We start from the raw sequence: 57,671 nt of genomic DNA, 5'->3' as shown, positions 1-57,671 counted from the left end.
TGCGGGGGCCAGATTTCGATATATCCCCCGTCCTCGTCGCTAGTACGGGAACTGAGGCCCCATTTCCATAAGATCTCCGCCGGCATGGGCAGAACCAGGAACCAGTGCTCCAGCACCGCCAGCGCGGTGAGGGTCGCCAAAAACGTGACCTCGATCGCCTCGGGCCGACTGAGGGCCGGGTCCACAATTTTTAGCGTCATCACGGTGAATACCATGGTGGAGGCGGTCACGGAAATTGGAAACAGCAGATTAATCGGGCGCTTGCGGAAGTAGGTTTTAAGGTATTCCAGGTGTTCGGGAAGAAAATCCTCGCTGAGGTTGCGCGCCCCCAAAAAGACATTAAACTTGGCCGACAACCGCATGGCCCACAAGATCACAAAGGTCCACAGCCCCACCTTGTTCGGCTTGTCCCAACTCAGGGCTGTCAAAGCAACGGCCGTGCCGAGAATGGCCAATTCATGATAGAGAATGGTCAGGGTCGCCAGCCGAAACCGCCGCCATCCCCCACATCCCTCGGGACAGGCTGTGCGCCGGGGACCGGTGATGTAGCCAAACAAAAACATCATCTCGTTCCATCCCCACGCCAGCAGGCCGCAGGTGAACGAGCTATAGGCCGCCCCAACCGACGTCACCGCCGCCGTGTGGGAAATGCCGGTCAACGCCACGATCAACACCACCGTGGTGATTCCAAAGGTCAGGGGGTATGTGCGACGCGGCAAGCCGTCGAGGTACAAAATCGCCCCGGTGCTAAACCACCAAACAAACAACACATAGGCGATGGGAGTGGCGAAATCGCTGAAGGACATGGACGGCTGCGCAMCCAAAAAAAGGGAACACCCCCCCAAATCCCCCGGGATCTGGCGGACGGAGCGAGGACCGGGGCCTAATCGTGGGCTTTCGCCGCCTCAAACAACCCATTGACAACCCCGGTACTGGTGGGGCCGAACGAGCCCACATCAATGTCCATGCCGGTCCCAGGATCGGTCAGGGCGAGGCGGCCGTTTTCATGGCGTACCAGCCGATAGGGGGCCCCCAGCGGCAAGTCACGCCGCCGGCGCTCCCGCTCCAGGCTGGTCAAAATCCCGCGCAGAAAGCCGCTCTGGTCAGGGGGCACCAAGGAAATGGGTCCGGGCCTGCTCCCCTTGAGCACGGAGATCGATCCGTCCGGCTGCACCACAAGCGCCACATCCTCCGACGCCACCACCGGAGAACGCCGTTCCGCGCCCGGATCGTAGCCGCCGTAGCGCGCCGTTGCCGCAACGGTGATGGTGATGGCAATCACAACGCCGGCGGTGATCAGGGTCCAGCGCGGAACCGGCTTGTCTTCGAAAGGATCGCCCATGGCGCTGCTCTCTCCCGTATTGCTGCGGCATCGCGGTGAGCCGGGATCCTAGAGCATCGTGGCGTTTCGGACCACCCCCAAGTGGCAGCGAGCCGAGCCAGAAAGAATGAAGGGGCTGGGGCTTAAAAAAAGGCTGGGGAGGCTTGCCTCCCCAGACCCCTCGATCCTCGATGGGGGCTCGATCAGCCCGCCGAATTCGTCTCGCTGGACGTTTGGCGCAAGGCATCGGCCAGCAGGCCGGCCACGCGCTCGGCGTCGGGAATACAGCGCAGCATCGGCTCGGAGCGCTTCACCCGCCACGGGCGGACATGCGGCCACAAATGCAAGAACGCCAACCGCACCTTCTCGGTCAGAACCACGGGGATGTCCCCGGTTCCGTTGGCATAAACCTTGAGAGAGGCCGACTGGATCACCGCAAAAGGCAAGTTCATGGTGCGCGGCAGGGCCACGCCGAAGCGTAAAGCGATGCGCCGGTTGGTGAGGGTGTAAACGGTGGAGCGGGCCAGGACCCAGGCGTAGAGGGCGATGAGTCCCAGAACCACGACCGCCGGGATCAGCAGGGACAGGGCCGAGACAAAGGCCTCCGCGAAAGGAACGCCATCGTTCACCGGCCGCGCCACGTCCCAGGCAAAGAGCCCGACAAAGTACAAGGCCACCAAACGGACATGCAAAGCCCGCTGCGCCAGACTTTTCCAGTCTGGCGCCCCCTGCCAAAGGATGGTTTCCCCCTCTGGCAGGGCCTCGGGCAGGCCAAGCACGGGTTCGGAGTCGTATTCCCCCATTACCAAGCCTTCTTGGTGTACATCAGACCGCCGGCAAAGTAGCCCATCACGCGGTCTTCTTCCCGCAGGGTGATCTGGTCGGACTTGGCAATGGTCGGCGCCGAGGTGAAGTGAGCGCTATCCGCCGCCGCCACATAGATGGTGCGGGTCGAGGCCACGATCTGACCGCGGGTGAAGGGCACCAGGACCCGCTTGCCGCTGGTCAGGGCGACTTCGTAGTAGCGCACCAAGCACTCGGACTTATCAACCCAGACGTCGGCGACCGAGCCCACGACCACGTCATCGGCGGCAATAACCTGCATGCCGCGCGGATCGGGATCGCACGAGGACAGCCAGAAATCGCTGTTCTTGGCCAGGGGGACGATGCGGAGGTTACCCTCCAAGGTCAGGTCGGGGGTAGCGGCCCGCTCGGCGAACGCGGCGGGACCCACGGCGTCAACCATCGGATCGCCGGTCGGCTCCAGCGGCGAGCCCGCCCAACGAGCGGTCGGCTTGGCCTTGATCACGCGGGTGTCACGCGCATCGTTCGGAACGGAATTGGCGCCACCGTGCAGCAGGTGGAAGGTCTTCGGCGGGCTCATGGCGTGGGGGCCCATGGCCTCCAGCTTGCCCGACAGATCGTCTTCCAGGGGGTAGCCCTCACGACGGTCTTCCATACGCAGGTAGACGATCAGCCCGAGGAAAAACGACACAAAGAAAATGGCGGTAACCAAGGTGGCAACGTCGAAGTTGCCAACGAGTTCCCCAACATACATAGCATGGCCTCCTGATGTCTGAGCCTAACCCGGAAATCCGGTCAGCCCGAAACGGTCCCTCGACCGCTTCCGCCCACCGAGCCCGTCACGGGCCAAGGGGAAGAGCACGGCCAACGTGGCTAACAGCAACAACACTTCCAGTACGTACACGACTCCGTACCCAGCATACGACGCTCCCGGGTTCGGGCCAAGCGTCCCGATCCCGGCCAGGGCGGAAACGAGATCACGGATCCCACCGCCCAGGAGCGTTCCAACGCCAACCGCCGTCGCCTGCACCGCGCCCCAGGCCCCCAGGGCCAGGCCGGCATCGCCGTCGTCGGCCAGCGCCATCGCCGCAGTGAGCATGCCCACCGCGAACAAGCCTCCCCCCAGCCCGATTAAAACAGTCCCCACCCGGAACACCCAAGGCGAAGACAAGGGAGAGGCAAACAACACAAGGACGAAAGCCGCCACGCCCACCACGACCCCCACGGTCGAGAGCCGGCAGGCTTCCAGCCCCTGATCCAACACCTTACTGGCGAGCCCGAACCCAGCCAAGGTCCCAAGCGCCAACAAAGCGGTCAACACGGTCGTGGAACTCACCGACAAATGCAAGATCTGCCCGCCGTAGGGTTCCAGCAACACATCTTGCATGGAAAAGGCCATCGTGCCCAGCCCCACCGCGATCAAAAGACGCAAGGGCTGCCCTTTTTCGTAAAAAGCGTCCCAGGTTTCGCGGAAGGTGGGCTGCGCGACCCGGGGATCGGTACGGGCGGTATCCCGCACTTCCTGCTTCCACAGGGCGATGACGTTCAAGAACATGGTGGCCAGCGCCGCGCCTTGCACCACCTGAATCAACTTTATCTGAGTAAAGTCATCCAGAAGAACGCCAAAAAGGAGCGAGCTGCCGATCATGCCGACCAGCAGCATGACATACAGCAATGCCACCACACGGGGGCGCGACGACTCGGGCGCGAGATCGGTGGCCAGGGCCAGACCCGCCGTCTGGGTGGTGTGCAGGCCAATGCCAACCAGCAAGAAGGCCAGGGCCGCCCCCAGATAGCCGGCGAACTCCGACCCGACGACGCGGCCATCACCCGACATCAAAAACAGCGCGAACGGCATCAGGGCAAAGCCGCCAAACTGGGCCAACGACCCCATCCAGATGAACGGGACTCGCCGCCATCCCAGGAAGGAGCGGTAGGTATCGGACTTGAAGCCGATCAACACGCGAAACGGCGCAAACAACACCGGCAACGACACCATCGCCGCCACCAGCCACGTCGGCATGCCCATTTCCACGACCATCACGCGGTTGAGCGTGCCGGTCAGCAGCACCATGGCCATGCCCACGGAAATCTGAAACAGTGACAGTCGCAGCAAGCGATTAAGCGGGAGATCGTCGCTCGCAGCGTCGGCAAAGGGCAGGTACTTCGGCGCCAGGGTTTGCCACTGCTGGGCCACGCTGGTGCCGGCCTTGCGCACCCCATCCACCAGGGGATCGGAAATATCGCCGCCATGGGCTGCCGGGCCTTGCACGATGGCAGCCACGTCGTTGGCCTTGTCGGCCCAGCGGGTCAAGGTGCCGTTGAGGCGATCGCCCAGAACCTTGGCGACCTCCCCCACCGAGCTAGCCCCGCCCAACGGCAAGGAAGACCCCGCCTCTTTGCCCGGGGTCTCGTCAGCCGCGGCCGACTGGCCACTTTGCAGCTTTTTGGCAAACGCATCGGCCTGGGAGGCCAAGCGGCGCACGGTGGCGTCGCCCTTGCGGCCCAGGTCGGCCAGGGTCTCGCGGTGGCGTTCGTCCAGCGTCTGCTCCAAACGCTGGCGCACGGCCTCCACGTCCACCGAGCGCGCCAACTCGCGCGCCCGGGTCAACCACAGTTCGGCAAGTTGGCGCTGGCGGCTCATCCCGGACAAACCTCCAGGCCCTGGGAAATATAAAAGCCCCGGGCAACGCGCTGGGTGCGCCCGGTTTTCCAGCCCGCCAGACCCGGCTCGGCGGCCAGGGCGGCGCGGAAGGCGGGTTCGGCCAAGGGCACGATGGCCGGCGAGCGGTCCCCGCGCGGGAAAAACTGCCCCACGGCGTGCATCACCGCCAGGAGCGGGGTGCGCGGCGCGAAGGTGAAGACGATCGAGCCATCGGTGCGCGCCGCCAGGGCCGAGAGTACCTTCACCGTGTCGGCCATTTCGTAGTGGATCAGGGAATCCATGGCCACGACGTGATCGAAGCGCCCCAAGGTGGGGTCGAACATGTCGCCCACCCGAAAGTCGAGGGTGCCGGGCCCGGCGAAGTCGGCCGTGCGGGCGCGGGCGTCCTCGATCAAGGTGGCGGCCACGTCGATCGCCACCACATGAGCGCCACGTTTGGCGGCTTCAATGGCCAACATGCCCGTGCCGCATCCGGCATCGAGCAGGCGTTTGCCGGTCAGGTCGGCGGGCAGCCACGACAGCAAGGCCGCGCGCATTTCCTCGCGCCCGGCCCGCACGGTCGCGCGCACGCGGCCCAACGGCGCATCGGAGGTGAGGCGCTTCCACGCCTCAGCCGCCGTGCGGTCAAAGTAGGTTTGGATCTGCCCGCGACGGGCATCATAGGAACCGGTGGGCATCAGTCGTACCCCAGAAGATCAAAGATATCCCTGTCCTTCAGCGCGTGGGCATCCAGCGGCTCCACCCCATCCCAGAGCGCCTGGGCGATGCGCAGGTATTCCCGCTGCACCGCTTCCACTTCCGGGGTGGGTTCCAGCTCGAACAGGGTGGCTTTCTTGAGACGGCTGCGCCGGATGACGTCGAGCGCGGGGATCCGTCCCAGGGTGCGCATCCCCGAGGCATCATTGAACTTGTCGATCTGGTCGGTCTGGTCGGAGCGGTTGCAGATCACGCCGCCGAGGCGCACCTCGTAGTTCTTCGACTTCGCCCGGATGGCCGCGATAATGCGGTTCATGGCGAAGATGGAATCGAAGTCGTTCGCCGCGACCACCAGCGCGCGTTCGGCGTGGTGCAAGGGGGTGGCAAAGCCCCCGCACACCACGTCGCCCAGCACGTCGAAGACCACGACGTCGGTGTCGTCGAGCAGATGATGTTCCTTCAGCAGCTTGACGGTCTGGCCGACCACATAGCCACCACAGCCGGTGCCGGCGGGGGGACCGCCGGCCTCGACACAGAGCACCCCGTTGTAGCCCTCGAACACGAAGTCTTCGGGCCGCAACTCTTCCGTGTGATAATTCACCGTTTCCAAGGCATCGATCACCGTGGGGATCAAGCACTTGGTCAAGGTGAAGGTGGAGTCGTGCTTGGGATCACAGCCGATCTGAATGACCCGCTTGCCCAGCTTGGAGAAGGCCACCGCCAGGTTGGACGACGTGGTGCTCTTGCCGATGCCGCCCTTGCCATACACGGCAAAGACCTTGGCGGACCCGATCGAAAGCGCCGGATCCATCTGGACCTGCACGCTGCCCTCGCCATCGGGCGGGGACTCAAAGGACTCAAGCACGCTCATGACTCCCACCGGGGTCTTGCCCTGCCCGTTCCCCCGCTCACGCGGCCCCTGTTCATGCCGCCACTCCTTCCGAAACGTTTTCCAGGTTGTCCTCCAGTTCCTCGCCGGCGCGCCGCAAGGCTTCCAGCGTGGCTTCGTCAGGTTCCCAGTACTTCCGCTCGTGAGCCTCCAGAAGGCGGTTCGCGACCCGGGCCGAGGCCGTGGGGTTGAGGGCGGCAAGACGCTTGCGCATCTCTTCATCAAGGAGGAAGGTCTGCGTCAACTGCTGATATACCCACGGCGCCACCTGTCCGGTCGTTGCCGACCACCCCATGGTGTTCGTCACGTGGGCCTCGATCTGCCGCACCCCCTCGTATCCGTGGGCGAGCATGCCCTCGTACCATTTCGGATTCAAGACCCGAGTGCGGGTCTCCAGAGCCACCTGTTCGGCCAGCGTGCGAACCTTGCCGTCGCCCTTGGTCTGGTCGCCAATGTACACGGGCACCTGCTCGCCGCCCTTGGCCCGGCCAACCGCCTTGCTGATGCCGCCCAGGGTATCGAAGTAGTGGTCGATGGTGGTCACGCCCAGTTCCATCGATTCCAGGTTCTGGTAGGCGAGGCTGACGTCGGCCAGCATGGAGTTGAACAGGTCGGCCTGGGCGGTCGGCTTGCCATTGACGCCGTAGGCAAAGCTCTTGCGCTTGGTGAAGGCCTCGGCCAACTCGCTTTCGTCCTGCCAGCGCCCGCTGTCGATGAGCTGGTTGACGTTCGAGCCGTAGGCGCCGTCGGCGTTGGAGAAGACGCGCAGCGCCGCCGTCTCCAGGTCGCAGCCATGGGTCTTCATGTAGGCCAGGGCGTGCTTGCGGACATAGTTCATGTCCTCCGGCTCCTCGGCCTTGGCCGCCATCTGCGCCGCCTCGGCGAGCAGCTTGGTTTGCAGCGGCAAAAGGTCGCGGAAGATGCCCGAGAGGGTCATGATCACGTCAACGCGCGGGCGGCCCAACTCGGCCAGCGGCACCAGCTCGGCACCACACAACCGACCGTAGCCATCAAAACGCGGCCGCGCCCCCATCAAGGCCAGGGCCTGGGCGATGGGAATGCCCTCGTTTTTCAGGTTGTCGGTACCCCACAGCACCATGGCCACCGATTCCGGCAAGGCGTTGCCGTCTTGGGTGTGGCGCGCCAGGATCATCGCGGCCAGCCGGCGGCCATCTTCCACGGCAAAGCGCGACGGCAGGCGCCAGGGGTCGAAGCCGTGCATGTTGCGCCCGGTCGGCAGCACCGCCGGGGTGCGCAGCAGGTCGCCGCCCGGGGCCGGGTGGATGTAGCGGCCATCGAGAGCGCGCAGCAACGCCGGCAGCTCGTGATCCTCGGCCAGCAGGGCATTCATGCGCGCCAGATCTTCGAAGATCTCGCGCAGCTTGGCGTCGGAGCCCACGCCCCCGGCGGCCAGGGCCTTGGCCGGAGACTGGCCATTGATGAGGGCCTCCAAGGCGGCGCGCGGCGGCTTGGTGCCGTGCGAGGCGTCGCACACCGCCATCAACAGGTCGAGACGCTCGGCGGGGCCAGGCGGGGCACCGATGACGTGCAGGCCATGGGGAATGAGAGTCTCCTCGACCTCCAACACCTGACCGACCAGCCGCTCGATGCGCGTGCGGGCGTCGTCGCCCCACAAAGGCTCGGGATCGGCCAGATTGACCTCGGCGGCCTGGGCCTGGATGAGGGCCACCATGCGGTCGCGCTCGTCGTCGGCTTCCGGCGGCAGGCCGCGGTAGCGTTCCAGCGAGGACTTGAGTTCCAGCAGGCCCTTGTGCAAACCGGCTTCGGTGACCGAGGGCGTCAGGTAGGTGACCAGGGTCGCCGCCGAGCGCCGCTTGGCCAGCGAGCCCTCGGACGGGTTGTTGGAGGCATAGAGGTAGATGTTGGGCAGATCGCCGATCAGGCGCTCGGGCCAGCACTTGCCCGACAGGCCGCTTTGCTTGCCCGGCATGAACTCCAAGGCACCGTGCATGCCGAAGTGAACCACGGCGTGGGCGGCGTAGTCGTCGCGCAGGTAGCGGTAGAAGGCCGAGAAGGCGTGGGTCGGCGAAAAGCCCTTCTCGAACAGCAAGCGCATGGGATCGCCTTCGTAGCCGAAGGTCGGCTGGATGCCGATGAAGACGTTGCCCAGCTCCACGCCCAGCACAAACAAGCTGGCGCCGTCGGTCAGGTCGCGGCCGGGCGCTGGGCCCCACTGCGCCTCAATGTCGTTCAGATGCCGTTCACGCCGCACATGGTCGTCGCTGCGGATGCGGGTATGGACATTGGCCGGCGCGCCGAACTGGGCCGCGTTACCGCCCAAAATGCGCTGACGCAGGGCGTCCTCGCTTTCCGGCACCTCGACCTGATAGCCGGCCCGCGCCATGGCCTTCAAGGTGTTGTAGAGCGAGGCGTACACCGAGAGATAGGCGGCGGTCCCGGTCGCCCCGGCGTTGGGCGGGAAGTTGAACAGGACAATCGCCACCTTGCGCTCGGCGGGTGGCGTGCGGCGCAGGGCGACCATGCGGGCCACGCGGTCGGCCAGGGTCTCGACCCGCTCGGGATGGGCCACCATCTCGCGGCCCGGCCCCTCGGTGGCCTCGCCGTCGTCGGCGCGCCCGCCGTAGAGCATGGGGTTGATGCAGCCGTCGAGTTCGGGGATCGCCACCATCATGGTCGATTCCACCGGCATCAGGCCACGCGGCGATTCTTCCCATTGCGCCAGGGTCTGGAATTCGACGGCATGCGTGGTCATGTAAGGAACGTCGAGCCGGGCCAGGATCTCTTCGGCCGAGCGGGCGTCGTTGTAGGCCGGGCCGCCGACCAGGGAGAAGCCGGTGAGCGACACCATCAGGTCAATGGTCGCCCGACCATTGCGCATGAAGTACTCTTCAACCGCCGGGCGGTTGTCGAGACCCGACGAGTAGGCGGGAATCACCCGCAGGCCCCGCGATTCCAGGGCCTTGATCACGGCATCGTAATGGGCGGTATTCCCGGCCAGCACATAGGAGCGCATCACGAGAACGCCAACCACGCCGCGCACTTCCTTGGCCGCGTCCTGGGCTTCCAGGGGCGGCAGGCGGTCCAGACGATCGGTCACCCGGCCCGGCAGGCGCGGATGGTAGAGGCCAACGTCCGGGTAGTCCACCGGCGGCTGCGCCTTGACCTTGCCCCGGTAGGCGGCATGGGGGCCGGCGGCATAGCGATCAACCAGGAAGCGGATCATATTGATGAGGTTGTCATCCGATCCGGCCAGCCAGTATTGCAAGGTCAGGAAGTACGCCCGCAGATCCTGGGCCTTGCCCGGAATCAGACGCAAAATGCGCGGCAGACGGCGCAACATGGCCATCTGCTGGGCCCCGGCCCCGGCGGTCGGCTTTTCCGCCTTGTTCTTGTCGCCCTTCAAGCGCTTAAGCAGGGACAAAATGCCCCGGTCCGAGCCCTCGAAGGTAAAGTTGCCAAGCTTGGTCAGGTTAACGATCTCGCCGGCGGCGAGGCAACCAACCAAGGCATGGCACTTGTCGCGCCGGGCCTGGAGGTCGGGCAGCACGGCCTTGATCTGGTCTTCCAGGAACAACATCGTCGCCAGGATGATGTCGGCCTGGGCGATGTCGGCTTTGGCCCGGGCCAGCGCCTCGGGATCCTCGCCCCATTCCACCGCCGCGTGCATGCGCAAGGTGAGACCCGGCACGTCCTGGCGCAACATGCGTTGCGCGCGTTGGACGGCGCCCGCGAGGTGGCCGTCCAGGGTGACGATGACCACGCGAAGGGGCGTGGCGTCAGCTTCCGAAGTGGGCTTTTGCATCATACAGCGTCTCGACGGTGATGCGCGCGAGGCCACGGTCGGCCGCGAAGCGCTCTGTGTTGCGACGGGCTTTGCCCCGAACGAAGAAGGGAATCTTCTTCAGCTCGGCTTCCGCATCCGGGTCCCACACGGGCGCCCCGGGCTCGGCCGGAGCGTCGGCGGCGGCCGGCGCGGCAGGTGGAGCCCCGACGTCGGGCTCGGAAGCAACGCGCGACGTCGCGCCCCCCAGGTGCGAGGGCGAGGCGTCGGCGTGGAATTCAAAGTCGTCCTGGAACATGTGGAGCAAGTGCTCCTCCAGGCCCATCATGAGGGGATGGACCCAGGTGTCAAACAAGACGTTAGCGCCCTCCATCCCCATCTGCGGGGCGGTGCGGGCCGGGAAGTCCTGAACGTGGACCGGAGCGCTGATCACGGCACAGGGCACGCCCAGGCGCTTGGCCACGTGGCGTTCCATCTGGGTGCCCAGCACCAAGTCGGGGCGCAGTTCGGCGATGCGGGCCTCAACCTCCAGGTAATCCTCGGTGATCAGGGCCTCGAGGCCGTACTTCTGGGCGCAGGCACGGACCTCACGGCCATACTCGCGCGAGTAGGTGCCAAGGCCGACCACGGCAAAGCCCATTTCCTCGGCGGCCACGCGAGCGCAGGCCATCACGTGGGTGGCATCACCAAACAAGAAGACCCGCTTGCCCGTGAGGTAGGTGGAGTCCACGGAGCGCGAGTACCAAGGCAGCCGCAAGGCCTGCTCATCAAGAGCCGGGACATCCTCAAGCCCGGCGACCTTGGCCACCTCGGCCACGAAGTCGCGGGTGGCGCCCACGCCGATCGGCACGGTGCGCACGGTGGGCTGGCCAAAGGTGCGCTCCAGCCAGCGCACCGCCGTGTCGGCGACCTCGGGATAGAGGCTGATGTTGAAGTCGGCCTCGCCAAGGCGGGTCAGATCGGCCGGGCTGGCCCCCAGCGGCGCCACCACATTGACCCGCACGCCCAGACCATCGAGCAAGCGGCGCACTTCCAGCACGTCGTCGCGATGGCGAAAGCCCAGGGAAATCGGGCCCAGGATATTACACGACGGCGCCTGCCCCGCCGGGCGAACCCGCTTGGTGCCGGGCGGCGGCGCCGTGGGGCCGGCCATGGCCCGCACCAGGGCATAGAAGGTTTCGGCGGCGCCCCAATTGTCCTTGCGCTGATAAGACGGCAAGGACAAGGGAATGACCGGCACCGGCACGCCCACCGCGCGGGCCAGCCCGCCCGGGTCGTCCTGAATCAGCTCGCCGGTGCAGGTCGGCGCGACCAGCAGGGCCTGGGGCTGAAAGCGATCGTAGGCGTCGGCCACCGTCTGCTTGAACAAGGTCGCGGTATCGCCGCCCATGTCGCGGGCCTGAAAACTGCTGTAGGTCACGGCCGGGCGCTTGCTCCCGCGCTCGATCATGGTGAACAGCAAGTCGGCGTAGGAATCACCGGTCGGCGCATGCAAAACGCAGTGGACGCCCTCCATGGCGGTGGCGACGCGGATGGCGCCCATATGGGGCGGTCCCTCGTAGGTCCAAACCGTCAGCAGCATCCCATCACACCTTCAAAAGAGCGCGGCGCGCGAGCGGGCGGGCAAACAGACCGGCCAGGTCCCCCGCCTGATCGTAGCCATGCACCGGAGAGAACACGAGTTCGATCGACCACTTGGTGGTCAGGCCTAAGGCCTCCAGCGGGTTGGCAAGGCCAAGGCCGCACACCGTGAGGTCAGGGCGCTTGGCGACCACGCGCTCCCACTGGCGATCCACATCCTGGCCCTCGCTGACCAGGGCAGGGTCGCCCAGCAGCTCGAGATCGGGGGTGACAAGCTGGCGGTTAAGGTAGGGCGTGCCCACCTCGACCGGCACCATGCCCAACTCGCGCTTAAGGAAGCGGGCCAGCGGAATCTCCAACTGGGAATCCGGGAAGAAAAACAGGGTCTTGCCGTCGAGGGTCTCACGCACCCGGGCCAGGGCCTGACGGGCGCGCTCGCGGCCCGGGGCCACCACGGCTTCAAAGCGGGCCGGATCCACCCCAAAGGCGTCGGCCGCCGCCTTGAGCCAGAGGGTGGTGCCCTCCTCGCCAAACGGAAACGGCGCCATCAGGCGGGTGCAGCCGCGCCGCTCCAGCAGCCGCACGGTCTCGCCGACAAAGGGCTGGGCGGCCAGCACCACGGTCTGCGGCCCGATGGCCGGCAGGGCCTGACTGTTGCGCGGCGGCAAGAAGCGCACGGGAATGCCCAGGTCCTTGAACAGCCGGGCGAACTGGTCCTCGACCACGTCGGCGAGGCAGCCAACCACCAAAAGCGACTTGCCCTCGTCGGCCGGCGCGGCGGGCAGACGGGGCAGCAAGGCGGCGAGACAGGTGTCCTCGCCCTGGGTGAAGGTGGTCTCCAGCCCCGAGCCGGTATAGGCCAGCACCCGGGTACGCGCGCCAAAGCGACCATCCAGACGCTGGGCGGCGCGGTCAAGGTCGATCTTGATCACCTCGGACGGGCAGGAGCCCACCAGGAACAGCATGCGGATATCGGGCCGACGCTCCAAGAGGCGCTCGACCACCCGGTCGAGCTCGTCTTGGTGGTCGTTCATGCCGGCGAGATCACGCTCCTCCAGCACGGCGGTGCCAAAACGCGGCTCGGCGAAAATCATCACCCCAGCCGCCGACTGCATCAGGTGGGCACAGGTGCGCGAGCCCACGATCAGGAAAAAGGCATCCTGAATCTTGCGATGCAGCCAGACCACGCCGGTCAGGCCACAAAAAACGCTCTGCTGGCCGCGCTCGCGCGTGCCCGCGTCACAGGGCGTCGCGGCCGTCATGAGGACGCTCCCTCAAGCGCTGCCTTGCGCTCGGCCTCGGCCTGCAAGCGGGCGGCGCGCAGCTTGATCAGGAACTGGCCGGCGTTGATGACGTAGGTCGCATAGGCGGCGAGCGCCAGCAGCATCTGGCCCTGGGCGTCGAGCCAGCCGAAGAACACCGCGCCCAGATAGGCGGTGTGCAGGGCCAGCACCAGCATGCTGAACACGTCTTCCCAGAAAAAGGCCTCGGCGAACAGATACTTGCCGAACACCACCTTCTCCCAGATCGAGCCGGTGATCATGATGGTGTAAAGCACCAAGGTCTTGAGCACGACCGACCCGGTCGCCCAGGCCAGCCCCTCGCCGGTCGCCAAATAGCGCAGCACCAGCCCCAGGCTCACCAGGAAGACCAGGAATTGAAGGGGGGCAAGGATGCCCTGCACCAGCGTCCAGGCCGACTGGTCGCGCCGTTCACGCTGTTCGGGGGTATAGAGGGGTTTGTGCACCGTATCTCCGCCGCTTCCTGACTGTGTCCCTTGAGCCGCCCGGGGCACCGCCGGAGCCTGTGCGTCCCGTGATCAGGACGCCTCCGTCAAGCGCAAGACCCCCAACCCTGGGTGCTGGGGGACTTCCCCCTGCTCTCCCAGGACACCGGCCCAGGGCGCGAAGTCTAGCCACCGCTGAAAGCGCGTGTCAACGTTAAGAACGGTAAATCTCTTTTATCAAGGGACTTTAGCGGCTTTCCTGGAGACCTGCTGCCCCGCCGCAAAATAGCCCGAGTCGAAACTCACACGCACGCCCCTGGTTCTAAACCGAAAGGGCTCCCAAGACGCGGAGCCCCCCAAAAAACACCCGCGCCCTGTGCTTTGCTCCCCTCAGTCGGCGGCCAGCGGCAAGACCCCCTCGGGCAGCGCCGGCGCCAGCCGCCCGCCAACGCGCACGGGCCAGCACTCACGTGCCAAGCCTGTTTGGTCATCGGTGCGCACCAACAAGCCGCAAATGGTGGCTTCGCCCTCGGCCGGCGACAGGCGCTCGGTCGGCGTCTTGCGGGTGAAGCGATGCACGGCGGGTCCGGGCACCATGCCGATCACCGAGTTGTAATCGCCACACATGCCGGCATCGGTCAAATAGCCGGTGCCCCCGGCCAAAACGCGAGCGTCAGCGGTCGGCACGTGGGAATGCCCCCCCACCACCAGGGACACCCGCCCATCGCAATGGTGGCCGAGTGCCATTTTTTCGCTGGTCGCCTCGGCGTGGATATCGACCACCACGGCCTGAACCGTCACCCCCAGCCGGTGGCGCGAGAGAATCTCGTCCACGGCGCGAAACGGGCAGTCGATGGGATCCATGAACAGCCGGCCCATGACCTGGATGACCAGAGCCTTGCGCCCGCGCCCCACCTCAACCACCACATGCCCCACCCCGGGCGTCCCCGGCGGAAAGTTGGCCGGCCGCAACAAGCGGTGCTGACGGTCGATGTAAGGCAGGATCTCGCGCTGGTCCCAGACGTGGTTGCCGGTGGTCACCACATCGACCCCCCCAGCCAGAAACTCGTCGGCCTGTTTGGCGCTGATGCCAAAGCCGTGGGCCGCGTTCTCGCCGCAGACCACCACCAAGTCGGCCTCGTAGCGCCGCCGCAAATCGGGCAGCACCCGCAACAGGGCTTCCCGACCACAGCGGCCCACCACGTCGCCAAAATACAGGATGTTCATCAGACAGGTTCCTTCAGGCAAAGGGGCGGGGCCATCCGGTCGGGAAAGGCAGAGGGAAAGAAAGAAAAAGGCTGGGGAGGCGCGGCCTCCCCAGCCCCCTCGGTCTCTTGGATCCTTCGTAAACGAGGGGTGTTAAATTTGAGAGACGAACAAGCGTAACTTTATCAAATGACTGATCTGAGTGTAACTCGATTGCGTCATGGAGGCCTTTTGTCCATCCTTCTTCTGTCCCTGGACACACGACGCAGATACCCAGATCTTTGATTGAAGAGAAAGGTTGTTGATCTGCGGCAACAGGAACTGCATTAATAAATGCAGCGTTTATAAGTAAATTAAGCGTCTTAAATGGAAGGTTTCCAGTAGCTTTGGTTGGCGGATGGATAATAATGTCAGGGTTTATTGTCCGCAAACGCCCTAATAAAAGTCCGTAGTTCATGCTTTTTTCAAAGCGATGAACTTCGACGTTAGCGCTGAAATCAAAGTCTATTTCTTTAGATGATACTATGTAGCATTCAATTCTTCGGCTTTCTGCAATATTATTAATTGCAGGTACGACAATTTTTGAGAACCCATCAATTCGGTGATCCCCACCAAAAACACAGATTTTTATACTGTTAATAGCCCCCGTTGTGAAAATTAAAGGATAAACCATAGGCTTGTCTGAGAATAAACCAAGGGGTGGTGTAACCGGGGGATAGTAATAAACATTTTCATGAATCTTATTGATCTTAAACCAGTCCCGCATCGTCTCTGTAGACGATAGAACTCCTTTGAATAACTTCAAAATCTTTCTATGTTCTTCAATAATGAACTCCTCTCCATGTTCCTCTAGAGATGGATTYTCAGCCCAAAGAGCAAAATGGTTATCATCTGTAAACCAGTACAGAGGGACTTTTATGCGTTTTCCAAATTCGATCCAATCGGCATATCCTTTGAGACCGCGTGTGAAAATAACCGCAGTCGCTCCAACCATTTCTTCTGGTCTGCCCTTCCATGAAGCATAATCAATGACACGCACTCTTTGCGATATTTTCGCGGGCAAATAGTCAAAATAGAGGCTGCGAGACGGACCGTGGTCTGCTGTTACGACTAAAATTTGTCCATCACTGGGAATATCCGAGTTTATTTCAAGAGAAATTTCCGATGACTTTACGTAATCGTGCCACCAAAATTTGCTTTTGAAAGAACTACCTATTTCCTTGATAATAGACTGGCTAGTTTTGCTCATATCCTCGGGGATATAAGTTATATCATAATCTCCAAATAATTCGAGGCGAAGAAGTTCATTTCGGGGGCGGCGCATCCATTCTTCACACAACACGGCGACGATATTCCCATCGTCAAGGGCTCGGCCCTGTGCGCCCTGGAAGGCACCGACGAGAAGCTGGGTCGCGAGGCGATCAACGCTTTGATGGCCGCCGTGGATGCCTACATTCCGCAGCCGGACCGTCCCAAGGACAAGCCCTTCCTGATGCCGATCGAAGACGTGTTCTCGATCTCGGGTCGTGGCACCGTGGTGACCGGTCGCGTGGAGCGCGGCGTGGTGAAGGTGGGTGAGGAAGTCGAGATCGTCGGCATTCGTCCGACCGTCAAGACGACCTGCACCGGCGTTGAAATGTTCCGCAAGCTGCTCGACCAGGGCGAAGCGGGCGACAACATCGGCGCCCTGCTGCGTGGCACCAAGCGCGACGACGTGGAGCGCGGTCAGGTTCTGGCCAAGCCCGGCTCGATCACGCCGCACACCGAGTTCAAGTGCGAGTGCTACATTCTGACCAAGGAAGAAGGGGGCCGTCACACGCCGTTCTTCTCCAACTATCGTCCGCAGTTCTACTTCCGCACCACCGACGTGACCGGAACGATCGAACTGCCGGAAGGGACCGAGATGGTGATGCCGGGCGATAATATCGCCATGAAGGTGAACCTGATCGCCCCGATCGCGATGGATGAAGGTCTGCGGTTTGCGATCCGCGAGGGTGGCCGCACGGTTGGCGCTGGTGTTGTTGCGTCGATCCTGAAGTAAGAATTTGGGAGATCCCCGCTCCCGAAAAAAAGAGCGGGGATCGAAAAAAAAGAGTTGACCCTACCTACTGGAGCCGCTAAATAACGGCTCCCCGATCGAAAGCCAGATCGATCGAGTTTTGGTAGGTTCGTTAGTCCAAAGACACCCGGTTGTCTTTGGAACGGGCCACCCGGGATCCGCCGGGTGTCACGGCCGCTGGAGGGGTGTAGCTCAACTGGTAGAGCACCGGTCTCCAAAACCGGGGGTTGCGGGTTCGAGTCCTGCCGCCCCTGCCACGGCCGCCGCAGTCCGTTCGGGCTTGTACCGGACCTTAAGCCCGACTCAACCGCGCCCGTCGGCCTTGGAAGGATAGGTTCCAAGCGCAGGCGGTTCGCCATTTCGGAACCGCAGGATGACCAGGACCAGCCCAGGCCAGTACGTCCGTCAGGTCCGTCAGGAAATCGCCAAGGTGACCTGGCCATCGCGCAAGGAAGCCTCCATTTCCACGGCCATGGTGTTTATCATGGTTGCGCTGGCGGCGACTTTTTTCCTTTTTGTCGATTTTCTGTTGGCCGAAGGCGTTCAGCTTCTCTTTGGCTTGGGAGTGTGAGCGCGTGGTCGCCCGCTGGTATGTGATTCACGTCTATTCGGGGTTTGAGAACAAGGTCGCCCAATCCATTCGGGAGCAGGCGACCCAAAAGGGCATGGACTCGTTGATCGAGGAAGTGCTGGTTCCCTCGGAAGAGATTGTTGAAGTTCGTCGTGGGGCTAAGGTCAACGCCGAACGCAAGTTTTTCCCCGGCTACGTGTTGGTCAAAATGGATTTGACCGACGATACGTGGCATCTCGTGAAGAACACGAGCAAAGTGACCGGGTTCCTGGGCGGGCGGGGGCGTCCGTCGCCCATTACCGATCGCGAGGCCGAGCGCATTTTGCACCAGGTCCAAGAAGGCATCGACCGGCCCAAGCCGTCGATCGTCTTCGAGGTGGGCGAGCAGGTGCGGGTGTGCGACGGCCCCTTCACCAGCTTCAACGGCTTGGTGGAGGAAGTGGACGAAGAGCGCGCGCGCCTCAAGGTGTCGGTGTCGATTTTTGGCCGCTCGACCCCCGTGGAACTCGAATACACGCAGGTGGAAAAGATCTGATCCTCCTCCCGGTCGCGAGAGCGCGGCGGGGTGGGAGGGGCGGGCCTCGGCATTGTCTTCGAGGCCGGCTCAGCGTGGGAGGTTTGCTCCGAAGACCTGGGGCGACCGCACCACGGCCCTTCGGGCATTCCTGAACTAAAGGACCGAGGTCAATCATGGCAAAGAAGATCACGGGCTACGTCAAGTTGCAGATCCCGGCTGGTAAGGCGACGCCGTCGCCCCCCGTGGGTCCGGCGCTTGGTCAGCGTGGCCTTAACATCATGGAATTCGTGAAGGCGTTCAACGCGGCCACCCAGAACATGGAGCCGGGCACGCCGACGCCGGTGATTATCACCGCGTATGCCGACCGTACCTTCACCTTCATCACCAAGACCCCGCCGATGACCTACTTCCTCAAGAAGGCGGCGGGCATCACCAGCGGTTCGACCACGCCGGGCAAGGGCACGGTCGGCACGGTGACCATGGCGCAGATCCGCGAGATCGCGGAAAAGAAGATGCAGGACCTGAACTCTCCGACCGTTGAGTCGGCCATGCAGATGGTCATCGGCTCCGCGCGCTCGATGGGTCTGAAGGTGGAGGGCTGAGGTCATGGCGAAGCTGGGCAAGCGTTTGAAGAAGGCCGCCGAGGGCATTGATCCCCTGGCGCAATACGATCTGGCGCAGGCCGTGGGCATGGTGAAGGCCCGCGCCGTTGCCAAGTTCGACGAGACCATTGAGATCGCCCTGGCGCTGGGCGTTGACCCGCGTCACGCCGACCAGATGGTGCGCGGTGTTGTCGGTCTGCCGCACGGCACCGGCAAGACCGTGCGCGTCGCCGTCTTCGCCAAGGGCGACAAGGCCGAGGAAGCCAAGGCCGCCGGCGCCGACGTGGTGGGTGCCGACGATCTGGCCGCCACCATCCAAGGCGGCACCATCGACTTCGACCGCTGCATCGCCACTCCCGACATGATGGGCGTGGTCGGCCGTCTGGGCAAGGTGCTGGGCCCGCGCGGCCTGATGCCGAACCCCAAGCTGGGCTCGGTGACCATGGACGTGGCCGGGGCCGTGCGCGCCGCCAAGGCCGGTCAGGTGCAGTTCCGCGTCGAGAAGGCCGGTCTGATCCACGCCGGTGTCGGTCGCGCCTCGTTCTCCGAAGAGCAGCTGCTCGACAACATCCGCGCCTTCGTGGATGCCATCGTCAAGGCGAAGCCGACCGGGGCCAAGGGCACCTACATGAAGCGCGCCGCGCTGAGCTCGACCATGGGGCCGGGCGTCAAGCTGTCGGTCAGCTCCCTGATCAGCGGCGCCTGAGTTTGACTTTCCCCCCGTCTCCTGGATCCAGGGGGCGGGGGAGCCGGCGATCTCCGGGGTTTCCGGGATCGCCAGCCTGTCCAAGACCGCCGGTGTTTCTCCTCTTGGGGAGGGCTTGAAGGGCTGCGGCCCGCCAGCGCAGACGGGAGGAAACCCCCTGAGTTCATGGGCAACCGGGACTGGGGACGACTTCCGGGGCAGGTTCACCCCCGCGTCCATGGGGCCTTCGGGCCCCAAAGAGGCGGGATTTTGAGGGCAACCAGCCGGTGCCCGGGTCCTCGTACGAGGGGTCGGCGGCGGCCAGGAAGCGGAGATTACCGTGAACCGGGAAGAAAAGAAGGAGCTGATCGCCGAGCTGTCGGGCCTCTTCGGAAGCACCACCACCTGCATCGTCACCCACTACAAGGGCATGACCGTTGCGGAAGTGGAGAAGCTTCGTCGGGAGATGCGCGCGGCCGGTGCCTCGTTCCGCGTCACCAAGAACCGGATCACGCGTCTTGCCCTCGAGGGTACGTCGTTTGAAGGGATTGCCCCCCTGTTCGTCGGCCCCACCGCGATCGCCACGTCGGTCGATCCGGTGGCCGCGGCCAAGGTCTGCGTCGAGTATGCCAAGAAGAACGACAAGCTCGTGATTCTCGGCGGCTCCATGCAGGGCAAGCTGCTGGACACGCAGGCGATCGACGCGCTGGCCAAGCTGCCGTCGCTCGACGAGCTGCGCGGCAAGCTGCTGGGCATGATCAATACCCCGGCCACGCGCATTGCCGGCGTCCTCCAGGCGCCTGCCGGCCAGTTGGCCCGGGTCTTCAACGCGTATGCCACGAAGGACGAGGCCGCCTGATCGCGGTCCCCCCTTTACCCATCGGAAGTCCGACCTTAAATCTACGGAGTAGTGTAAAATGGCCGATCTCGCCAAGCTCGTGGAAGAGCTGTCCGCCCTGACGGTTCTGGAAGCGGCTGAACTGAGCAAGATGCTCGAAGAGAAGTGGGGCGTGTCCGCCGCCGCTCCGGTGGCCGTTGCCGCCGTTGCCGCTGCCGAAGCCGCCCCGGCCGAGGAAGAGAAGACCGAGTTCGACGTCATCCTCGAAGATGCCGGCGACAAGAAGATCAACGTCATCAAGGAAGTCCGCGCCATCACTGGCCTGGGCCTGAAGGAAGCCAAGGACCTGGTCGAAGGCGCTCCGAAGCCCGTCAAGGAAGCCGTGTCCAAGGATGACGCTGCCAAGATGAAGAAGCAGCTGGAAGAAGCCGGCGCCAAGGTGTCGGTGAAGTAAGGCCCCGTTTTCGGGCAGCCCTGACAGGCCGGAGGGAGGGAACGCCGCACGCGCTCCTTCCGTCCGGCCCTGCGGCGTTTATACTGTTGAGGAATTTTCCCGGGGTTTGTCCGGGCCGGCGCTTCAGCCAGCGACGGTGTTTAAGCGGTTTTTTGAGAAGACGGTCAAGGGGGATCCCTCTTGATCCAGGCGGACCAGCACGGTGCGAGCGAGTGAGGAGCGGTTATGACCATGTCGTTGACCAGTCGGAAGCGCATTCGGAAGGACTTCGGCCGGATTCCGACCGTGGCTCCCATGCCCAACCTGATCGAGGTTCAAAAAAGCTCCTATGACCAGTTCCTGCAAATCGGGGTGCCGCAAGACGTCCGCACCGATACCGGCTTGCAGGAAGTCTTCAAGTCCGTCTTCCCCATCAAGGACTTTTCCGGCAAGGGCGAACTGGAGTTCGTGTCCTATGAGCTAGAAGAGCCGAAGTATGACGTGGACGAGTGCCAGCAGCGCGGCATGACCTTCGCCGCCCCCCTCAAGGTGACCTTGCGCCTTGTGGTGTGGGACGTGGATGAGGAGACCGGCTCGCGCTCGATTCGCGACATCAAGGAGCAGGACGTCTATATGGGCGACATGCCGCTCATGACGTCCAACGGCACCTTTATCATCAACGGCACCGAGCGCGTCATCGTCTCGCAGATGCACCGCTCGCCCGGCGTGTTCTTCGACCACGACAAGGGTAAGACCCACTCCTCGGGCAAGTACCTGTTCGCGGCCCGGGTGATCCCCTATCGCGGGTCGTGGCTGGATTTCGAGTTCGACGCCAAGGACCTCGTCTACGTGCGCATCGACCGCCGGCGCAAGCTGCCGGCGACCACCTTGCTCTATGCCCTGGAAGGCAAGATCAGCGAGATGCTGCGCGCCGAGCGGGCCGCCGAGGGGCGCTCGGTGGATCCGGCCGAACTGCCCGGCATGACCGCCGAGGAAATCCTCGACTTCTTCTATGAGAAGCTGACCTTCAACCGCGACGAAAAAGGCTGGAAGGTCGCCTTCACCGCCGATCGCCTGCGCGGCGTCAAGCTGGTGCACGACCTGATCGACGCCCGCACCGGCGAGATCAAGCTCGAAGCCGGCACCAAGGTCACGGCGCGCGCCGCGCGCAAGCTGGCCGAGGACGGCATGACCGAGATGCGCGTGTTCACCGAGGAACTGGTGGGCCGCTATGCCGCCGAGGATATGATCAACGAGGACACGGGCGAGATCTACGCCGAGGCCGGCGACGAACTCACCGAGGCCATGCTCTCCGAGATGGAAAAGGCCGGCTTCACCGAGCTGCGCGTCTTGCACATCGACCATGTCAACGTCGGCCCCTACATCCGTAATACCCTGATGGTGGACAAGAACACCAGTCGGGAAGAGGCGCTGATCGACATCTATCGCGTGATGCGTCCGGGCGAGCCGCCGACCCTGGAGACCGCCGAGGCCTTGTTCCGCGGCCTGTTCTTCGACGCCGAGCGCTATGACCTGTCGGCCGTCGGCCGCGTGAAGATGAACGCCCGCCTGGGCTTCACCATGCAGGAGGTGCCCGACACCGCCCGCGTGCTGCGCAAGGACGACATCTTGCACATCCTGCGGGTGCTGGTCGAACTGAAGGACGGGCGCGGCGAAATCGACGATATCGACCACCTGGGCAACCGCCGGGTGCGCTCGGTCGGCGAACTGATGGAAAACCAGTACCGGGTCGGCCTGCTGCGCATGGAGCGCGCGATTCGCGAGCGCATGAGCAGCGTGGATATCGACACGGTCATGCCCCATGACCTGATTAACGCCAAGCCGGCGGCGGCGGCGGTGCGCGAGTTCTTCGGCTCGTCCCAGCTTTCCCAGTTCATGGACCAGACCAACCCGCTCTCCGAAATCACCCACAAGCGCCGCCTGTCGGCCCTGGGCCCGGGCGGTCTGACCCGCGAACGCGCCGGCTTCGAGGTGCGCGACGTGCACCCGACCCACTACGGCCGCATCTGCCCGATTGAGACGCCGGAAGGCCCGAACATCGGTCTGATCAACTCGCTCGCCACCTACGCCCGCGTCAACCAGTACGGCTTCATCGAGGCGCCCTATCGCAAGGTGGAGGACGGCCAGGTGACGGACGAGGTCGTCTACATGTCGGCGATGGAGGAAGGCCGCTACATCGTGGCCCAGGCCAACCGCCCCGCTGACTCCCGAAGGCCGGTTCGTCGAAGACTTGGTGTCCTGCCGCAAGGCCGGCGACTACGAGATGGTGGCCCCTAAGGAGATCCACTACATCGACGTGTCGCCCAAGCAGTTGGTGTCGGTGGCCGCCGCGCTCATCCCCTTCTTGGAAAACGACGACGCCAACCGCGCCCTGATGGGATCGAACATGCAGCGTCAGGCCGTGCCCTTGGTGCGCGCCGAGGCGCCCTATGTCGGCACCGGCATGGAAGCGGCGGTGGCGCGCGATTCGGGCGCGACCATTTCGGCGCGCCGCGCCGGCGTGGTGCAGCAGGTAGACGCGACCCGTATCGTGATCCGGGCCACCGAGAACCTGCGCGCGGCCGAATCGGGCGTGGATATCTATCGCTTGCAGAAGTTCCAGCGCTCCAACCAGAACACCTGTATCAACCAGCGCCCGCTGGTGAAGGTGGGCGACGTGGTGAGCCGGGGCGACATTCTGGCCGATGGTCCCTCGACCGACATGGGCGAGCTGGCGCTGGGTCGGAACGTGCTCGTGGCGTTCATGCCGTGGAACGGCTACAACTTTGAGGACTCCATCCTCATCAGCGAGCGCATCGTGCGCGATGACGTGTTCACCTCGATCCACATCGAGGAGTTCGAGGTCATGGCCCGCGATACCAAGTTGGGCCAGGAGGAAATCACCCGCGACATTCCCAACGTCGGCGAGGAAGCCCTCAAGAACCTCGACGAGGCGAGCATCGTTTACATCGGCGCCGAGGTGCAGGCCGGCGACATCTTGGTGGGCAAGGTCACGCCCAAGGGCGAAAGCCCGATGACCCCGGAAGAAAAGCTGCTGCGCGCCATCTTTGGCGAAAAGGCCTCGGACGTACGCGATACGTCCTTGCGCATTCCGCCCGGCGTCACCGGCACCGTGGTCGAGGTGCGGGTGTTCAACCGGCGCGGCGTGGACAAGGACGAGCGCGCCATGGCCATCGAGCGCCAGGAGATCGAAAGCTTGGCCAAGGACCGCGACGACGAGCGCGCCATTTTGGAAGGCTCGTTTGCGCGTCGGCTCAAGGGCTTGCTGCTGGGCCAGACCGTGGTTGGCGGTCCGCGCGGCATGAGCAACGGCATTCAGATCACCGACGAGGTGCTGGCCACCTACACGGCGGCCCAGTGGCGCCAGATTGCGGTCGAGGACGACACGGCGGCCCAGGGCATTGAAGACCTGAAGAAGGCCTACGAGGAATCCATCGGCAAGATCCAGGAGCGCTTCGAGAACAAGGTCGAAAAGCTCCAGCGCGGCGACGAACTGCCGCCCGGCGTGCTGAAGATGGTCAAGGTCTTCGTCGCGGTGAAGCGCAAGCTGCAACCGGGCGACAAGATGGCCGGTCGCCACGGGAACAAGGGCGTGATCTCCAAGATCAATCCGATCGAGGACATGCCCTATCTCGAGGACGGCACCTACGTGGACATCGTGCTCAACCCCCTGGGCGTGCCGTCGCGCATGAACGTGGGGCAGATTCTCGAAACCCACCTGGGCTGGGCCTGCCGCGGCCTGGGCGCCCAGGTGGCCGAGCTTCTGGCCGGGGTCAAGCGCGGCGAAACCGAGATGGGCTTGCTGCGCGAGCGGCTCGACGACATCTACGGCCCGCGCCACGCCCAGGACGATCTGGCCCAGATGAGCGACGAGCAGGTGCGCGATCTGGCCCATAACCTGCGCAACGGCGTGCCGATCGCCTCGCCGGTGTTTGATGGCGCGCGTGAATCCGACATTTGCGATATGCTGCGTAAGGCGGGGCTCGATCCGTCGGGTCAGGTCACCCTGCGCGACGGTCGCACGGGCGAGACCTTCGACCGTAAGGTCACGGTGGGCTACATCTATATGTTGAAGCTGCACCACTTGGTGGACGACAAGATCCACGCCCGCTCGATTGGGCCCTATTCACTCGTCACCCAGCAGCCGCTGGGCGGCAAGGCCCAGTTCGGCGGCCAGCGCTTCGGGGAAATGGAAGTGTGGGCGCTCGAAGCCTATGGCGCCGCCTACACCTTGCAGGAAATGCTCACGGTCAAGTCGGACGACGTGTCCGGCCGCACCAAGGTGTACGAGGCGATCGTCAAGGGCGACGACACGTTCGAAGCCGGCATTCCCGAAAGCTTTAACGTGCTGGTCAAGGAAATGCGCTCGCTGGGCCTCGACGTCGAGTTGGGCCAGAGCAGCTATTAAGACTGGTGATCTCGTCGGCGCGCCGGGCCCCAAGGGCTTCCGGCGCGCGGGCGGCACGTCCGGAATGAGTGGGGCGCGGATCCCGTTTTTCACACCGCGCCCGCCGCGAACAGGCGGGAGAAGGCAGGCATGAACGAACTCACCAAAATCTTTGGTCAGGTTTCCGGCACCCAGTCGTTTGACCAGATCAAGATTTCCATTGCCAGCCCGGAGAAGATCCGGTCTTGGTCCTTCGGCGAGATCAAGAAGCCGGAGACCATCAACTACCGGACCTTCAAGCCGGAACGGGACGGCCTGTTCTGCGCGCGGATCTTCGGGCCGATCAAGGATTATGAGTGCTTGTGCGGCAAGTACAAGCGCATGAAGTATCGCGGCATCATCTGCGAAAAGTGCGGCGTGGAAGTCACGCTGTCCAAGGTGCGGCGCGAGCGCATGGGCCACATCGAACTGGCCGCGCCGGTTGCCCACATCTGGTTCATGAAGTCCTTGCCGAGCCGGGTCGGTCTGCTGATCGACATGACTCTGAAGGACCTGGAGCGCGTTCTCTACTTCGAAAACTACGTGGTGATCGAGCCCGGCCTGACGCCGCTCAAGCTCCACGAAATGCTGACCGAAGAACAGTTCCAGCGCGCCCAGGAAGAGTACGGCCAAGACAGCTTTACTGCGGGCATCGGCGCCGAGGCCATCCGCGACATGCTGATGGCCATCGACCTGGAGGTCCTCAAGGAGGACATGAAGGCCGAGTTGCGCGAGACCACCTCGGAGGCCAAGCGCAAGAAGCTGGTCAAGCGTCTCAAGATCGTGGACGCCTTCTTGGAGTCAGGTTGCCGGCCGGAATGGATGATCATGGAAGTGATTCCGGTCATCCCGCCCGAACTGCGCCCGCTGGTGCCCCTCGACGGCGGCCGCTTTGCCACCTCGGACCTCAACGACCTGTACCGCCGCGTCATCAACCGCAACAACCGTCTGAAGCGGCTGATTCCAGCGCGCCCAGGAAGAGTACGGCCAAGACAGCTTTACTGCGGGCATCGGCGCCGAGGCCATCCGCGACATGCTGATGGCCATCGACCTGGAGGTCCTCAAGGAGGACATGAAGGCCGAGTTGCGCGAGACCACCTCGGAGGCCAAGCGCAAGAAGCTGGTCAAGCGTCTCAAGATCGTGGACGCCTTCTTGGAGTCAGGTTGCCGGCCGGAATGGATGATCATGGAAGTGATTCCGGTCATCCCGCCCGAACTGCGCCCGCTGGTGCCCCTCGACGGCGGCCGCTTTGCCACCTCGGACCTCAACGACCTGTACCGCCGCGTCATCAACCGCAACAACCGTCTGAAGCGGCTGATCGAACTGCGCGCCCCTGACATCATCATCCGCAACGAAAAGCGCATGCTCCAGGAGTCGGTGGATGCGCTGTTCGACAACGGCCGGCGTGGCCGGGCGATCACGGGCGCCAACAAGCGGCCGCTCAAGTCGCTGTCCGACATGCTCAAGGGCAAGCAGGGTCGCTTCCGTCAGAACCTGCTGGGCAAGCGCGTGGACTACTCCGGTCGTTCGGTGATCGTGGTGGGCCCGGAGCTCAAGCTGCACCAGTGCGGCCTGCCCAAGAAGATGGCCCTCGAACTGTTCAAGCCCTTTGTGTACTCCAAGCTGGAACAGTACCACTACGCGACCACCATCAAGGCGGCCAAGCGCATGGTGGAAAAGGAGCGTCCCGAGGTCTGGGATATCCTGGAAGAGGTCATCCGCGAGCACCCGGTGATGCTCAACCGCGCGCCGACCCTGCACCGCCTGGGTATTCAAGCCTTCGAGCCGGTGCTGATCGAAGGTAAGGCGATCCAGCTTCACCCGCTGGTCTGTACCGCGTTCAACGCCGACTTCGACGGTGACCAGATGGCCGTGCACGTGCCGCTGTCGCTGGAAGCGCAGTTGGAAGCGCGCGTGCTGATGATGTCCACCAACAACATCCTCTCGCCCGCCAACGGTAAGCCGATCATCGTGCCGACCCAGGACATCGTGCTGGGGCTTTATTACCTGACCTTGGAACGCGAGGGCGAGCCGGGCGAAGGCATGGCCTTTGGCACCATCGCCGAGATCGAGCACGCCTTGTTCTCCAAGACCGTGAGCCTCCAGGCCAAGGTCCGCTCGCGCCTGCATACCGTGGACGAGACCGGCGCCCCGGTGATCCGCACCGTCGAGACCACGCCGGGCCGCATGCTGCTCTCCCAGTTGCTGCCTCGCCACCCGGCCTTGCCGTTTAGCCTGATCAACCGTCTGCTGCGTAAGAAGGACATCACCGACGTCATCGACTCGGTGTACCGTCACTGCGGCCAGAAGGAGACGGTCATTTTCTGCGACCGCGTCATGGCGCTCGGCTATGCCCACGCCGCGCGGGCCGGCATCTCGTTTGGCAAGGACGATCTGGTGATCCCGCCGACCAAGGAAGGTCTGGTGGCCGCCACCGAAGCCGAGGTCAAGGAGTTCGAGCAGCAGTACCAAGACGGTCTGATCACCCAGGGCGAAAAGTACAACAAGGTCATCGACGCCTGGTCGCACTGCACCGACAAGGTGGCCGACGAGATGATGAAGGAGATCGCGAAGATCGAGCCAGGCCGGCCGGTCAACTCGGTCTACATGATGGCCCACTCCGGTGCCCGTGGCTCGGCGGCGCAGATGAAGCAGCTTGCCGGTATGCGCGGCCTGATGGCCAAGCCGTCGGGCGAGATCATCGAAACGCCGATCGTGTCGAACTTTAAGGAAGGCCTGACCGTGTTGGAGTACTTCAACTCCACCCACGGCGCCCGCAAGGGTCTGGCCGACACCGCCTTGAAGACCGCGAACTCGGGCTACCTGACCCGTCGTCTGGTGGACGTCGCCCAGGATGCCATCATCGTCATCGACGATTGCGGCACCACGCGCGGCATCACCGCCATGCCGGTGGTGGAAGGCGGCCAGATCATCGCCTCGCTCGGCGAGCGCGTGCTGGGACGCACGGCGGCCGAGGATGTGATCGACTCGTCGGGCGCCCTCATCATCGCCAACAACAAGCTCATCGACGAACGCGATGTCGAGCTGCTGGAGCGGGCCGGCATCGAGCAGGTGCGCATCCGCTCGGTGCTGACCTGCGACGCCGAGGGCGGGATCTGCGGCAAGTGCTATGGCCGCGATCTGGCGCGCGGCACCTCGGTCAACATCGGCGAGGCGGTCGGCGTGATTGCCGCCCAGTCGATCGGCGAGCCGGGCACCCAGCTCACCATGCGTACCTTCCACATCGGCGGCGCCGCCCAGCGGGGCGCCGAACAGTCGAGCGTGGAAGCGGCCTTCGACGGCAAGATCGTCGTGACCAACCGTCAGGTCGTGAGCAACTCCGAGGGCGTGCTGATCGTCATGGCCCGGAACTGCGAAGTGGCCATCACCGACGACGCCGGGCGCGAAAAGGCCCGCTACCGCGTGCCCTATGGCTCGCGCTTGCTGACCGACCATGGCCGCGACGTGACCAAAGGCGCCAAGCTGGCCGAGTGGGACCCGTACACCCTGCCGATCATCACCGAGCGCGAGGGCTATGCCCGCTACAACGACTTGGTGGAAGGTGTCTCGGTGCGCGAGGTTGTGGACGAGGCCACCGGCATTGCATCGCGCGTGGTGGTCGAGTGGAAGAACCAGCCCAAGGGCTCGGATCTGAAGCCGCGCATCACCTTGCATACCGAGTCCGGCGAGGCGGTCTTGCTCGGCAACGGGCTGGAGGCGCGCTACTACATGTCGGTGGATGCCATCTTGTCGGTGGAAAACGGCCAGAAGGTTCACGCCGGTGACGTGCTGGCTCGTATCCCTCGCGAAGGCTCCAAGACGCGTGACATCACCGGTGGTCTGCCGCGTGTGGCCGAACTCTTTGAGGCCCGCAAGCCCAAGGACCACGCCATCATTTCGGAAATCGACGGGCGCGTGGAGTTCGGCAAGGACTACAAGAACAAGCGCCGCTTGCTGGTTGTGCCCGAGGATGGGGATCCGGTGGAATACCTGCTGCCCAAGGGCAAGCACTTGACCATTCAGGAGGGGGATTTCGTTCGCAAGGGCGACGCCCTGATGGATGGCAACCCGGTGCCGCACGATATCTTGCGCGTGATGGGCGTCGAGGCACTGGCCAATTACTTGATCAAGGAAATCCAGGACGTTTATCGTCTGCAAGGCGTGAAGATCAACGACAAGCATATTGAAGTGATCGCTCGCCAGATGTTGCAGAAGGTCGAGATCACCGAACCCGGCGACACCACCTTCTTGGTGGGKGAACTGGTGGATCGGGTGGATTACCAGATCGAAAACGAAAAGACGTTGCGCGAGAACGGCCGCCCGGCTGGGGCGATCCCGGTCTTGCAGGGCATCACCAAGGCCTCGCTGCAAACCCACTCCTTCATCTCGGCGGCTTCGTTCCAGGAGACGACGCGCGTGCTGACCGAGGCGGCGGTGTCGGGCAAGAGCGACGACTTGGCGGGTCTCAAGGAGAACGTCATCGTGGGCCGTCTGATCCCGGCCGGGACGGGCGCCATGATGAACCGCCTGCGGGCTGTGGCGGCGCGCCGCGATCGCGAGGTGGAGGCTACCCGGGCCGCCGAGCTGCCCCGCTTGGTCGATCTGAACGAGTCGCCGGCGCCGGAGGTGCCCCCGGCGGCGTAACGCGAAAAGGGGGGGCCAATTCATAAAAGAAAGCGACGGTCTGGAGGCGTCAGCCTCCAGGCAGGCGCTTGGGGGCGGCAGCCCTCAAGAGTCGAGGCTGGCCCCTCTCGTGTTGCGAGGCCCCCGGACGCGTCTTGTCGTTCCGGGGGCTTTTTTTCGCCTTGCGGAAAAAAAAGAAAGGCGGAACGCCGAGTCTTCACGGGAAAGACGTCAGGAAAGTGTTGATTGGCTCTTAACGACAGCGTAGAAAGGTCGCCCCGGTGCATTGGGCGACACCAGCGTTGCCGCGATGCCTGGGGACCTGGGTTGGAACCAGCGTAGCCCAACCGTTTTCCCTTGACGAAGACGGGGCGCATCCTTATGATGCCGCCTCTCTCAGTCGGCGGCGGTAGGCGCACATCCCGGATGGGTTGCCCTAGACGCGTTGATTGAGTCTCGCTTCTGGCCGCTCGGCCGGTGTATTGAGGCAGCTGGACGAACCCGGGCCCTGATGGGTCGGTCTCCGGCCGCCGGCACAATCGTATCGTCGCGACCCCTCGCCGCTCGGGCGACGCGCCCGAGCCTTTGTCGTGATGGTTCTGTTGTTTTTTAACGCGTATTTTGGGTGGCCTTGAGAAGGGACGTTCGATGCCGACGATCAATCAGCTCATCCGCAAGCCCCGTCGAGCGGAAGGCAAGCGCAACAAGGTGCCGGCCATGCAGGCCTGCCCGCAGAAGCGCGGAGTCTGTACCCGCGTTTATACTACGACGCCGAAGAAGCCGAACTCGGCCCTTCGTAAGGTCGCGCGCGTGCGGCTGACCAACGGTTTCGAGGTCACGAGCTACATTCCGGGTGAAGGGCACAACCTTCAGGAGCACTCCGTGGTGATGATCCGCGGCGGCCGCGTGAAGGACCTTCCGGGTGTTCGGTACCACATCATCCGCGGTGTCCTGGATACCCAGGGCGTTAAGGACCGTCGTCAGCGTCGTTCGAAGTACGGCGCGAAGCGTCCCAAGTAAGAGATCGAGGAAGCCATGTCCCGTCGTCGCGCAGCGGAAAAGCGTGAAGTTCTCCCCGACGCCAAGTTCGGTGATGTCGTTGTTGCCAAGTTCATCAATTCGGTGATGCTGGAAGGCAAGAAGGGCGTTGCGGAGAAGATTGTCTACGGTGCCTTCGATCGCATTCAGGCCAAGACCGGTCAGGATCCGCTGAAGGTTTTTCATGACGCCATTGACAACGTGAAGCCCGCCGTTGAGGTGCGTTCGCGTCGTGTTGGTGGTGCGACTTATCAGGTTCCCGTGGAAGTCCGTCCAGACCGGCGCCAGGCGCTGGCCCTGCGCTGGCTGATCGATTTTGCGCGCAAGCGCTCGGAAACCACCATGATCGATCGCCTGACTGGCGAGTTTCTGGATGCGTCATCGAATCGCGGTGGCGCGGTGAAGAAGCGTGAGGATACGCATCGCATGGCCGACGCCAACAAGGCGTTCAGCCACTACCGCTGGTAACCCCACGAGATCCGGACAGAGAGTTAGGCGGCATGACACGCGACACCCCGCTGGAACGCTATCGTAATATCGGCATCATGGCCCACATCGATGCCGGGAAGACGACGACCACCGAGCGTATTCTGTACTACACTGGCAAGTCCCATAAGATCGGCGAAGTCCACGACGGCGCCGCGACGATGGACTGGATGGAGCAGGAACAGGAACGCGGCATCACCATCACCTCGGCGGCCACCACGGCGTTCTGGGCGGACCACCGAGTCAACATCATCGACACCCCGGGCCACGTGGACTTCACCATTGAGGTGGAGCGTTCCTTGCGTGTGCTGGACGGCGCCATTGCCGTGTTCGACTCGGTGGCCGGCGTCGAGCCGCAGTCCGAGACCGTGTGGCGTCAGGCGGACAAGTACGGCGTGCCCCGCATGTGCTTCGTCAACAAGATGGACCGCATGGGGTCGAACTTCTATCGGTGCGTTGACATGATCGTGGACCGCCTGGGTGCGCGTCCGCTGGTCATCAACCTGCCGATCGGGTCCGAGGCCGAGTACGTGGGCCTCGTGGATCTGGTGAAGATGAAGGCCATCATCTGGCGTGGCGACGATCTGGGGGCCTCGTTCGACGAGGTCGAGATCCCGGCCGACATGCAAGACAAGGCCCTGGAATACCGCGAGAAGCTGATCGAGACTGCGGTCGAGGTCGATGACGCCGCCATGGAAGCCTACTTGGAGGGCAACGAGCCCGACGAGGCGACCTTGCGGGCGTGCATCCGCAAGGGCACCATCGAGATGAAGTTCGTGCCGGTTCTGAACGGCTCGGCCTTCAAGAACAAGGGCGTGCAGCCCATGCTCGATGCCGTGGTGGACTATCTGCCGTCGCCGCTCGACGTGCCGCCGATTCGTGGCGTGCTGCCCGACAGCGACACCGAAGTGCACCGCCTGTCCTCGGACGACGAGCCGTTTGCGGCGCTGGCCTTCAAGATCATGAACGATCCGTTCGTGGGCTCGCTGACCTTCGCGCGCATCTACTCGGGGCGTCTGGAGTCCGGCTCCTACGTCATCAACACGGTGAAGAACAAGCGCGAGCGTATCGGCCGCATGCTGCTGATGCACGCCAACAACCGTGAAGAGATCAAGAGCGCGGCGGCTGGTGACATCGTGGCGCTGGTCGGTCTCAAGGACACGACCACGGGCGATACCCTGTGCGATCCGGCCAAGCCTGTGATCTTGGAGCGCATGGAGTTCCCCGAGCCGGTGATCGAGGTGGCGGTCGAGCCCAAGACCAAGGGCGACATCGAGAAGATGGGCTTGGCGCTGGCGCGTCTGGCGGCCGAAGATCCCTCGTTCCGCGTGTCCACCGACTCCGAGTCGGGTCAGACCGTGATCAAGGGCATGGGCGAACTGCACCTGGAAATCATCGTCGATCGCATGCGGCGTGAGTTCAAGGTGGAGTGCTCGGTGGGTGCCCCGCAGGTGGCCTATCGCGAGACCATTTCCAAGACCTACACGGTCGATTACACCCACAAGAAGCAGTCGGGCGGCTCGGGTCAGTACGCGAAGGTGTCGATCACCTTCGAGCCGTTGACCCCGGGATCCGGCTACCAGTTCGAGAGCAAGATTGTCGGCGGTTCGGTGCCCAAGGAATACGTGCCGGGCGTCGAAAAGGGCTTGGCCTCGGCGATCGATACCGGCGTGATCGCTGGCTTCCCGGTGACCGATCTGAAGGCCACCTTGGTGGACGGCGGGTATCACGACGTGGACTCCAGCGTGCTGGCCTTCGAAATCGCGGCGCGTGCCGCGTTCCGCGAGGGTCTGCCCAAGGCCGGGCCGAAGCTGCTGGAACCGATCATGCGCGTCGAGGTGGTGACCCCCGACGAGTATATGGGCGACATCATCGGCGATCTGAACAGCCGCCGGGGTGCCGTTTCCGGGATGGACCAGCGCGGCAATGCCCGCGTCGTTTCGGCCAGCGTGCCTCTGGCCAACATGTTCGGTTACGTGAACAACCTGCGTTCCATGTCCCAGGGCCGGGCGCAGTACACGATGCACTTCGACCACTACGCCGAAGTGCCGAATAACGTGGCCGAAGAAATTCGCAGCAAGATGGCCGGCTGACGTCCGCGAGCCGACGACGGAGAGAGAAGTATGTCGAAAGAAAAGTTTGAGCGCAGCAAGCCGCACTGTAACGTCGGCACCATTGGTCACGTTGACCATGGCAAGACCACCCTGACCGCCGCCATCACCAAGGTGCTGGCCGAGTCGGGCGGCGCCAAGTTCCAGGCCTACGACCAGATCGACAAGGCCCCGGAAGAGCGCGCCCGTGGCATCACGATCTCGACCGCCCACGTTGAGTACGAGACGGCCAACCGTCACTACGCCCACGTGGACTGCCCGGGTCACGCCGACTACGTGAAGAACATGATCACCGGCGCGGCCCAGATGGACGGCGCGATCTTGGTGGTGTCGGCCGCGGACGGCCCGATGCCCCAGACCCGCGAGCACATCTTGTTGGCCCGTCAGGTCGGCGTGCCGGCCCTGGTGGTGTTCCTCAACAAGTGCGACATGGTCGATGACGAGGAGCTGCTGGAGCTGGTGGAACTGGAAGTTCGCGAGCTGCTGTCCTCCTACGACTTCCCGGGCGACGATATTCCCATCGTCAAGGGCTCGGCCCTGTGCGCCCTGGAAGGCACCGACGAGAAGCTGGGTCGCGAGGCGATCAACGCTTTGATGGCCGCCGTGGATGCCTACATTCCGCAGCCGGACCGTCCCAAGGACAAGCCCTTCCTGATGCCGATCGAAGACGTGTTCTCGATCTCGGGTCGTGGCACCGTGGTGACCGGTCGCGTGGAGCGCGGCGTGGTGAAGGTGGGTGAGGAAGTCGAGATCGTCGGCATTCGTCCGACCGTCAAGACGACCTGCACCGGCGTTGAAATGTTCCGCAAGCTGCTCGACCAGGGCGAAGCGGGCGACAACATCGGCGCCCTGCTGCGTGGCACCAAGCGCGACTCCCCGCCAAAGGACCCCTGCCATGCCCCCTTCCTTGCCCCCCTACCATCCCGAGGCCTTTGCCCGGCGCCGACCTTATCTGCTGGTGCGAAGCCGGGTTCTGGCGGCCCTTCGGGCGTTTTTCGCGGCGCGCGGTGCCTTGGAGGTGGACACCCCGGCCCTTCAGGTCAGCCCCGGGCTGGAGCCGCATTTGATGGCCTTCAAGACCCGGCTCGACGGTCCGTTTGGCCAGGGCAAGCGCGATCTGTACCTGCACACCTCGCCTGAGTTCGCCATGAAAAAAATCCTGGCGGCCGGCGAGCCTGCGATTTTTCAGATTGCCCACGTTTTTCGCAATGGCGAGCGCAGCCCAACCCATCACCCCGAGTTCACCATGCTGGAATGGTATCGCGTCGGGCAGAGTTTTAGCGCGCTGATGGACGAGACCGAAGCCCTGGTGGCGGCCGTGGCCCGTGCCGCCGGGACCGACGTGCTGCACTGGAAAGGCCAGACCTTCGATCCCTTCGGCCCCTGGGAGCGCCTCAGTGTGTCCGAAGCCCTGGCGCGGCACACCGGCATCAACCTCCCGCCCCTCCTTGATCACGCTGTTACCCTCAGCGGCCAGCCTCACGAGCCCGATCCCGGCCCGCTGGCCGCCGCGGCCCAGACGATTGGCGTGCGCACCGAGCCCCAGGACCGCTTCGAGGATGTGTTTTTCCGCATTCTCCTCGACCGGGTCGAGCCCCACCTCGGCCACGAGCGGCCGTGCTTTTTGTATGGCTATCCCCTGTGCATGGCGGCGCTCTCACGCCCTGACCCCGCCGACCCCCGCTTTGCCGAGCGCTTCGAGGCCTATGTCGGCGGCTTGGAACTGGCCAACGCCTTTGGCGAACTCACCGATCCCGTCGAACAACGCGCCCGCTTCGTCGCCGACATGGATGTCAAGGAGCGCCTCTACGGCGAGCGCTATCCCCTCGACGAAGCGTTTCTGGAGGCCTTACACCAAGGCCTGCCGCCGTGTTGTGGCAGTGCCTTGGGGGTGGATCGGCTGGTGATGCTGGTCAGCGGCGCGCGCCACATTGACGACGTCCAGTGGATGCCCGTCGTCTCCTAGCTCAAGCAACGAGGGGTCTGGGGAGGCCGCGCCTCCCCGGCCTTTTCTCTCTCAAAAAGCAGGCCGGGAAGGCCACGCCTCCCCAGACCCCTCGTTCCCGCAGTGGACAGAACCCCCAGGGCTGCCTACTCTTAGCACAGGCAACGCTGGCAGACGGGATACCGCCCGATGACGCAGGCACAGGACGCGGGAAAAACGACACGGCGCGCGCCGCCTCGTTCTGGGCGTGGTCCTAGCTGGCCTCTCGGCGTGCTCCAGCCGCGCTCCGGCCCCCGCTATTCCGGCCCCCTCCCTGCCCCCCCAGGCCCAGGCCCCGCTGTCACCGTCCCCCCCCGCCCATTTCTCGCGGCCAGAGGCGGAAGCCCTGTTCACCTTTGGCTATAATTCTGTTCTAGAACGCTACATTGATCCCGTCAGCCTCAGCGATATCGGCCTTGCCGGTCTCAAGGCGCTGGAGCCCCTGGATCCGGCGCTCAAAATTCGCCGCGCCGGGAGCAGTCTGGAGGTCGTGCGCTCCAACGCGGTGATTGGCAGCTTCCGCCTGCCGGCGGCTGACGATGCGCCGGGCTGGGGCCGGGTCACGGCGGGGGTTTTGGGGCTCTTGGTAGACGGAACCCCGGTTTTGCACCAAAAGCCCTCTGAAGCTCTTTACAAGACCGTTTTTGAGGGCGCGCTGGCCCCTCTTGATCCGTTTTCCCGCTACGCGACCAGCGAAGAAGCCAACACGCATCGCGGGATGCGCAACGGCTTTGGCGGGGTGGGCCTGCTGTTCGAAAGCATCGACAACGCGGTGACCATCACCCGGGTCTTGCCAGGCACACCAGCCGAGGCGGCCGGGCTGCGACCGGGCCACCGTATTTTGGCTATTGATGGCCATCTGGCCCACGGGCAGGGCAGCGAGCAGGTGCGCGAATGGCTGCGCGGCCCCACCAACAGCGACGTGACCCTGACCGTGGAGGATGCCGAGAGCGCCCGGCGCTGGCTGGTGGTCCTGACCCGAACCCTGATCTTGCTGCCCACCGTGGAAGCCGACCTGGACAACACGCTCGGCATCATTCGCATCACCAGCTTTAACCAGCGCACCACCACGGCGGTGGCCGAGGTCCTGGCCGGCATGCAACGGCAAACCCGGGGCACCTTGCAAGGGGTGATTCTTGACCTGCGCGGCAATCCCGGCGGCCTCCTGGACCAAGCGGTGTCGCTGAGTGACTTGTTTTTGGAACGGGGCCCAATCGTTTCCACCCGGGGGCGCCACCCGGACGCCCGGCAGTTTTACAGCGCAACCCCGGGCGACCTCAGCAGCGGCGTCCCTCTCGCGGTGTTGATCGACGGGGAGAGCGCCTCGGCAGCCGAGATCGTGGCGGCGGCCTTGCAAGACAGCGGGCGCGCCGTGGTGATTGGCACCACCTCTTACGGCAAGGGCACAGTGCAAACCGTGATCCAGTTGCCCAACGGCGGCGAACTGACCCTCACGTGGTCCCGCTTTCACACGCCCTCGGGCTATGTCTTACATGGACTCGGCGTGATGCCGGCGGCGTGCACCAGCGGGCAGGACAATGCCGAAACGGTCCTCCTGGACATGCACGAGCACGAAGCCGAGCGTGCCAGCCAAAGCGGCCTGTGGCGCAGTGTCGATCCGCGTCAAAGCGCCCAACGCGCCACCCTTCGCGCCAGTTGCCCGCCCCAACCCCATCCCGAAGCGGCGATCGACGACCAAGTCGCCCACCGACTCTTGGAGGATCGGGCCTTGTATCGCCAAGCGCTGCGCCTGACCCAGCCCTTGCAGGCGGCCCGCGGCCTGTGACATCCTGGGCCCGACTCGTTGAGCGCGCCGAAAAGCGGCGAAATCCGCCTGATGTCCGAGCCCATGCTTGACATCCCGGTGGAGCCGCGTATCTTGCGCGCTCCTTTTGTTCGTTCCATCATTGTGACAAGAAAACGGGGTTCCGGGCCATGGCCAAACCTGCCACCATCCTGGTGAAGCTGGAAAGCACCGCGGATACGGGCTACTTCTACGTGGTCAAGAAGAATCCGCGCAAAACCACCAACAAGCTTGAGTTCCGCAAGTACGACCCGAAGGTGCGCAAGCACGTCGTCTTCCGCGAAACCAAGCTGAAGTAAGAACCGCCCGGCCGTCCGGGCCGCCGCGTGTCGCGTCAAGTCCCGTTGATCGTTCGCCGATCAGCGGGTTTTGGCGTTTTTAGGCAGTAACCAAGGGGTGTGGGGAGGCCGCGCCTCCCCGGCCTTCCTTTTCTTTACCGAGCAGGCGACGACCCCGCCGCCCCGAGAAAGCGCGCCACGGTCTGGAGAAAGCTCGCCACCGAAATCGGCTTGGCGATGTAGCCCTCGCAGCCCCCCTCCCGAATCTTTTCCTCATCCCCCTTCATGGCAAAAGCGGTCACGGCGATGACCGGGATGGGACGCAAGGCCGGGTCTTCCTTGAGCATGCGGGTAATCTCCAGCCCCGACACCTCGGGCAACTGAATATCCATCAAGATCAGGTCGGGTCGGTGCTCGCGCACGAGATCAAGAACATTACGACCATCCTTGGCCTGAAGGGTCTCGTAGCCATTGGCCTGGAGAAGGTCGTTGAACAGCTTCATGTTCAGATCGTTGTCCTCAACGATCAGGATTTTCTTCGCCATGGCCAGGACCGAACTCCCCAAAGAACACCTCTGCCGCTCGTGCCTCGCCCACCATCGGGGGCCCGAGCGCTCCCCTGTCAGTTTATGGCAAATAAGATCCCCCCCGAAACCACCAAGGACCCCCGGAAGGAAATCTCGTCCCGTTCAGCACGGACCAACGTCGACCGAGGGGAGCGGGGAGACCGCACCCCCCCGGCCGTCTCTCGCCCTCTCACTCACCCGATAGCCCTGCCGGATTGAGCACCACAGATTCGACAACTTATCCACAGTTTCGCGCAGCAAGGAGGAGGAAAAAAGTTATCCACAGATTCGGGGCGTTATCCACAGATCCCCTCGAAAAAAATTGGACTCTAGTCACGAAAAATTGGACTCTACGCACACGACTCGAGGAAAATCCTTGGACTCTACTCACACAAACAAATAACTTAAGTTTACAAATAATTTTCAATTGCTTGTGTGAGTAGAGTCCAACTTGACAACCACATTGAGATGCGCCATACTCCATGGGTCTTCCGGAAATTATGGAAGTTATTATATTTTTAGCGGTTTTTTATGAAGTGCTTTTTAAATAAAAGACCTTGCATGAGGCTTGAAACCCATCAAAGAGAAAATATCAAAAAAGGCAGAGAACAAAACCTCTTGTCAGGAACCACAAAAACGCCGATCCCCGGAATCATCCTCAAATGAACTTGATGATGATTTAAATTTTGGTATTACTCATGCGGGTTTTGCTCTTACCTGTTTACCACACAAAAAACAGACGCTGAAGTTTGGCGCCGAGAAAATGGACGCGTTACCCTCTTAGTTCGTCCAGGTTATAATCGTGCAGGACAACCTATAGGTCTTCCCTATGGGTCAAGAGCAAGAATGATACTCCTGTATCTACAGACGGAAGCTCTTAAGACAGGATCTCCGGAAGTAGAACTTGGAGGATCAATGGCTGCCTGGATGACTCGTATGGGAATTTCTGTTGGTGGTAAAAGCTATCGCTTGATCGATGAACAAGCAATGCGTCTCTCATTATGTTCGCTCACTTTTTTTGGGATGAACGGGGTGGCGAAGCTTTTAAAAATTCAAACTTTGTAGAAGGTGGACTTTGTCTTAGTGAAATGACAGATGATGGTCGCCAAAAAAGGCTTTGGACACAGACAGCTATACTATCGGACGATTTTTTTCGTAGCCTTAAACAACATGCCGTTCCCGTTCTTGAATCTGCTGTGCGAACTTTAGCTAATCGTTCTCTTGCCTTAGATATTTATATATGGCTTGCTTATCGTCTACATGTTCTGCAGCACCCAACCACAATAGGGTGGGCGTCTCTCCGTGGACAATTTGGANCGGGCTTTGACGATAAAACCCCCATGAGCCAGTTTCGCCGTACTTTTTTGGAAAACCTCCGTTTGCTCTTCAAGTGTATCCAGAAGCCCGGGTCGATCTAGACAACATGGGAGGTGTGATTCTTCATCCATGTCGTCCTCCTATATCACCCCGCTACGTTCAAAGTATTATTAGTTTTTCCCAAAAAGGTTCAGAAACTTTCCCAGAAAGTATTTAAATTTCTTAAGGTATTTTCAAAAATAAAAATATTGCTCTATTAATGTATTGTAACATTTGAAAAATTATATTTAATTTTAACAGAATTTATTATGACTAATAAATCATGATTATGAACAGTCTCCTTTTTTGAGAGAATTACTGATGTGTTATAACGCGTCATGTTAAGTAAGACGAAGGCTGGGGAGGCGCGGCCTCCCAGACCCCTCGTCTTTTGGGGGCGGGGAAAGGTTTAGAACTGGTTTTTGGGGAAAATGCGCACGGCGATGCGGCGGTTGAGTTCCTGGTTGAGGGGGATGGCTTGGCCCTCGGGGGTGCGGTTGGGGACCTTGGGCGCCACGTCGGCATAAGAGACGGCCAGCACCCGCTCCTTGCTCACGCCTTGGTCGAGCATGAAGCGCAGAACGCCGGTGGCGCGTGCTCCGGCCAGTTCCCAGTTGGAGGGAAACTGAGCGGTATTGATCGGGGTGTCGTCGGTATGCCCCTGGACCTCGATCTGGAAGCCCTGGTAGCGCGGTTCGTTCAAGGTGGCGATAATCTGCTCCAAGACGGGCAGGGCTTCGGCACGGATGTCGGCGGAGCCTGGGGTATAGAAGGCGCTGGAGGCGAATTCGATGACCACGCCGTCCTGGTCTTGGCCCAGCCCCACCACATCTTCCACCTGGAGGGCTTTAATCACTTCGCCGGTGTCTTTTTTCAATTCTTCGATCGGCTTTTTGACTTCGCGCTTGCCAACCCCTTCTTGAATGCCGGCCTTGACCTGCTCGAACAAGACCGCATCCACCTTGGAGATGGAGGCCAGCAGGATGAAGAAGGCCAAAAGCAAGGTGGACATGTCGGCAAAAGTCACGACCCACGAATCCGTATCGTCTTCTTCGGTTTCGCCCGAACTCCACTTGCTGCCGCCGCCGCCAAACATCATGAGCGTTTACTCCTCGTTGCGCGCCTCGCGGCCGCGCATGCGGTCAATGCTGAAGTGAATGGCCGGATCCAGGTAACTGTTCATGCGGTCTTGGATGTAGCGGGGGCTTTTACGCTCGGCCAGCAGGGCCAGTCCCTCGGCCACCAAGTAGTTTCGAAAGCGGATAATTTCCTCACGCTGGCGGATCTTGGAGGCCGCCGGCAGGAAAATCAGCCGCTGGGCCAAAACGCCGTACAGCGTGGTTACCAGGGCGACCGCCAGACCCGGGCCCATGGAGGAGGGATCTTGCCCCATGTGGTCGAGCATGATGATCAGACCGACCAGGGTGCCAATCATGCCAAAGGCCGGCGCGGTGGCGCCCATGTTGCGCAAGATGGCCACGGGAACGGTCTGGCGCTGGAAGTTGCTTTCCACAGTGTTGGCCAGGATTTCCCGCACCTCCTGCCCGGAGTAGCCGGAGATGACGAGATCAATGCCAAAGGCGAGAAAGCTGTCTTGGCGGCGGACCTTGCCGGCGTCGCTTTCCAGGCCGGGCATGCCGTTCTTTTGAATGACATAGCCCCAACGGATGATGCGCCCGACCTCGTGGGTCAGGATGCCGCGCGAGATCTCGCTGCGAAAAAGGATGCTGCCGATGACCTTGAGCGCGCTGAAGACGTAGCGTGGCTCGTAGGAAACAAAGGTCGCCGCGAACGTACCGCCCAGCACCATGATGAAGCTGGGAAGATCGAGGAAGGTCGCATAGTTATTCGTGGCGAGGACAACGGACAGGATGAAAAGGCCAAAGCCGGATAGTACGCCAAGAATCGTCGCCAGGGACATGTTGGACCGCCCACTCCTGATCTGGTGTCATCGTGGGAAGCGTTCCTTCACCACCCAGGAGCAAGTGTATACACAATGGCCGTGAGAGCAAGAGTGGCCACACTTTTTCACCTCCTTCCACGGGGGTAAACGGCGAAAGAGCCGGCCGGGCTCAAGAAGGAACGCGGCAAATCCCTCGGAATTATGGTAGAAGGGAGGTAGAGGGCCGAAGACGATACCGAAGGGGAAACACTCATGAGTCGGGACGACGCCAAAACGCCGGAACGTTTTGGAGGGCTGCTGGTCAGACTCGTGCGCGCAGCCTTCGGGAAGCGCCAGCCGGGCAAGAAAGTGTCGTGGCGTGACGTGGTCACCTCGGCGCGGGTCTGGGCTTTTCTCATGCTGTGCTCTGCTGTTGTGTTGCGCTTGGTGGATCCGGCACCGGTTGAGTTCTTGCGCTCCAAGACGTTCGATTTTTATCAAAGGATCCATCCGCGCACGGTGGACAGGCCACTGGTCACCATCGTGGACATTGACGACCGGTCCTTGCAGGAAATGGGACAGTGGCCGTGGCCCCGTACCTTGATGGCCCAGCTTGTCGATCGCCTCCAAGCGGCTCACCCCCTGGTGATCGGCTTCGACGTGATTTTCCCCGAGCCGGATCGCACTTCACCCGGGCGCTTTGTCGAAGGCTTGGTGGGAGCCGATCCCGATATTCGCGCCCGTCTTGCCACCTTGCCCGACAACGACCAAACCTTTGCCGAGTCCCTGGGCAAGGCGCGGGTGGTCTTGGGGATGGCGCCCTCGTCAAGCGGCGCGGCACCGCAAGGGTTTGAGAAGCCCCAGTCTTCGATCGCAACCCTGGGGCATGGCGTCATGGGGTATCTCCGCGATCACCAGCGGATGCTCTACAATCTCCCGGTTCTGGACGCCAAGGCCAGGGGGCGCGGGGTGTTCATTGTCGAGGGAGAACTGGACGGCATCGTGCGCCGCGTGCCCATGGCCGTGAAGGTCGAGCGCGACGGTTTGATTTATCCCGCCTTGTCTGTTGAAATGCTGCGTGTCGCGATGGGCGCCAGCAATATCTTGTTGCGTGCCAAGCGCCAGGGCACCGTCGAGGGCATCCAAGACATGGTCCTGCGAACCCGGTTGCCCACGGGGCAGGTCAGTTCGCTCGAAATTCCCCTTGATGAGGCCGGACGCTTTCACGTTTATTTTTCCCGGTTCGACAGGGAAAAGTACGTGAGCGCGGTGGATGTCCTAAGGGGGGCGGTGCCGCCGGAGCGCTTTACCAATCGCTTTGTTTTGATCGGCACCTCGGCGGTGGGGCTGCTCGATATCAAGACCACCCCCACCGAGACCTTCTTGCCCGGGGTCGAAGTGCACGCCAATATCCTGGAAAACCTGTTGACAGGCCAGACCCTCAAGCGGCCGCGCAATGCCGTTGATCTCGAGGCCTGGGGCACGTTGGGCGTAGGGCTGATCTTGATCGTGCTGGTTCCCATGATCGGGGCGCGCTGGACCTTGGCGCTGCTGATTTCTTTGGTTCTCGGAACTGGGGCAGCGTCGTTTTGGCTGTTTAGAGAGCACCTTCAGTTGTATGATCCGGTGTTTCCTGGCTTGGTCTCGCTGGCGCTTTATTTGTACCTGACCTATGCCGGCTATACCCGCGAGGAAGCAGAGCGCCGCCAAGTGCGCGATGCCTTTTCCCGCTATATGTCGCCCGCCCTGGTGGCGCGCCTGGCGGCGGATCCCTCGCGTCTCAAGCTGGGCGGGGAAATGCGCGACATGACCTTGATGTTTTGTGACGTGCGCGGGTTCACCACCATCTCCGAGCAATTCGACGCCGAGGGCCTGACCCGGTTGATCAACCGTTTCCTGACCCCCATGACCGATGTCATCTTGGCCCGGCAGGGAACCATCGACAAATACATGGGCGACTGCATCATGGCGTTTTGGAATGCGCCGTTGGATGATCCCGAGCACGCTCGCCATGCCGCCCATTCCGCCCTCGCCATGGTCGAGCGCCTGATCGAGGTCAACGCCGGTCTGGAACAAGAAGCCCGCGAGACCAACCGGCGCCATATCCCCATCAACATCGGCATTGGTCTTAATTCCGGCATGGTCTGCGTGGGCAACATGGGCTCGGACCAGCGCTTTGACTATTCGGTCCTGGGCGACACCGTGAACTTGGCCTCACGCCTGGAGGGCCAGTCCAAGACCTATGGCGTGACCACGGTGCTGGGCGAGGCCACCGCGGGTCAGGTTGCTGACATGGCCTTGCTGGAACTCGATCTGATCCGGGTGAAGGGCAAGACCGTGCCGGTGCGCATTTTCGGCCTGATCGGCGACGAGGCCCTGGCCGCCACCACGGCGTTTCGCGAAACCCGCCAAACCGCCGACGCCTTGCTGGTCGCCTACCGGGCCCAGGCCTGGGCGGAAGCCCGGCGGCTGTTGGAGTTGTTGCGCGGCGTCGAGGGGCGCTACCGTCTTAAAGGTTTCCTGGATCTCTATGCCCAGCGCCTCGACAGCTACGAGGCCTCGCCCCCGGGCGAGACCTGGGACGGCGTCTTTGTCGCGACCACCAAGTAGGGGCCAACCCCAGGGAACGAGGAGGGGCCTCCCCAGCCCGTCCTTTCTCTGCGTTACCCGCCTGCCCTGGGGCGGAAACGCTTTGCGTCCTGGTCCCTGTCCGGGCCACAATGGACGAAGCCCCCTGGTTCTCCCCCGACCTCGGTCGGCAGATGAGCGTTGTTGATGATTTTTCTCGACCCAGCCCCTTCAGGCCCTTTCCTCGCCCTGGGCGCCGCCACCGGCGCCCTGGTCACAGCTGCCTTGATGAGTTGGCGCCGCCGCGTCTCGCGCGGCGCTGTCGAGCCGTCCGACGATGCCCTTGCCCCGGCCCTGGAGCGGGTGTCGGCAGCCGTCCTCACCGCCTTGTGTGATGGCCTGATCGTCATTGATGGCCAAGGGACGATCGTGGATGTGTCGGCCGGGGCTCAGGTGTTGTTCGATCTCGACCCCGTCCAGGCCCGGGGCCAATCCGTGGAGGCCCTGGTCCCCGGGGTTCTCGCCCTGCCCGAAGGGGTATCGCGCGTGGTGACGGGCCACCGGGCCTCGGGCCGGCGCGTGTCGGTGCGCGTGTGTGTGATCGAGACCGGCGAGGGACCCGACGCCTTACGCCTTGTCACGTTGCGCGATGTGTCGGCGGTTGTGCTGGCCGATGGCCTCAAGGACCTGGAGGCGGCGCTGGATGCGGCTCTGGTGCGAGGCTCCGGGCTATCGGCCCTGGCTCACGAGTTTTGTCCGCCCCTGGCCCAACTCACCGACTTGCCCCTGGTCTGGCTGGGCGAGGCACAGGCGAGCGGTGCCATCGTCGCCGTGGGGTGGGGAGGGCTGGCCGCGTCGGCCTTCGTCTCGCCGCTGGTCGACGGCCCCCCCCGTGACGGCGCCGACGCCGAGGAGGGGCCGGCCCGTGCCGCCTGCAGGGTGGTCCCCCCCATGTTCAGACAGGGTTTCACGTGCCCCGCCCTACTCAAGGACTTAAAGGTTCAACACCCATACGGGGCTGTCACCCGCTATGGCCGGCCTTTCCATGCCGTTCTGGTTAGAAACTTCAAGTCACTGGGCTAGTCCGCGTTCGCTCGCCACTACTAACGGAGTCTCGGTTGATGTCCTTTCCTCCGGTTACTGAGATGTTTCAGTTCACCGGGTTCGCCTCCATTTCCTATGAATTCAGAAATGGATACCCCAAAGGGGTGGGTTGCCCCATTCGGAAATCCACGGATCAAAGCCTGCTCTCGGCTCCCCATGGCTTATCGCAGAGTGCCACGTCCTTCATCGCCTCTTGACGCCTAGGCATCCACCAGATGCCCTTCTCTTGCTTGATAAAACGCGCAGGGGTCAACCCGACCCCAAACGCGCAGATACTCAGCGCTTGTACATAATTCCCATTGCTCCGAACAGTTCCCTGCTCGGAACGACATCAAAACCCTCTTTACAATGTCAAATAGCAGAAAACGCGACCGCCCGTTAGGGCGGTTTCTGATCTCTTGGCGTTGTCTTTTAGTTGGGACAAGGCCTTGCGGCCTAGATTAAGGCTGGGGAAGCGAGCTTCCCCAGACCCCTTGCTTTTGGTGGGCCTGGGACGACTTGAACGTCCGACCTCACGCTTATCAGGCGTGCGCTCTAACCACCTGAGCTACAGGCCCAAAGCCTTGCCCAAAAGACATAAACGCCGAAAGAGATGGGAGGACGGCCCTAGAAAAACCAGAACCGGATTTAGTCATGATCAAGTGAAGATCGGGATTGCTCCAGATCGTCCTTGAAAGGAGGTGATCCAGCCGCAGGTTCCCCTACGGCTACCTTGTTACGACTTCACCCCAGTCGCTGACCCTACCGTGGCCGGCTGCCTCCTTGCGGTTAGCGGACCGTCTTCGGGTAGAACCAACTCCCATGGTGTGACGGGCGGTGTGTACAAGGCCCGTCACACCATGGGAGTTGGTTCTACCCGAATAAGATGAAGTGGTAGCGGAGCGTTCCGTACGCCTGTGAAGGTGGTCCGTGAGGACTGCTGGAGGTATCGGAAGTGAGAATGCTGACATGAGTAGCGAAAAGAAGTGTGAGAAACACTTCCGCCGAAAGCCCAAGGGTTCCTGCGCAAGGTTAATCCGCGCAGGGTGAGCCGGTCCCTAAGCCGAGGGCGAAAGCCGTAGGCGATGGCAATCAGGTTAATAGTCCTGAGCTCGTGGAGGGTGACGCCTTCTGGACGTTGTCTGGTCTTATCGGATTGACCGGGCAGCTAACGAAGGCCAGGAAATAGCCCCACGTATGAACCGTACCCCAAACCGACACAGGTGGGCTGGTAGAGTATACCAAGGCGCTTGAGAGAATGGTGTTGAAGGAACTAGGCAAAATGCCCCCGTAACTTCGGGAGAAGGGGGCCCTCGTCTTGGGCAACCAGGGCGAGGGGGCACAGACCAGGGGGTGGCGACTGTTTACTAAAAACACAGGGCCCTGCGAAGTCGCAAGACGACGTATAGGGTCTGACGCCTGCCCGGTGCCGGAAGGTTAAGAGGAGAGGTTAACGCTTTGAATCGAAGCCCCGGTAAACGGCGGCCGTAACTATAACGGTCCTAAGGTAGCGAAATTCCTTGTCGGGTAAGTTCCGACCTGCACGAATGGCGTAACGACTTCCCCGCTGTCTCCAACACCAACTCAGCGAAATTGAATTCTCCGTGAAGATGCGGAGTTCCCACGGCCAGACGGAAAGACCCCATGAACCTTTACTACAACTTCGCAGTGGCATTAGGCGATGGATGTGTAGGATAGGCGGGAGGCTTTGAAGCGAAGGCGCCAGCTTTCGTGGAGCCATCCTTGAAATACCGCCCTTCCGTCTCCTGATGTCTAACCGCGGCCCGTGATCCGGGTCCGGGACCCTCATTCGCAAAGAGGAGGCGTGGACCGACGATGCCGATGCCAGGTTGGGAAGCAAGCCCCACCATGTCCCGGAGAAATTTTGTGAACGAGCCTGGATGTCATCATTGAGAAGAAGGATGTATTCGCCGCGCGCATAAGAAACGCCAATGTTAACTCTTTCAGAAAAATTAAAATTTTTAACATTGCAGTTAACATCCATAACATTTGGAATGTTTTTTAAAAACATTAATGTCGATTTACTAAGCTCGCCATTATGAACAATTATTATTTCATAATTTTCGTAAGATTCGCTACCAATAAGGCTCATGACACAGTTCTTCAGAAGATCAACTTGAAATCCGAAGATATCTCCCATACGTCCAGCACTTGGTATGATAATACTGACAAGAGGGGGGGAGAGGGAGGAGAATATACAACCCGCCAATTACCCGTAGAATAGTGAGGCATAACCTCAAAGGAGGTCTTAGCATTTTTTTCAACAAATTCAGTAATGGCTTTTTTTTGTCGCTCTATCGCGTAGCTTTTCGCCGACAAAACATCAGCGGTTGAACCAGGAATGGCCACCCAATGGTAAAGAATCTTTGGAATATGAATAAAACGATTTGTGACTTGAGCAACACGCAATGCTAAATCGTAATCTTGCGTACCATCAAAATCGCTACGGAAGCCGCCTATTTTACGCACGATAGCCGTGCGATAGGCGGTTAGGTGGCCTATGTACATTGTACTTGTTAGGAACTCAGGCGACCAATCAGGTTTAAAAGTAGCATCAAAAAGACGTCCTTCGACGCTCATCTTGTCTTCATCCGAGTAGACAGCGTCTGGGGCATGATTAAGTACGGCAAGCGCGATTTCGAACAGAGCATCAGGGGTAAGTTGATCGTCGTGATCAAGGAGGGCAGTTACGCCATTCGTGCAGGTCGGAACTTACCCGACAAGGAATTTCGCTACCTTAGGACCGTTATAGTTACGGCCGCCGTTTACCGGGGCTTCGATTCAAAGCGTTAACCTCTCCTCTTAACCTTCCGGCACCGGGCAGGCGTCAGACCCTATACGTCGTCTTGCGACTTCGCAGAGCCCTGTGTTTTTAGTAAACAGTCGCCACCCCCTGGTCTGTGCCCCCTCGCCCTGGTTGCCCAAGACGAGGGCCCCCTTCTCCCGAAGTTACGGGGGCATTTTGCCTAGTTCCTTCAACACCATTCTCTCAAGCGCCTTGGTATACTCTACCAGCCCACCTGTGTCGGTTTGGGGTACGGTTCATACGTGGGGCTATTTCCTGGCCTTCCTTGGCGGCCTGATCAATCCGATAAGATCAGACAACGTCCAGAAGGCGTCACCCTCCACGAGCTCAGGACTATTAACCTGATTGCCATCGCCTACGGCTTTCGCCCTCGGCTTAGGGACCGGCTCACCCTGCGCGGATTAACCTTGCGCAGGAACCCTTGGGCTTTCGGCGGAAGTGTTTCTCACACTTCTTTTCGCTACTCATGTCAGCATTCTCACTTCCGATACCTCCAGCAGTCCTCACGGACCACCTTCACAGGCGTACGGAACGCTCCGCTACCACTTCATCTTATCGATGAAATCCACAGCTTCGGTGCACGGCTTGAGCCCCGGTACATCTTCGGCGCAGGATAGCTATTAGACCAGTGAGCTGTTACGCTTTCTTTAAAGGATGGCTGCTTCTAAGCCAACCTCCTGGTTGTTATGGCCGTCCCACATCCTTTCCCACTTAGCCGTGACTTGGGGACCTTAGCTGGTGGTCTGGGTTTGCCGGTGACAAGCCGGAGGAAGGTGGGGATGACGTCAAGTCCTCATGGCCCTTACGGGCTGGGCTACACACGTGCTACAATGGCATCTACAATGGGTCGCCACCTCGCGAGAGGGCGCTAATCTCCAAAAGATGTCTCAGTTCGGATTGCACTCTGCAACTCGGGTGCATGAAGTCGGAATCGCTAGTAATCGTGGATCAGCATGCCACGGTGAATACGTTCCCGGGCCTTGTACACACCGCCCGTCACACCATGGGAGTTGGTTCTACCCGAAGACGGTCCGCTAACCGCAAGGAGGCAGCCGGCCACGGTAGGGTCAGCGACTGGGGTGAAGTCGTAACAAGGTAGCCGTAGGGGAACCTGCGGCTGGATCACCTCCTTTCAAGGACGATCTGGAGCAATCCCGATCTTCACTTGATCATGACTAAATCCGGTCTTGGTTTTTCTGGGGCCGTCCTCCCATCTCTTTCGGCGTTTATGTCTTTTGGGCAAGGCGTTGGGCCTGTAGCTCAGGTGGTTAGAGCGCACGCCTGATAAGCGTGAGGTCGGACGTTCAAGTCGTCCCAGGCCCACCAAAAGCAAGGGGTCTGGGGAAGCAAGCTTCCCCAGCCTTAATCTAGGCCGCAAGGCCTTGTCCCAACTAAAAGACAACGCCAAGAGATCAGAAACGCCCTTCGGGCGTCGCGTTTTCTGCTATTTGACATTGTAAAGAGGGTTTTGATGTCGTTCCGAACAGGGAACTGTTCGGAGCAAGTGGGAATTATGTACAAGCGCTGAGTATCTGCGTCGTTTGGGTCGGGTTGACCCCTGCGCGTTTTATCAAGCAAGAGAAGGGCATCTGGTGGATGCCTAGGCGTCAAGAGGCTGAATGGCAATATATAATATCAAATCACTTCTAAGCTTTAATTAGTGATGAGGATTTTATGCAAATAAAAACCTAACAAGAATACATAAAAATTGCTTAGATTTTCAGCTTTTCCACGGAGATATTAAATGAAAGTCAAAGATATTATTTCTAATAGCCAATGGTTTCCTCCTCGCAATTTTACAGGGGATACTATTCCTATTACAGTGATGATTCCTAATTACAACCGAGGATCCTCTGGATTATTTGAGGCTGCTATTCTTTCGATACTTTCGCAAACATTTAAAGAGTTTAACCTGATCCTCATTGAGGATGGATCAGACGACAACAGCATGGAAATAGTACGTAAATATATGGCTCTCGATGAGAGAGTTGGCTGTATTTACCATCCTCTTAATGTCGGTATTCCTGCGATTTCTGTTTATGAAGCGTACATCAAGACTAAAAGTGAATACATTTGCTTGTGTTTTAATGACAATGATTTCTATCCCAATGCGCTAGAGGATCTCTATAATGCAGCTCAGTCTGAGCTAGGAAAAATCGTCTATGGTCATGTTGAATTTCAAGAGAGAGGACGTCGTCCAGGGGTTTTGATTCAGCATCATAAATTTGGCTCTGCCCCAACCCCTCAGACCATGCTTATTAGCCATAATTTCATTCCTAACCCTGCGGTTATCCTAAATCGTTCTGTTATAGATAAAATAGGATTTTTTGACCCGCACATTAGCATTACCCGATTGAATGACTGGGATTATTGGCGTCGTTGTGCCGAGCATTATGAAATTAAGCCAGTTGATGTCAGCGTTTGCCTAGAGAAAGGCCCTCGCCTGAAAGATTCTCTTGGATCTGTTCATCACATGAGCCTGTGGTTGTGTGAAGAATGGATGCGCCGCCCCCGAAATGAACTTCTTCGCCTCGAATTATTTGGAGATTATGATATAACTTATATCCCCGAGGATATGAGCAAAACTAGCCAGTCTATTATCAAGGAAATAGGTAGTTCTTTCAAAAGCAAATTTTGGTGGCACGATTACGTAAAGTCATCGGAAATTTCTCTTGAAATAAACTCGGATATTCCCAGTGATGGACAAATTTTAGTCGTAACAGCAGACCACGGTCCGTCTCGCAGCCTCTATTTTGACTATTTGCCCGCGAAAATATCGCAAAGAGTGCGTGTCATTGATTATGCTTCATGGAAGGGCAGACCAGAAGAAATGGTTGGAGCGACTGCGGTTATTTTCACACGCGGTCTCAAAGGATATGCCGATTGGATCGAATTTGGAAAACGCATAAAAGTCCCTCTGTACTGGTTTACAGATGATAACCATTTTGCTCTTTGGGCCAAGCAAATGTATTCACTTTTAGTCTTGATGTACGCTTCATAAACAGAAATCGCAGGAATACCGACATTAAGAGGATGGTAAATACAGCCAACTCTCTCATCGAGAGCCATATATTTACGTACTATTTCCATGCTGTTGTCGTCTGATCCATCCTCAATGAGGATCAGGTTAAACTCTTTAAATGTTTGCGAAAGTATCGAAAGAATAGCAGCCTCAAATAATCCAGAGGATCCTCGGTTGTAATTAGGAATCATCACTGTAATAGGAATAGTATCCCCTGTAAAATTGCGAGGAGGAAACCATTGGCTATTAGAAATAATATCTTTGACTTTCATTTAATATCTCCGTGGAAAAGCTGAAAATCTAAGCAATTTTTATGTATTCTTGTTAGGTTTTTATTTGCATAAAATCCTCATCACTAATTAAAGCTTAGAAGTGATTTGATATTATATATTGCCATTCATCCGAGTAAATATTTCAGCTAATTTTCCTTTATCTTTATTAAAGAAATACTCTTCAGCGAGCATAGACAGCATAACGACATCCTCGTATTTTCCAGCCTTAAAGGCATGTTGCCGCAGCACGCCCTCATGGTGAAAGCCGAATTTTTTATGCAAAGACACCACCTTCTCGTTCTGTAAAAGAACTTCACAGTAAAGCTTATTTAAATTGAGATGCTCAAACGAGTATTGAAGAACAAGAGCTTCTATTTCAGCCCCTTTCCCCCCTGAACGAGCGGAAGGATCTCCAATAATGAGTCGTCCCCATTCAGCCTTCCGGCTTCGCCTGTCTATATGATAGATACTAACGGTTCCAATAGCTTTTCCAGTCTTGATGTCTGCAACAACAAAATTTATCTCACTTGAATCTTGGAGCTGCTTTTCGTACCAGTTTTTTTGCTGTCTAACTGAAATTGGAAGATATTCGTAGAAGTATTCATAGACTTCTGGTTGGCTACGCCAAAAAGAAATAATGGGCAGATCTGACTCTTCGATAGCCCTCAAAAGTAAACGATTCGATCTAAGCATGTATAATTCCCTAGTAAACTGGGTTAATTTTTTTGTGACTTTATTTCACGGCACGTGTAACTGCTTCTACAACCCGTTGAACGTCGGCATAATCAAGCCTCAAATGCATTGGGAGAGAAATAACATGCCGAGAAACTTCGGCGGCGTGAGGACAATCGCCACAATCAGCATACATCTCGTATTCTGTGTTGTCTCGGTAATGAACACCTGGATAGATCCCTTGGCTATTTAAAGCCAACATCATTTCGTCTCGATTATCAATAAGTATCTGATAAAGATGACGAGAAGAATCGCAGCCGACGGGCATCGGTATACGTGAGATACGAGGATTATTTTCAAATGCTTTATCATACCAATAGGCAATTTGGCGACGATAGGCATTGTCCTGATCGAGATAGCGAAGCTGAACAAGGCCTATGGCAGCCATAATCGAGTTACCATGATACTTATAGCCAAGGTAGGGCACCGAATACAACCATTTGTAAGCGCCGCCCTCGCTTGATCGCGAAAAAGTATCTTTATCAATACCCAGCCACGCTTGCTGGCGGACGATCACATCAAGAGCCGGATCTTTAAAGCAGATCATGCCAGAATCCGCTGTCGGTAGATTTTTGACGGCTTGGAAAGAATAAACCGTTACATCAGCAAGATTACCTGGTGCCTTTCCATTAAGTCGAGTACCTGCCATATGCGCTGCGTCAAGGATCAGCTTGATATTCCGTCGTTTGCATATAGCGATAACTTCTTCAAGTTGACCTGTGGAACCACCAAGACCAACAAAAATTACAGCGCGAGTTTTATTGGTAATTTTTTCTTCGAGTTTATTAGGGTCTATACAAAAATATTGGTCAATGTCACAAAAAACAGGTTTAAGACGCTCATAGCGAATAGCATGATTGGTTGAAACAAATGTAATGGGAGTAGAGATAACTTCATCCCCATCTTCCCACCCATAAACTTCTTTGAAAATTTTTATAGATAGATGAAGCCCTGCTGTGGCAGATGACAGGAAATGAGAATGGTTGTGACCGGTATACTTATTCCAAGCTTCTTCAAATTCTACAGTCTTAAATCCAAGACCTGTCCAGCCTTTTTCAAAGCAAACTTGGATTTCATCAAGGCATTCTTGAACCCGAAAACTGGGAACAAAAAGCTGAATATTATTTTGCTGCACAGATAACTCCTGTTGGCAATTAATTTTTTGACATGATAAACTAGAATATATTAGATATATTTTTCTGTCAAGTAGAATTTACACCACGTTTTTGTAAGGGAAACTCACAGAGGGTTTCCTGAAAGGGCGCTAATCTGATTCACTTGGCAAACGGAGGAAGATTTGCTATGGCGGTTGCAACTCGGCTCGAAGCCATGGGATTGCAGACTTTGCGGGACTGGGTTGGGCCATCAATGACCAAGGCCCCTTGCAATCCCTCCATCCTCAACGAAGCCCAACGCCAAGCCTTGGCCGAGAGGGTGGAAGCAGGTCCAGTCCCGGCCATCCATGGCATCGTCCGCTGGCGGTTGGTCGATTTGGCGCAAGGACTGTGTGAGGAATTCCGCGTGTCGATCAGCAAACAGACGCTCAGCCGGGAGCTGCGTGCCATGGGATTCCGCAAGTTATCAGCACGCCCTCGCCATCATGCCCAGGACGCCGAGGCACCGGAGACATTCAAAAAAACTTCCCCGCCCGCCTGGACAAGATCGCGGCCCATGAAGCGGCAGGCAAGCCCATAGAGATCTGGCAGGTGGCCGCCTTCGCCACTGGTGTTCCTCCCAATATCTACGAATTTCACCTCCCCCCTACACTGGGAATTCCACCACCCTCTCACGGATTCAAGCTAGACAGTATCAAAGGCATTTCCAGGGTTGAGCCCTGGGCTTTCACCTCTGACTGATCTAACCGCCTACGCGCTCTTTACGCCCAGTGATTCCGAACAACGCTTGCCCCCTTCGTATTACCGCGGCTGCTGGCACGAAGTTAGCCGGGGCTTCTTCTGGTGTTACCGTCATCATCTTCACACCCGAAAGAGCTTTACAACCCGAAGGCCTTCTTCACTCACGCGGCATGGCTGCGTCAGGGTTTCCCCCATTGCGCAATATTCCCCACTGCTGCCTCCCGTAGGAGTCTGGGCCGTGTCTCAGTCCCAGTGTGGCTGATCATCCTCTCAGACCAGCTACCGATCGTCGCCTTGGTGGGCCATTACCCCGCCAACTAGCTAATCGGACGCGGGCCGATCTTGGAGCGAAATTCTTTCCCCCGAAGGGCGTATACGGTATTAGTCCTCGTTTCCAAGGATTATTCCGTACTCCAAGGTACGTTCCCACGTGTTACTCACCCGTGCGCCACTCATCCCGAAGGATGCGTTCGACTTGCATGTGTTAGGCCTGCCGCCAGCGTTCGTCCTGAGCCAGGATCAAACTCTCAAGTTAACCTCGAAAGCCGAGCCTTTTCTCAATCACTTATACTTGGCCATAAGAACTTCAAAGGTATCGAACGAGTCGATATTCTTTTCGTCTTACTCAAGATGAGCGGTTGAGGAAGATCTCTCTTCCGACAGCCCCGGTCCCCCGAGAGCCGCCCGCCCATCTCTTTCGATCGCGTTTTCTTTTACAATGTCAAACAGCAGACCGGCGAACCGGCAATATTGACTAACCACTTAGTTTCGACTACCGTCACATCGTCCGATGCTTCGTTCGTCGTCACCAAGGCGGCGGTTTTTACTAGCACCGCCCCACCGTGTCAACCGCTTTTTTTCAGGACTGCCACACCGGCTGAAGCCAACGAAGCGACCCGGGCGGTCAACCCGGAAGGCAAGGAAACTACTCCCCGCCCGTTCCAGCGTCAAGGCCTTTTCCCGGATCCGTTTAGCTGTTGTTTCCAAAAGGAAAAGAACATATGCTTTGGGACGTCGGCGGAGGATCTCTGGAAGAGCGCGCATAAAACATGGAATCCCCGATAAGGTTCCAAGTTTCGTGCAACATAGGTGATCACTTCATCACGTGCTGTCAGGCGCAAGGCCCCTGCTTGCCCAAGTTGGAGCCAAGCCAAGGGTCCGGACGAGCCTGTTGGGTGTCGATCCCTTCGTGAATAATGCTGATCTTATTTCTAGCATACTCCGGGTACAGTGACCATTGCCATTGGGTCGGCACCTGTCCCCAGTCGGCAACCTCAAGACCGAGCAAATTCGTGGCATTTTTGATCCGCACACGCGGCGCGTCGTCTTGTGTCAAGGGAGAGGAGGGATCAAAATCGAGATCTGCGCCACGAGCTCTATAAAAAACTCAAAATATGAAAGAAGAGGACTATCTGGCCACACGTCTTTGAGGAAAAGAGTCTCCCCCCACCCATTGTGACCAATGATGATATCGGGATGAAATCCTCTGTTCTTAAGACCTAGGGCGGCCATATAGGCGCCCTGGCCATAGATCACTCCCCCTTCAATATCATGCAGATAATGATGAATCTGGGGATTAGGCCGGCGAAACGGTTCATACGTGACCCGCTCTACCCCTTCAAGGTGGTTTATATTGTCGTGAGACAAAAAAACGACCCGGTTTCCCGGCTGGCGGGCCAAGTATATAGCCATATGCTGATACTGGCCTGGGAAATGCTGGTGAACAAACAAATAGTTCATAGGGAGGAGGTGTCGGTGTCAGAGAGAGGGGGAATGGGCGTGCGCGACAAGCTCGAAATTTTCTAATCTTCTGATGATAACTGGTTCAAAACCAGCGGCCATCAAGGCTTTTCCTAATATTCTAGGGGAAAAACCTGTTCGATGAGCCATAAATATATTTCCAGCTGAAATCGCGGCACCGTGTCCAAAAATAATATCCAAAGCTCCAATCGGACCTACTGGTGATATATAGAGAGGTTCTTCAACATTGTCTTCAGAAACCTGCTTTGCAACTCCTTGCAGGTCAGGGACAGCAATGATAGCGCCCACCCCTTTGGGGTATCCATTTCTGAATTCATAGGAAATGGAGGCGAACCCGGTGAACTGAAACATCTCAGTAACCGGAGGAAAGGACATCAACCGAGACTCCGTTAGTAGTGGCGAGCGAACGCGGACTAGCCCAGTGACTTGAAGTTTCTAACCAGAACGGCATGGAAAGGCCGGCCACAGCGGGTGACAGCCCCGTATGGGTGTTGCAGCTTTAAGTCCTTGAGTAGGGCGGGGCACGTGAAACCCTGTCTGAACATGGGGGGACCACCCTCCAAGGCTAAGTACTCCTTGACGACCGATAGTGAACCAGTACCGTGAGGGAAAGGTGAAAAGCACCCCGATGAGGGGAGTGAAACAGTTCCTGAAACCGGATGCCTACAAGCAGTCGGAGCTCCTTCGGGGGTGACGGCGTACCTTTTGTATAATGGGTCAGCGACTTAATCTGGCGAGCAAGCTTAAGCCGATAGGTGGAGGCGCAGCGAAAGCGAGTCTTAAGAGGGCGTCGAGTTCGTCGGATTAGACCCGAAACCGGGTGATCTAGCCATGGGCAGGTTGAAGGTGGAGTAACACCCACTGGAGGACCGAACCCACGTCTGTTGAAAAAGACGGGGATGACCTGTGGCTAGGGGTGAAAGGCCAATCAAACTCGGAAATAGCTGGTTCTCCGCGAAAGCTATTTAGGTAGCGCGTCGGATGATGGGAGAACCAGCTATTTCCGAGTTTGATTGGCCTTTCACCCCTAGCCACAGGTCATCCCCGTCTTTTTCAACAGACGTGGGTTCGGTCCTCCAGTGGGTGTTACTCCACCTTCAACCTGCCCATGGCTAGATCACCCGGTTTCGGGTCTAATCCGACGAACTCGACGCCCTCTTAAGACTCGCTTTCGCTGCGCCTCCACCTATCGGCTTAAGCTTGCTCGCCAGATTAAGTCGCTGACCCATTATACAAAAGGTACGCCGTCACCCCCGAAGGAGCTCCGACTGCTTGTAGGCATCCGGTTTCAGGAACTGTTTCACTCCCCTCATCGGGGTGCTTTTCACCTTTCCCTCACGGTACTGGTTCACTATCGGTCGTCAAGGAGTACTTAGCCTTGGAGGGTGGTCCCCCCATGTTCAGACAGGGTTTCACGTGCCCCGCCCTACTCAAGGACTTAAAGCTTCAACACCCATACGGGGCTGTCACCCGCTGTGGCCGGCCTTTCCATGCCGTTCTGGTTAGAAACTTCAAGTCACTGGGCTAGTCCGCGTTCGCTCGCCACTACTAACGGAGTCTCGGTTGATGTCCTTTCCTCCGGTTACTGAGATGTTTCAGTTCACCGGGTTCGCCTCCATTTCCTATGAATTCAGAAATGGATACCCCAAAGGGGTGGGTTGCCCCATTCGGAAATCCACGGATCAAAGCCTGCTCTCGGCTCCCCATGGCTTATCGCAGAGTGCCACGTCCTTCATCGCCTCTTGACGCCTAGGCATCCACCAGATGCCCTTCTCTTGCTTGATAAAACGCGCAGGGGTCAACCCGACCCCAAACGCGCAGATACTCAGCGCTTGTACATAATTCCCATTGCTCCGAACAGTTCCCTGTTCGGAACGACATCAAAACCCTCTTTACAATGTCAAATAGCAGAAAACGCGACGCCCGAAGGGCGTTTCTGATCTCTTGGCGTTGTCTTTTAGTTGGGACAAGGCCTTGCGGCCTAGATTAAGGCTGGGGAAGCTTGCTTCCCCAGACCCCTTGCTTTTGGTGGGCCTGGGACGACTTGAACGTCCGACCTCACGCTTATCAGGCGTGCGCTCTAACCACCTGAGCTACAGGCCCAAAGCCTTGCCCAAAAGACATAAACGCCGAAAGAGATGGGAGGACGGCCCCAGAAAAACCAAGACCGGATTTAGTCATGATCAAGTGAAGATCGGGATTGCTCCAGATCGTCCTTGAAAGGAGGTGATCCAGCCGCAGGTTCCCCTACGGCTACCTTGTTACGACTTCACCCCAGTCGCTGACCCTACCGTGGCCGGCTGCCTCCTTGCGGTTAGCGGACCGTCTTCGGGTAGAACCAACTCCCATGGTGTGACGGGCGGTGTGTACAAGGCCCGGGAACGTATTCACCGTGGCATGCTGATCCACGATTACTAGCGATTCCGACTTCATGCACCCGAGTTGCAGAGTGCAATCCGAACTGAGACATCTTTTGGAGATTAGCGCCCTCTCGTTACCAAACCTAACCAAACTCCGAATACCGCAGAGTTTTAAGTCCGGCAGACAGACTTTAGGGGTGCTAACGTCCTAGGTCAAAAGGGGAAACAACCCAGACCACCAGCTAAGGTCCCCAAGTC

Annotated in this window: 41 protein-coding genes, 4 tRNA genes, 7 pseudogenes and 13 other annotated features (2 of these 65 cut by a window edge); of the genes and pseudogenes, 26 read left to right on the top strand and 26 right to left on the bottom strand. The window is 60.0% G+C overall.

Annotated features, from left to right (window positions below; genetic code table 11):
• From puhE to RSPPHO_RS19540, 13 genes are all read right to left on the bottom strand, one after another.
• Window positions 1-806, bottom strand: partial view of a putative photosynthetic complex assembly protein PuhE gene (gene puhE, locus RSPPHO_RS17325; RefSeq protein WP_051013526.1) — the 5' portion only. It extends 667 nt beyond the left edge of the window; 806 of the gene's 1,473 nt are visible here — the first part of the coding sequence; the start codon lies at window positions 804-806; its stop codon lies beyond the left edge, outside the window.
• A gap of 77 nt (window positions 807-883) precedes the next feature.
• Window positions 884-1,342 carry a photosynthetic complex assembly protein PuhC gene (gene puhC, locus RSPPHO_RS17320; protein ID WP_014413297.1) on the bottom strand — a complete coding sequence of 153 codons (459 nt, stop codon included), beginning with the start codon at window positions 1,340-1,342 and terminating at the stop codon, window positions 884-886.
• A gap of 182 nt (window positions 1,343-1,524) precedes the next feature.
• Complete coding sequence (puhB, locus tag RSPPHO_RS00335; RefSeq protein ID WP_041793603.1) at window positions 1,525-2,124, bottom strand: photosynthetic complex putative assembly protein PuhB; 600 nt, start codon at window positions 2,122-2,124, stop codon at window positions 1,525-1,527.
• A complete protein-coding gene (gene puhA / locus RSPPHO_RS00330) occupies window positions 2,124-2,879 on the bottom strand; it encodes a photosynthetic reaction center subunit H (RefSeq protein WP_014413295.1) in 756 nt (251 codons plus the stop codon). Before puhA ends, puhB begins: the two co-directional genes overlap by 1 nt.
• Window positions 2,880-2,903: 24 nt before the next feature.
• Entirely contained in the window at window positions 2,904-4,769 is a 1,866-nt protein-coding gene (locus tag RSPPHO_RS00325) for a BCD family MFS transporter (RefSeq protein ID WP_157879027.1), read from the bottom strand.
• Window positions 4,766-5,467 (bottom strand): magnesium protoporphyrin IX methyltransferase, encoded by a 702-nt coding sequence (gene bchM, locus RSPPHO_RS00320; RefSeq protein WP_014413293.1) that lies wholly within the window; start codon window positions 5,465-5,467, stop codon window positions 4,766-4,768. The genes RSPPHO_RS00325 and bchM overlap by 4 nt, the downstream gene beginning before the upstream one ends.
• A complete protein-coding gene (gene bchL, locus RSPPHO_RS00315; protein ID WP_041793602.1) occupies window positions 5,467-6,357 on the bottom strand; it encodes a ferredoxin:protochlorophyllide reductase (ATP-dependent) iron-sulfur ATP-binding protein in 891 nt (296 codons plus the stop codon). Before bchL ends, bchM begins: the two co-directional genes overlap by 1 nt.
• Window positions 6,358-6,409: 52 nt before the next feature.
• On the bottom strand, window positions 6,410-10,159 hold the full coding sequence (locus RSPPHO_RS18530; protein ID WP_041793601.1) for a magnesium chelatase subunit H: 3,750 nt from the start codon (window positions 10,157-10,159) through the stop codon (window positions 6,410-6,412).
• Entirely contained in the window at window positions 10,134-11,720 is a 1,587-nt protein-coding gene (bchB, locus tag RSPPHO_RS00305; RefSeq protein WP_014413290.1) for a ferredoxin:protochlorophyllide reductase (ATP-dependent) subunit B, read from the bottom strand. Before bchB ends, RSPPHO_RS18530 begins: the two co-directional genes overlap by 26 nt.
• Before the next feature lie 4 nt (window positions 11,721-11,724).
• Window positions 11,725-12,981 carry a ferredoxin:protochlorophyllide reductase (ATP-dependent) subunit N gene (locus RSPPHO_RS00300; protein WP_014413289.1) on the bottom strand — a complete coding sequence of 419 codons (1,257 nt, stop codon included), beginning with the start codon at window positions 12,979-12,981 and terminating at the stop codon, window positions 11,725-11,727.
• Entirely contained in the window at window positions 12,978-13,466 is a 489-nt protein-coding gene (gene bchF, locus RSPPHO_RS00295; protein WP_041793600.1) for a 2-vinyl bacteriochlorophyllide hydratase, read from the bottom strand. Before bchF ends, RSPPHO_RS00300 begins: the two co-directional genes overlap by 4 nt.
• A 369-nt stretch (window positions 13,467-13,835) precedes the next feature.
• Window positions 13,836-14,672 carry a TIGR00282 family metallophosphoesterase gene (locus RSPPHO_RS00290; RefSeq protein WP_041793599.1) on the bottom strand — a complete coding sequence of 279 codons (837 nt, stop codon included), beginning with the start codon at window positions 14,670-14,672 and terminating at the stop codon, window positions 13,836-13,838.
• Window positions 14,673-14,685: 13 nt separating this feature from the next.
• Window positions 14,686-15,993: a hypothetical protein gene (locus tag RSPPHO_RS19540; protein ID WP_157879026.1), complete on the bottom strand. Its 1,308-nt coding sequence runs from the start codon at window positions 15,991-15,993 to the stop codon at window positions 14,686-14,688.
• On the opposite strand from RSPPHO_RS19540, the pseudogene RSPPHO_RS00285 reads away from it, so the two are divergent.
• The 19 genes and pseudogenes from RSPPHO_RS00285 to rpmG form a co-directional block, all read left to right on the top strand.
• Window positions 15,994-16,692: pseudogene (locus RSPPHO_RS00285) on the top strand (EF-Tu C-terminal domain-related protein); the annotation flags it as partial. It lies immediately after the preceding gene.
• 199 nt (window positions 16,693-16,891) lie between these two features.
• A tRNA-Trp gene (locus tag RSPPHO_RS00280) sits at window positions 16,892-16,967 on the top strand.
• Between the two features lie 116 nt (window positions 16,968-17,083).
• The gene (secE, locus tag RSPPHO_RS00275) at window positions 17,084-17,281 is read left to right on the top strand and encodes a preprotein translocase subunit SecE (RefSeq protein ID WP_014413285.1); all 198 of its coding nucleotides are present in this window, start codon (window positions 17,084-17,086) and stop codon (window positions 17,279-17,281) included.
• A 4-nt stretch (window positions 17,282-17,285) separates the two neighbouring features.
• Window positions 17,286-17,816, top strand: a complete 531-nt coding sequence (nusG, locus tag RSPPHO_RS00270; protein WP_041793598.1) for a transcription termination/antitermination protein NusG — start codon at window positions 17,286-17,288, stop codon at window positions 17,814-17,816.
• A 155-nt stretch (window positions 17,817-17,971) separates the two neighbouring features.
• A complete protein-coding gene (gene rplK, locus RSPPHO_RS00265) occupies window positions 17,972-18,400 on the top strand; it encodes a 50S ribosomal protein L11 (protein WP_014413283.1) in 429 nt (142 codons plus the stop codon).
• 4 nt (window positions 18,401-18,404) lie between these two features.
• Window positions 18,405-19,106, top strand: a complete 702-nt coding sequence (gene rplA, locus RSPPHO_RS00260) for a 50S ribosomal protein L1 (protein ID WP_014413282.1) — start codon at window positions 18,405-18,407, stop codon at window positions 19,104-19,106.
• 319 nt (window positions 19,107-19,425) lie between these two features.
• Complete coding sequence (gene rplJ, locus RSPPHO_RS00255) at window positions 19,426-19,944, top strand: 50S ribosomal protein L10 (RefSeq protein ID WP_014413281.1); 519 nt, start codon at window positions 19,426-19,428, stop codon at window positions 19,942-19,944.
• Window positions 19,945-20,002: 58 nt separating this feature from the next.
• Entirely contained in the window at window positions 20,003-20,377 is a 375-nt protein-coding gene (gene rplL, locus RSPPHO_RS00250) for a 50S ribosomal protein L7/L12 (protein ID WP_014413280.1), read from the top strand.
• A gap of 225 nt (window positions 20,378-20,602) precedes the next feature.
• A complete protein-coding gene (rpoB, locus tag RSPPHO_RS21640; protein WP_014413279.1) occupies window positions 20,603-22,654 on the top strand; it encodes a DNA-directed RNA polymerase subunit beta in 2,052 nt (683 codons plus the stop codon).
• The gene (rpoB, locus tag RSPPHO_RS21635) at window positions 22,611-24,785 is read left to right on the top strand and encodes a DNA-directed RNA polymerase subunit beta (protein WP_339325393.1); all 2,175 of its coding nucleotides are present in this window, start codon (window positions 22,611-22,613) and stop codon (window positions 24,783-24,785) included. The genes rpoB (RSPPHO_RS21640) and rpoB (RSPPHO_RS21635) overlap by 44 nt, the downstream gene beginning before the upstream one ends.
• A 129-nt stretch (window positions 24,786-24,914) precedes the next feature.
• Window positions 24,915-25,751 (top strand): annotated as a pseudogene (locus tag RSPPHO_RS18525) (DNA-directed RNA polymerase subunit beta'); the annotation flags it as partial.
• Between the two features lie 61 nt (window positions 25,752-25,812).
• Entirely contained in the window at window positions 25,813-29,448 is a 3,636-nt protein-coding gene (gene rpoC / locus RSPPHO_RS00230; protein ID WP_081581598.1) for a DNA-directed RNA polymerase subunit beta', read from the top strand.
• 627 nt (window positions 29,449-30,075) lie between these two features.
• Window positions 30,076-30,447 (top strand): 30S ribosomal protein S12, encoded by a 372-nt coding sequence (gene rpsL / locus RSPPHO_RS00225; protein WP_041793595.1) that lies wholly within the window; start codon window positions 30,076-30,078, stop codon window positions 30,445-30,447.
• 15 nt (window positions 30,448-30,462) lie between these two features.
• Complete coding sequence (gene rpsG / locus RSPPHO_RS00220; RefSeq protein WP_014413275.1) at window positions 30,463-30,933, top strand: 30S ribosomal protein S7; 471 nt, start codon at window positions 30,463-30,465, stop codon at window positions 30,931-30,933.
• A 32-nt stretch (window positions 30,934-30,965) separates the two neighbouring features.
• Window positions 30,966-33,044, top strand: a complete 2,079-nt coding sequence (gene fusA / locus RSPPHO_RS00215; RefSeq protein ID WP_014413274.1) for an elongation factor G — start codon at window positions 30,966-30,968, stop codon at window positions 33,042-33,044.
• 30 nt (window positions 33,045-33,074) lie between these two features.
• Window positions 33,075-33,935 (top strand): annotated as a pseudogene (tuf, locus tag RSPPHO_RS19535) (elongation factor Tu); the annotation flags it as partial.
• 22 nt (window positions 33,936-33,957) lie between these two features.
• Window positions 33,958-35,028 carry an EF-P lysine aminoacylase EpmA gene (gene epmA / locus RSPPHO_RS00205; RefSeq protein WP_014413273.1) on the top strand — a complete coding sequence of 357 codons (1,071 nt, stop codon included), beginning with the start codon at window positions 33,958-33,960 and terminating at the stop codon, window positions 35,026-35,028.
• Between the two features lie 226 nt (window positions 35,029-35,254).
• Window positions 35,255-36,832: a S41 family peptidase gene (locus tag RSPPHO_RS00200; protein WP_014413272.1), complete on the top strand. Its 1,578-nt coding sequence runs from the start codon at window positions 35,255-35,257 to the stop codon at window positions 36,830-36,832.
• 149 nt (window positions 36,833-36,981) lie between these two features.
• Complete coding sequence (gene rpmG, locus RSPPHO_RS00195; protein ID WP_014413271.1) at window positions 36,982-37,149, top strand: 50S ribosomal protein L33; 168 nt, start codon at window positions 36,982-36,984, stop codon at window positions 37,147-37,149.
• 134 nt (window positions 37,150-37,283) lie between these two features.
• Here rpmG and RSPPHO_RS00190 read toward each other — a convergent pair whose 3' ends face one another.
• The gene (locus RSPPHO_RS00190; RefSeq protein ID WP_041793594.1) at window positions 37,284-37,673 is read right to left on the bottom strand and encodes a response regulator; all 390 of its coding nucleotides are present in this window, start codon (window positions 37,671-37,673) and stop codon (window positions 37,284-37,286) included.
• Window positions 37,674-38,262: 589 nt separating this feature from the next.
• On the opposite strand from RSPPHO_RS00190, the gene RSPPHO_RS20340 reads away from it, so the two are divergent.
• The 3 genes from RSPPHO_RS20340 (at window position 38,263) to RSPPHO_RS21845 (ending at window position 39,112) form a co-directional block, all read left to right on the top strand.
• Complete coding sequence (locus RSPPHO_RS20340) at window positions 38,263-38,478, top strand: hypothetical protein (protein ID WP_162138073.1); 216 nt, start codon at window positions 38,263-38,265, stop codon at window positions 38,476-38,478.
• A 62-nt stretch (window positions 38,479-38,540) separates the two neighbouring features.
• Window positions 38,541-38,759 (top strand): replication initiation protein, encoded by a 219-nt coding sequence (locus tag RSPPHO_RS20335; RefSeq protein ID WP_081581597.1) that lies wholly within the window; start codon window positions 38,541-38,543, stop codon window positions 38,757-38,759.
• On the top strand, window positions 38,696-39,112 hold the full coding sequence (locus RSPPHO_RS21845; protein ID WP_081581596.1) for a replication protein RepA: 417 nt from the start codon (window positions 38,696-38,698) through the stop codon (window positions 39,110-39,112). Before RSPPHO_RS20335 ends, RSPPHO_RS21845 begins: the two co-directional genes overlap by 64 nt.
• A gap of 347 nt (window positions 39,113-39,459) precedes the next feature.
• On the opposite strand, the gene RSPPHO_RS00185 is transcribed toward RSPPHO_RS21845, so the two are convergent.
• A complete protein-coding gene (locus RSPPHO_RS00185) occupies window positions 39,460-40,149 on the bottom strand; it encodes an OmpA/MotB family protein (protein ID WP_014413269.1) in 690 nt (229 codons plus the stop codon).
• 6 nt (window positions 40,150-40,155) lie between these two features.
• On the bottom strand, window positions 40,156-40,971 hold the full coding sequence (locus tag RSPPHO_RS00180; RefSeq protein ID WP_014413268.1) for a motility protein A: 816 nt from the start codon (window positions 40,969-40,971) through the stop codon (window positions 40,156-40,158).
• 234 nt (window positions 40,972-41,205) lie between these two features.
• On the opposite strand from RSPPHO_RS00180, the gene RSPPHO_RS00175 reads away from it, so the two are divergent.
• On the top strand, window positions 41,206-43,542 hold the full coding sequence (locus RSPPHO_RS00175; RefSeq protein WP_014413267.1) for a CHASE2 domain-containing protein: 2,337 nt from the start codon (window positions 41,206-41,208) through the stop codon (window positions 43,540-43,542).
• 189 nt (window positions 43,543-43,731) lie between these two features.
• Here RSPPHO_RS00175 and RSPPHO_RS20400 read toward each other — a convergent pair whose 3' ends face one another.
• From RSPPHO_RS20400 to RSPPHO_RS19525, 4 genes and pseudogenes are all read right to left on the bottom strand, one after another.
• Window positions 43,732-43,992 (bottom strand): hypothetical protein, encoded by a 261-nt coding sequence (locus RSPPHO_RS20400; protein WP_069187533.1) that lies wholly within the window; start codon window positions 43,990-43,992, stop codon window positions 43,732-43,734.
• A gap of 433 nt (window positions 43,993-44,425) precedes the next feature.
• Window positions 44,426-44,795: a sequence feature (23S ribosomal RNA rRNA prediction is too short), on the bottom strand.
• 289 nt (window positions 44,796-45,084) lie between these two features.
• A tRNA-Ile gene (locus tag RSPPHO_RS00165) sits at window positions 45,085-45,161 on the bottom strand.
• 129 nt (window positions 45,162-45,290) lie between these two features.
• Window positions 45,291-45,462 (bottom strand) — a sequence feature (16S ribosomal RNA rRNA prediction is too short).
• Between the two features lie 90 nt (window positions 45,463-45,552).
• Window positions 45,553-46,178, top strand: a sequence feature (23S ribosomal RNA rRNA prediction is too short).
• A gap of 72 nt (window positions 46,179-46,250) precedes the next feature.
• Window positions 46,251-46,390 (top strand) — a sequence feature (23S ribosomal RNA rRNA prediction is too short).
• Between the two features lie 147 nt (window positions 46,391-46,537).
• Window positions 46,538-46,744, bottom strand: a pseudogene (locus RSPPHO_RS21840) (hypothetical protein); the annotation flags it as partial.
• Complete coding sequence (locus tag RSPPHO_RS19525) at window positions 46,708-47,184, bottom strand: glycosyltransferase family protein (RefSeq protein ID WP_157879024.1); 477 nt, start codon at window positions 47,182-47,184, stop codon at window positions 46,708-46,710. The gene RSPPHO_RS19525 and the pseudogene RSPPHO_RS21840, both read right to left, overlap by 37 nt.
• 69 nt (window positions 47,185-47,253) lie before the next feature.
• Window positions 47,254-47,878: a sequence feature (23S ribosomal RNA rRNA prediction is too short), on the bottom strand.
• A gap of 76 nt (window positions 47,879-47,954) precedes the next feature.
• Window positions 47,955-48,155: a sequence feature (23S ribosomal RNA rRNA prediction is too short), on the bottom strand.
• 84 nt (window positions 48,156-48,239) lie between these two features.
• Window positions 48,240-48,335: a sequence feature (16S ribosomal RNA rRNA prediction is too short), on the top strand.
• Window positions 48,336-48,397: 62 nt separating this feature from the next.
• Window positions 48,398-48,530 (top strand) — a sequence feature (16S ribosomal RNA rRNA prediction is too short).
• A gap of 129 nt (window positions 48,531-48,659) precedes the next feature.
• Between RSPPHO_RS19525 and RSPPHO_RS00155 the strand changes: the two genes are divergently transcribed.
• Both RSPPHO_RS00155 and RSPPHO_RS18505 read left to right on the top strand, forming a co-directional pair.
• Window positions 48,660-48,736: transfer RNA gene (locus RSPPHO_RS00155), tRNA-Ile, on the top strand.
• Window positions 48,737-49,154: 418 nt separating this feature from the next.
• A complete protein-coding gene (locus RSPPHO_RS18505; protein WP_014413251.1) occupies window positions 49,155-50,411 on the top strand; it encodes a glycosyltransferase family 2 protein in 1,257 nt (418 codons plus the stop codon).
• A 20-nt stretch (window positions 50,412-50,431) separates the two neighbouring features.
• Here RSPPHO_RS18505 and RSPPHO_RS21835 read toward each other — a convergent pair.
• From RSPPHO_RS21835 to RSPPHO_RS17300, 3 genes and pseudogenes are all read right to left on the bottom strand, one after another.
• Window positions 50,432-50,623 (bottom strand): annotated as a pseudogene (locus RSPPHO_RS21835) (glycosyltransferase); the annotation flags it as partial.
• A 192-nt stretch (window positions 50,624-50,815) separates the two neighbouring features.
• Window positions 50,816-51,397 carry a UDP-4-amino-4,6-dideoxy-N-acetyl-beta-L-altrosamine N-acetyltransferase gene (gene pseH / locus RSPPHO_RS18495; RefSeq protein ID WP_081581595.1) on the bottom strand — a complete coding sequence of 194 codons (582 nt, stop codon included), beginning with the start codon at window positions 51,395-51,397 and terminating at the stop codon, window positions 50,816-50,818.
• Between the two features lie 40 nt (window positions 51,398-51,437).
• The gene (locus RSPPHO_RS17300; RefSeq protein ID WP_157879023.1) at window positions 51,438-52,571 is read right to left on the bottom strand and encodes a DegT/DnrJ/EryC1/StrS family aminotransferase; all 1,134 of its coding nucleotides are present in this window, start codon (window positions 52,569-52,571) and stop codon (window positions 51,438-51,440) included.
• A 167-nt stretch (window positions 52,572-52,738) separates the two neighbouring features.
• Between RSPPHO_RS17300 and RSPPHO_RS21830 the strand changes: the two are divergent.
• Window positions 52,739-53,068: pseudogene (locus tag RSPPHO_RS21830) on the top strand (helix-turn-helix domain-containing protein); the annotation flags it as partial.
• Between the two features lie 19 nt (window positions 53,069-53,087).
• Window positions 53,088-53,827, bottom strand: a sequence feature (16S ribosomal RNA rRNA prediction is too short).
• A gap of 576 nt (window positions 53,828-54,403) precedes the next feature.
• Here RSPPHO_RS21830 and RSPPHO_RS21825 read toward each other — a convergent pair.
• The 3 genes and pseudogenes from RSPPHO_RS21825 to RSPPHO_RS20640 all read right to left on the bottom strand — a co-directional run bounded on the left by RSPPHO_RS21825 (window position 54,404) and on the right by RSPPHO_RS20640 (window position 57,156).
• Window positions 54,404-54,984 (bottom strand): annotated as a pseudogene (locus RSPPHO_RS21825) (hypothetical protein).
• A gap of 28 nt (window positions 54,985-55,012) precedes the next feature.
• Window positions 55,013-57,671 (top strand) — a sequence feature (most likely nonfunctional fraction of RNA operon); it runs 1,753 nt beyond the window's last position.
• Complete coding sequence (locus RSPPHO_RS20645) at window positions 55,051-55,428, bottom strand: hypothetical protein (RefSeq protein ID WP_162138069.1); 378 nt, start codon at window positions 55,426-55,428, stop codon at window positions 55,051-55,053. It overlaps the preceding feature by 378 nt.
• Window positions 56,030-56,322 (bottom strand) — a sequence feature (23S ribosomal RNA rRNA prediction is too short).
• Window positions 56,330-56,823: a sequence feature (23S ribosomal RNA rRNA prediction is too short), on the bottom strand.
• Window positions 57,080-57,156 (bottom strand) — tRNA-Ile (locus RSPPHO_RS20640).
• Window positions 57,286-57,418, bottom strand: a sequence feature (16S ribosomal RNA rRNA prediction is too short).

Origin of the sequence: Pararhodospirillum photometricum DSM 122 (assembly GCF_000284415.1) — a bacterium.
In the GTDB taxonomy this organism is placed as follows: domain Bacteria; phylum Pseudomonadota; class Alphaproteobacteria; order Rhodospirillales; family Rhodospirillaceae; genus Pararhodospirillum; species Pararhodospirillum photometricum.
The sequence above is the reverse complement of the archived record's forward strand: the minus strand, read 5'-3'. Positions and strand labels throughout refer to the sequence as shown.

Coding starts and splice junctions, on each gene's coding strand:
- puhC (WP_014413297.1), bottom strand. CDS start 1,342: ATGGGCGATCCTTTCGAAGACAAGCCGGTTCCGCGCTGGACCCTGATC.
- puhB (WP_041793603.1), bottom strand. CDS start 2,124: ATGGGGGAATACGACTCCGAACCCGTGCTTGGCCTGCCCGAGGCCCTG.
- puhA (WP_014413295.1), bottom strand. CDS start 2,879: ATGTATGTTGGGGAACTCGTTGGCAACTTCGACGTTGCCACCTTGGTT.
- RSPPHO_RS00325 (WP_157879027.1), bottom strand. CDS start 4,769: ATGAGCCGCCAGCGCCAACTTGCCGAACTGTGGTTGACCCGGGCGCGC.
- bchM (WP_014413293.1), bottom strand. CDS start 5,467: ATGCCCACCGGTTCCTATGATGCCCGTCGCGGGCAGATCCAAACCTAC.
- bchL (WP_041793602.1), bottom strand. CDS start 6,357: ATGAGCGTGCTTGAGTCCTTTGAGTCCCCGCCCGATGGCGAGGGCAGC.
- RSPPHO_RS18530 (WP_041793601.1), bottom strand. CDS start 10,159: ATGCAAAAGCCCACTTCGGAAGCTGACGCCACGCCCCTTCGCGTGGTC.
- bchB (WP_014413290.1), bottom strand. CDS start 11,720: ATGCTGCTGACGGTTTGGACCTACGAGGGACCGCCCCATATGGGCGCC.
- RSPPHO_RS00300 (WP_014413289.1), bottom strand. CDS start 12,981: ATGACGGCCGCGACGCCCTGTGACGCGGGCACGCGCGAGCGCGGCCAG.
- RSPPHO_RS00290 (WP_041793599.1), bottom strand. CDS start 14,672: ATGAACATCCTGTATTTTGGCGACGTGGTGGGCCGCTGTGGTCGGGAA.
- secE (WP_014413285.1), top strand. CDS start 17,084: ATGACCAGGACCAGCCCAGGCCAGTACGTCCGTCAGGTCCGTCAGGAA.
- rplK (WP_014413283.1), top strand. CDS start 17,972: ATGGCAAAGAAGATCACGGGCTACGTCAAGTTGCAGATCCCGGCTGGT.
- rplA (WP_014413282.1), top strand. CDS start 18,405: ATGGCGAAGCTGGGCAAGCGTTTGAAGAAGGCCGCCGAGGGCATTGAT.
- rplL (WP_014413280.1), top strand. CDS start 20,003: ATGGCCGATCTCGCCAAGCTCGTGGAAGAGCTGTCCGCCCTGACGGTT.
- rpoB (WP_014413279.1), top strand. CDS start 20,603: ATGACCATGTCGTTGACCAGTCGGAAGCGCATTCGGAAGGACTTCGGC.
- rpsL (WP_041793595.1), top strand. CDS start 30,076: ATGCCGACGATCAATCAGCTCATCCGCAAGCCCCGTCGAGCGGAAGGC.
- rpsG (WP_014413275.1), top strand. CDS start 30,463: ATGTCCCGTCGTCGCGCAGCGGAAAAGCGTGAAGTTCTCCCCGACGCC.
- fusA (WP_014413274.1), top strand. CDS start 30,966: ATGACACGCGACACCCCGCTGGAACGCTATCGTAATATCGGCATCATG.
- epmA (WP_014413273.1), top strand. CDS start 33,958: ATGCCCCCTTCCTTGCCCCCCTACCATCCCGAGGCCTTTGCCCGGCGC.
- rpmG (WP_014413271.1), top strand. CDS start 36,982: ATGGCCAAACCTGCCACCATCCTGGTGAAGCTGGAAAGCACCGCGGAT.
- RSPPHO_RS00190 (WP_041793594.1), bottom strand. CDS start 37,673: ATGGCGAAGAAAATCCTGATCGTTGAGGACAACGATCTGAACATGAAG.
- RSPPHO_RS20335 (WP_081581597.1), top strand. CDS start 38,541: ATGATACTCCTGTATCTACAGACGGAAGCTCTTAAGACAGGATCTCCG.
- RSPPHO_RS00185 (WP_014413269.1), bottom strand. CDS start 40,149: ATGATGTTTGGCGGCGGCGGCAGCAAGTGGAGTTCGGGCGAAACCGAA.
- RSPPHO_RS00180 (WP_014413268.1), bottom strand. CDS start 40,971: ATGTCCCTGGCGACGATTCTTGGCGTACTATCCGGCTTTGGCCTTTTC.
- RSPPHO_RS00175 (WP_014413267.1), top strand. CDS start 41,206: ATGAGTCGGGACGACGCCAAAACGCCGGAACGTTTTGGAGGGCTGCTG.
- RSPPHO_RS19525 (WP_157879024.1), bottom strand. CDS start 47,184: ATGAGCGTCGAAGGACGTCTTTTTGATGCTACTTTTAAACCTGATTGG.
- RSPPHO_RS18505 (WP_014413251.1), top strand. CDS start 49,155: ATGAAAGTCAAAGATATTATTTCTAATAGCCAATGGTTTCCTCCTCGC.
- pseH (WP_081581595.1), bottom strand. CDS start 51,397: ATGCTTAGATCGAATCGTTTACTTTTGAGGGCTATCGAAGAGTCAGAT.
- RSPPHO_RS20645 (WP_162138069.1), bottom strand. CDS start 55,428: ATGTCCTTTCCTCCGGTTACTGAGATGTTTCAGTTCACCGGGTTCGCC.